This is a genomic window from Acidovorax sp. ACV02 (genome assembly GCF_014851475.1).
GTDB classification, from domain to species: Bacteria; Pseudomonadota; Gammaproteobacteria; order Burkholderiales; family Burkholderiaceae_C; genus Acidovorax; species Acidovorax delafieldii.
In genome coordinates this window covers 386,270-430,445 of the sequence record NZ_JACUZU010000007.1, presented here as the reverse complement: position 1 = coordinate 430,445, position 44,176 = coordinate 386,270, and the positions used below count along the sequence as shown (strand labels likewise).

General features: G+C 62.4%; 36 protein-coding genes (1 of these 36 only partly in view). 21 read left to right on the top strand and 15 right to left on the bottom strand.

The window, feature by feature from the left end; all coding sequences use genetic code 11:
- The 5 genes from IB236_RS18985 to IB236_RS18965 all read left to right on the top strand — a co-directional run.
- The coding region (locus IB236_RS18985; RefSeq protein ID WP_225581242.1) for an electron transfer flavoprotein subunit alpha/FixB family protein at positions 1-359 on the top strand (359 nt) is incomplete at its 5' end.
- A 76-nt stretch (positions 360-435) separates the two neighbouring features.
- Positions 436-2,226, top strand: a complete 1,791-nt coding sequence (locus tag IB236_RS18980; RefSeq protein ID WP_192421790.1) for an acyl-CoA dehydrogenase — start codon at positions 436-438, stop codon at positions 2,224-2,226.
- A 134-nt stretch (positions 2,227-2,360) separates the two neighbouring features.
- A complete protein-coding gene (locus IB236_RS18975) occupies positions 2,361-3,314 on the top strand; it encodes a nitronate monooxygenase family protein (protein ID WP_099730798.1) in 954 nt (317 codons plus the stop codon).
- Positions 3,315-3,599: 285 nt separating this feature from the next.
- Positions 3,600-4,730 (top strand): ABC transporter substrate-binding protein, encoded by a 1,131-nt coding sequence (locus IB236_RS18970; protein ID WP_192421789.1) that lies wholly within the window; start codon positions 3,600-3,602, stop codon positions 4,728-4,730.
- Between the two features lie 240 nt (positions 4,731-4,970).
- On the top strand, positions 4,971-6,089 hold the full coding sequence (locus IB236_RS18965) for an acyltransferase (RefSeq protein ID WP_192421788.1): 1,119 nt from the start codon (positions 4,971-4,973) through the stop codon (positions 6,087-6,089).
- A gap of 78 nt (positions 6,090-6,167) precedes the next feature.
- Here IB236_RS18965 and IB236_RS18960 read toward each other — a convergent pair whose 3' ends face one another.
- On the bottom strand, positions 6,168-6,548 hold the full coding sequence (locus IB236_RS18960; RefSeq protein WP_192421816.1) for a hypothetical protein: 381 nt from the start codon (positions 6,546-6,548) through the stop codon (positions 6,168-6,170).
- Between the two features lie 655 nt (positions 6,549-7,203).
- Here IB236_RS18960 and pilV point away from each other — a divergent pair.
- The 9 genes from pilV to IB236_RS18915 all read left to right on the top strand — a co-directional run bounded on the left by pilV (position 7,204) and on the right by IB236_RS18915 (position 20,900).
- The gene (gene pilV, locus IB236_RS18955; RefSeq protein ID WP_082565055.1) at positions 7,204-7,854 is read left to right on the top strand and encodes a type IV pilus modification protein PilV; all 651 of its coding nucleotides are present in this window, start codon (positions 7,204-7,206) and stop codon (positions 7,852-7,854) included.
- The gene (locus tag IB236_RS18950) at positions 7,851-8,900 is read left to right on the top strand and encodes a PilW family protein (RefSeq protein WP_082565056.1); all 1,050 of its coding nucleotides are present in this window, start codon (positions 7,851-7,853) and stop codon (positions 8,898-8,900) included. Before pilV ends, IB236_RS18950 begins: the two co-directional genes overlap by 4 nt.
- A 1-nt stretch (position 8,901) precedes the next feature.
- Positions 8,902-9,546 (top strand): PilX N-terminal domain-containing pilus assembly protein, encoded by a 645-nt coding sequence (locus tag IB236_RS18945; RefSeq protein WP_192421787.1) that lies wholly within the window; start codon positions 8,902-8,904, stop codon positions 9,544-9,546.
- Between the two features lie 14 nt (positions 9,547-9,560).
- Positions 9,561-13,976: a pilus assembly protein gene (locus IB236_RS18940; protein WP_192421786.1), complete on the top strand. Its 4,416-nt coding sequence runs from the start codon at positions 9,561-9,563 to the stop codon at positions 13,974-13,976.
- Positions 13,973-14,485, top strand: a complete 513-nt coding sequence (locus IB236_RS18935) for a type IV pilin protein (protein ID WP_192421785.1) — start codon at positions 13,973-13,975, stop codon at positions 14,483-14,485. Before IB236_RS18940 ends, IB236_RS18935 begins: the two co-directional genes overlap by 4 nt.
- 2 nt (positions 14,486-14,487) lie before the next feature.
- Positions 14,488-15,051, top strand: a complete 564-nt coding sequence (locus IB236_RS18930; protein WP_225581241.1) for a GspH/FimT family pseudopilin — start codon at positions 14,488-14,490, stop codon at positions 15,049-15,051.
- A gap of 1,227 nt (positions 15,052-16,278) precedes the next feature.
- Positions 16,279-18,885 (top strand): ATP-dependent chaperone ClpB, encoded by a 2,607-nt coding sequence (clpB, locus tag IB236_RS18925; RefSeq protein WP_192421783.1) that lies wholly within the window; start codon positions 16,279-16,281, stop codon positions 18,883-18,885.
- 75 nt (positions 18,886-18,960) lie between these two features.
- Positions 18,961-19,314, top strand: a complete 354-nt coding sequence (locus IB236_RS18920) for a hypothetical protein (RefSeq protein WP_192421782.1) — start codon at positions 18,961-18,963, stop codon at positions 19,312-19,314.
- A gap of 146 nt (positions 19,315-19,460) precedes the next feature.
- On the top strand, positions 19,461-20,900 hold the full coding sequence (locus IB236_RS18915; protein WP_056747001.1) for a coniferyl aldehyde dehydrogenase: 1,440 nt from the start codon (positions 19,461-19,463) through the stop codon (positions 20,898-20,900).
- Here IB236_RS18915 and IB236_RS18910 read toward each other — a convergent pair.
- The gene (locus tag IB236_RS18910) at positions 20,872-22,770 is read right to left on the bottom strand and encodes a hybrid sensor histidine kinase/response regulator (protein ID WP_192421781.1); all 1,899 of its coding nucleotides are present in this window, start codon (positions 22,768-22,770) and stop codon (positions 20,872-20,874) included. The genes IB236_RS18915 and IB236_RS18910 overlap by 29 nt on opposite strands.
- Positions 22,757-23,392, bottom strand: a complete 636-nt coding sequence (locus tag IB236_RS18905; protein ID WP_056064934.1) for a response regulator transcription factor — start codon at positions 23,390-23,392, stop codon at positions 22,757-22,759. Before IB236_RS18905 ends, IB236_RS18910 begins: the two co-directional genes overlap by 14 nt.
- Positions 23,393-23,555: 163 nt before the next feature.
- Between IB236_RS18905 and IB236_RS18900 the strand changes: the two genes are divergently transcribed.
- The 3 genes from IB236_RS18900 to IB236_RS18890 all read left to right on the top strand — a co-directional run bounded on the left by IB236_RS18900 (position 23,556) and on the right by IB236_RS18890 (position 26,191).
- Positions 23,556-24,161, top strand: coding sequence for a hypothetical protein (locus IB236_RS18900; RefSeq protein WP_056064932.1), 606 nt, complete (start codon positions 23,556-23,558; stop codon positions 24,159-24,161).
- A gap of 167 nt (positions 24,162-24,328) precedes the next feature.
- Positions 24,329-24,850 carry a GNAT family N-acetyltransferase gene (locus IB236_RS18895; protein ID WP_056065189.1) on the top strand — a complete coding sequence of 174 codons (522 nt, stop codon included), beginning with the start codon at positions 24,329-24,331 and terminating at the stop codon, positions 24,848-24,850.
- Positions 24,851-25,024: 174 nt separating this feature from the next.
- Complete coding sequence (locus IB236_RS18890) at positions 25,025-26,191, top strand: class I SAM-dependent methyltransferase (RefSeq protein ID WP_192421780.1); 1,167 nt, start codon at positions 25,025-25,027, stop codon at positions 26,189-26,191.
- A gap of 16 nt (positions 26,192-26,207) precedes the next feature.
- On the opposite strand, the gene IB236_RS18885 is transcribed toward IB236_RS18890, so the two are convergent.
- Positions 26,208-26,741, bottom strand: coding sequence for a hypothetical protein (locus IB236_RS18885; protein ID WP_056064929.1), 534 nt, complete (start codon positions 26,739-26,741; stop codon positions 26,208-26,210).
- 271 nt (positions 26,742-27,012) lie between these two features.
- Here IB236_RS18885 and IB236_RS18880 point away from each other — a divergent pair, with 271 nt between their 5' ends.
- Positions 27,013-27,990 (top strand): tRNA-dihydrouridine synthase, encoded by a 978-nt coding sequence (locus tag IB236_RS18880; protein ID WP_146871502.1) that lies wholly within the window; start codon positions 27,013-27,015, stop codon positions 27,988-27,990.
- 20 nt (positions 27,991-28,010) lie between these two features.
- Here IB236_RS18880 and IB236_RS18875 read toward each other — a convergent pair whose 3' ends face one another.
- Both IB236_RS18875 and IB236_RS18870 read right to left on the bottom strand, forming a co-directional pair.
- Positions 28,011-29,948: a phospholipase D family protein gene (locus IB236_RS18875; protein ID WP_192421779.1), complete on the bottom strand. Its 1,938-nt coding sequence runs from the start codon at positions 29,946-29,948 to the stop codon at positions 28,011-28,013.
- A 148-nt stretch (positions 29,949-30,096) separates the two neighbouring features.
- Positions 30,097-31,299, bottom strand: coding sequence for an ammonium transporter (locus IB236_RS18870; protein ID WP_192421778.1), 1,203 nt, complete (start codon positions 31,297-31,299; stop codon positions 30,097-30,099).
- Between the two features lie 211 nt (positions 31,300-31,510).
- On the opposite strand from IB236_RS18870, the gene IB236_RS18865 reads away from it, so the two are divergent.
- On the top strand, positions 31,511-32,770 hold the full coding sequence (locus IB236_RS18865; RefSeq protein ID WP_225581240.1) for a PA0069 family radical SAM protein: 1,260 nt from the start codon (positions 31,511-31,513) through the stop codon (positions 32,768-32,770).
- A gap of 61 nt (positions 32,771-32,831) precedes the next feature.
- Here IB236_RS18865 and IB236_RS18860 read toward each other — a convergent pair whose 3' ends face one another.
- Complete coding sequence (locus IB236_RS18860) at positions 32,832-33,902, bottom strand: sodium-dependent bicarbonate transport family permease (protein WP_056747199.1); 1,071 nt, start codon at positions 33,900-33,902, stop codon at positions 32,832-32,834.
- A gap of 89 nt (positions 33,903-33,991) precedes the next feature.
- Between IB236_RS18860 and IB236_RS18855 the strand changes: the two genes are divergently transcribed.
- On the top strand, positions 33,992-34,891 hold the full coding sequence (locus tag IB236_RS18855) for a LysR family transcriptional regulator (RefSeq protein ID WP_056747007.1): 900 nt from the start codon (positions 33,992-33,994) through the stop codon (positions 34,889-34,891).
- 122 nt (positions 34,892-35,013) lie between these two features.
- On the opposite strand, the gene IB236_RS18850 is transcribed toward IB236_RS18855, so the two are convergent.
- The 3 genes from IB236_RS18850 to IB236_RS18840 form a co-directional block, all read right to left on the bottom strand.
- Positions 35,014-36,054: a DMT family transporter gene (locus IB236_RS18850; protein WP_192421777.1), complete on the bottom strand. Its 1,041-nt coding sequence runs from the start codon at positions 36,052-36,054 to the stop codon at positions 35,014-35,016.
- A gap of 185 nt (positions 36,055-36,239) precedes the next feature.
- A complete protein-coding gene (locus IB236_RS18845) occupies positions 36,240-36,527 on the bottom strand; it encodes a GNAT family N-acetyltransferase (RefSeq protein ID WP_108496985.1) in 288 nt (95 codons plus the stop codon).
- Between the two features lie 110 nt (positions 36,528-36,637).
- Positions 36,638-37,507 (bottom strand): LysR family transcriptional regulator, encoded by an 870-nt coding sequence (locus tag IB236_RS18840; RefSeq protein WP_192421776.1) that lies wholly within the window; start codon positions 37,505-37,507, stop codon positions 36,638-36,640.
- A gap of 136 nt (positions 37,508-37,643) precedes the next feature.
- Here IB236_RS18840 and IB236_RS18835 point away from each other — a divergent pair, with 136 nt between their 5' ends.
- Entirely contained in the window at positions 37,644-38,693 is a 1,050-nt protein-coding gene (locus IB236_RS18835; protein WP_225581239.1) for an NAD(P)H-quinone oxidoreductase, read from the top strand.
- 49 nt (positions 38,694-38,742) lie between these two features.
- On the opposite strand, the gene IB236_RS18830 is transcribed toward IB236_RS18835, so the two are convergent.
- From IB236_RS18830 to IB236_RS18810, 5 genes are all read right to left on the bottom strand, one after another.
- On the bottom strand, positions 38,743-40,461 hold the full coding sequence (locus tag IB236_RS18830; protein WP_192421775.1) for a phosphoethanolamine transferase: 1,719 nt from the start codon (positions 40,459-40,461) through the stop codon (positions 38,743-38,745).
- Positions 40,462-40,497: 36 nt separating this feature from the next.
- Positions 40,498-41,370, bottom strand: a complete 873-nt coding sequence (gene fghA, locus IB236_RS18825; protein WP_192421774.1) for an S-formylglutathione hydrolase — start codon at positions 41,368-41,370, stop codon at positions 40,498-40,500.
- A 173-nt stretch (positions 41,371-41,543) separates the two neighbouring features.
- Positions 41,544-42,659: an S-(hydroxymethyl)glutathione dehydrogenase/class III alcohol dehydrogenase gene (locus IB236_RS18820; RefSeq protein WP_192421773.1), complete on the bottom strand. Its 1,116-nt coding sequence runs from the start codon at positions 42,657-42,659 to the stop codon at positions 41,544-41,546.
- A 46-nt stretch (positions 42,660-42,705) separates the two neighbouring features.
- Positions 42,706-42,972, bottom strand: coding sequence for a metal/formaldehyde-sensitive transcriptional repressor (locus IB236_RS18815; protein WP_056064906.1), 267 nt, complete (start codon positions 42,970-42,972; stop codon positions 42,706-42,708).
- Between the two features lie 218 nt (positions 42,973-43,190).
- Positions 43,191-44,176: the 3' portion of a citrate synthase gene (locus tag IB236_RS18810; RefSeq protein ID WP_056064903.1), read on the bottom strand. 325 nt of this gene lie beyond the right edge of the window; 986 of the gene's 1,311 nt are visible here — the last part of the coding sequence; its start codon lies off the right edge, out of view — the gene reads right to left on this strand; its stop codon occupies positions 43,191-43,193.

The window sequence follows — 44,176 nt, the reverse complement described above, 5'->3', positions numbered from 1 at the left end:
CCGCTGCCAAGATCATCGTCTCCGGTGGTCGTGCGCTGGGCAGCAAGGAAAAGTTCGACGAAGTCATGACGCCCCTGGCCGACAAGCTGGGCGCCGCCCTGGGTGCCAGCCGCGCGGCGGTGGACGCGGGCTACGCGCCGAACGACTGGCAAGTGGGCCAGACCGGCAAGATCGTGGCACCGCAGCTGTATGTGGCCGCCGGTATCTCGGGTGCCATCCAGCACTTGGCGGGCATGAAGGACTCCAAGGTGATCGTGGCGATCAACAAGGACCCTGAGGCGCCGATCTTCAGCGTGGCCGACTATGGGCTGGAAGCGGATCTGTTCACGGCTGTGCCTGAACTGGTCAAGGCCCTGTAAGAACGCCCCTGTGCACACAAAGGCATCGCTCGCGATGCCTTTTTTTTGACGAAATTTCGCTTTCCCGGAGACACCCATGAGCTACACCGCCCCCGTCAAGGACATGCTGTTCGCCATCGAGCACCTGGCCAACATTGAACAGATCGCGCAAATCCCTGGTTTTGAAGATGCCGGGCTGGACACGGCCGCCGCCGTGCTGGAAGAGTGTGCCAAGTTCAACGAAGGGGTGCTGTCGCCGCTCAACTGGGAAGGCGACAAGAACCCGTCGAGCTGGGAAGACGGCGTGGTCACCACCACCCCCGGCTTCAAGGAAGCCTTCCGCCAATATGGCGAAGGCGGCTGGCAAGGCCTGCAGCACCCCGCCGACTTTGGCGGCCAGGGCCTGCCCAAGACCATCGGCGCGGCCTGCATCGAGATGACCAACAGCGCCAACATGAGCTTTGCGCTGTGCCCGCTGCTGACCGACGGCGCCATCGAGGCGCTGCTGACAGCAGGCAGCGATGAACTCAAGGCCACCTACCTCGAAAAGCTGGTGACCGGCGAGTGGACTGGCACCATGAACCTGACCGAACCCCAGGCGGGCTCGGACCTGGCCCTGGTGCGCACGCGTGCAGAACCCCAGCCCGACGGCACCTACAAGATTTTCGGCACCAAGATCTTCATCACCTACGGTGAGCACGACATGGCCGAAAACATCATCCACCTGGTGCTGGCCCGCGTGCAGGGCGCGCCGGAGGGCGTCAAGGGCATCAGCCTGTTCGTGGTGCCCAAGTTCATGGTCAACAAGGATGGAAGCCTGGGCGCGCGGAATGACGCGCATTGCGTGAGCATCGAGCACAAGCTGGGCATCAAGGCATCGCCCACGGCCGTGCTGCAGTTTGGCGACCACGGCGGCGCGGTGGGCTACCTGGTGGGCCAGGAGAACCGGGGCCTCGAATACATGTTCATCATGATGAATGCGGCCCGCTACGCCGTGGGCATGCAGGGCATCGCGATCTCCGAGCGCGCCTACCAAAAGGCTGTGCAGTACGCGAAAGACCGCGTGCAGAGCCGCCCCGTGGACGGCAGCATCAACGCCAGCGCCGCCATCATTCACCACCCCGACGTCAAGCGCATGCTCATGACCATGCGCGCCACCGTCGAGGGTTGCCGCGCCATGGCCACGGTGGCGGCTGCGGCGTTTGATGCCGCACACCACCACCCCGATGCCGACACGCGCAAGCAGAACCAGGCGTTCTATGAATTCATGGTGCCGCTGGTCAAGGGCTACAGCACCGAGACGAGCCTGGAAGTGACCAGCCTGGGCGTGCAGGTGCATGGCGGCATGGGCTTCATCGAAGAAACCGGCGCGGCCCAGTACTACCGCGACGCCAAGATCCTGACCATCTACGAAGGCACCACGGCCATTCAGGCCAATGATTTGGTGGGCCGCAAGACGGCGCGCGACGGTGGCCAGGTGGCCAAGGGCATCGCCGCGCAGATCGAGAAGACAGAGGCCGACCTGCTGGCCAGCGGTACGCCCGCTGCACTGGCTGTGGCCAAGCGCCTGACGGCCGCGCGCAAGGCGCTGCTCGACGTGATCGACTTCGTGGCCGGTGGCACCAAGGCCCAGCCCAACGCCGTGTTTGCGGGCAGCGTGCCCTACCTGATGCTGGCGGGCAATGTGGTGGCGGGCTGGCAACTGGCGCGCAGCTTGCTGGTGGCGCAAGACCTGTTGCACAAGGGACAGGACGAAGCCTTCATGCGCGCAAAAATAACCACGGCCCAGTTCTATGCCGACCACATCCTGGTGAAGGCCCCAGGCCTGCGCGACAGCATTGTGGAAGGCGCGGCCAGCGTGACTGAGCTGGCGCTGGAAGCCTACTGAAGGACTGGCGTGCTGTGAGGAGACAGGCCACCTGCGGGGCAGGGGCCTTGATATAAAAATGATAGCTACGGACGCATGATTCACTAGCGCATCCGGCCTGTTCCATCCCTATTCTTGTTCTGGAAGTTGTTGCCATGTCCAAACTGCCTCCCGTGTTGCAAAACCTGTCGCTGCCCGTCATCGGTTCGCCGCTGTTCATCATCAGCAACCCCAAGCTCGTGATCGAGCAGTGCAAGGCCGGTGTGGTGGGCTCCATGCCCGCGCTCAATGCCCGCCCTGCCGAACTGCTGGACGAGTGGCTGGCCGAGATCACCGAAACCTTGGCGGCCTACAACAAGGCGAACCCTGACAAGCCTGCTGCGCCGTTTGCCATCAACCAGATCGTGCACAAGAGCAACGACCGGCTGGAGCACGACATGCAGGTGTGCGCCAAGTACAAGGTGCCGATCATCATCACCAGCCTGGGTGCGCGCGAGGACGTGAACCAGGCCGTGCATGCCTGGGGCGGCGTGGTGCTGCACGACATCATCAACAACAAGTTCGCGCACAAGGCGATTGAGAAAGGCGCTGACGGCCTGATCGCCGTGGCGGCCGGTGCCGGTGGCCACGCTGGCACCAAGAGCCCGTTTGCGCTGATCCAGGAAATCCGCCAGTGGTTCGACGGCCCGCTGGCGCTCAGCGGCTCTATCGCCAGTGGCGGCGCGGTGCTGGCTGCACAGGCCATGGGGGCGGACTTTGGCTACATCGGTTCGGCCTTCATCGCCACCCATGAGGCCCGCGCCAGCGAGGCCTACAAACAAGCCATCGTGGACGGCAACTCGGACGACATCGTCTATAGCAACCTGTTCACGGGCGTGCATGGCAACTACCTGGCGCCCTCGATCCGCGCGGCAGGCATGGACCCGGACAACCTGCCAGAGTCCGACCCCAGCAAGATGAACTTTGGCGGCGACGCCAAGAAGGCCTGGAAGGACATTTGGGGCTGCGGCCAGGGCATTGGCTCCATCAACGCCGTGACCAGCACCGCCGAACTGGTCGCCAAATTGCGCGGTGAATACGAGGCAGCCCGCGCCCGTCTCAAGCTCTGAATCTGCGCTCTGTGTGAGGGGCGCTGGCTTTGTGCCTCTGGGGGGGGCGTTCGGCCATCCTTCTTCCCTCACCCTGCCGTTTGTTTCGCCCGCCATGTGTATTCACACATGGCGGGCGAATGTCTTTGTGGGAGGTGTTCGTGCGGTGTCTTTGCGGTGACGCACCCGAGGGGAAACCCGCGTGAGGAGGGGGAGGCCTCTACAGATAATGGTGATGAAAAATAATCAATGAATGCCGGTGCCACGTTCGCCGGCCTTGTCACCATGTTGCGAGGGAGATGCCTGATGTTCCGTGCTTTTGTGTGCCTGCTGGCCGTGTGCGCCACCACCCTGGTTCATGCCCGCAATGAAGGCGTGACCGCCGATGAAATCCGGCTGGGTGCCTCGGTCGTGCTGTCGGGGCCGCTCGGGCCGCAGACGGCGCAGTATGGCGAGGGCTCGCGACTGCTGTTCGACGCGGTGAACGCGCAGGGCGGGATACATGGCCGCATGATTCGGTACACCACGCTCGATGATGCTTTCGACCCGCAAAAGGCCGTGGAAAACACGCGCCAGCTGCTGGAGAACGACAAGGTGTTCATGATTTTCCATAGCACCGGTACGGCGCAGACGGCGGCCATCCTGCCGCTGATCAAGGAGCAGCGCACTGTGCTGTTTGGCCCCGTCACGGGTGCCTCGATGTTCCGGGAGGCGTTCAATCCGTATGTGTTCCATGTGCGTGCGGGTTATGCCAACGAGGCCAGCAAGATCGTGTCGCAGCTGCGCCAGCAAGGCATCACCCGTGTGGCGGTGTTCTTTCAGGACGACGGCCTGGGCAAGACACTGGCAGGTGAGCTCAAGAAAGCTTCGGACGAGGAGAAGCTGCCCTTTGTGGCCGAGATCAAGGTGGACCCCAAGCAGCCCGACTTTGCCGCAGCCGCACAGGCGACCGAAAAGGCCCAGCCCCAGGCTGTGATTGTGGCAACCGGCGGCACCACTTTCACGAGCTACATCAAGGCGGTGCAGGCCACGGCGGCGCGTCCTGCCTACTACGGGTTCTCCGTGGCCAGCATGGACGTGATCCAGCGCGAACTCAGGGACAAGGCTCGGGGCATCATCCTGGCGCAGATCATGCCTTCGCTGCGCAACACCACTATCCCGGTGGTGGCCGAATATCTGAGCCTGCTGCGTGCCAAGTCGCCCGGCGCTCAGCCCTCGGCTTCGCAGTTCGAAGGTTTTGTCCACGCACGCTTGCTGGTGGAAGGGCTACGCCGCACGGGGCGCAACCTGACTACCGAGTCGTTCTCCAAAACGATGGAAGACGCGGGTGAAATTGCTTTCGGTCGTTTCAGCGTGAAGTATTCGCCGCGCAACCACAATGGGTCGACCTATGTGGAGCTGGCTATCGTGGACGCGGAAGGCAGTCTGCGTTACTGAGGGTCTCCACGCCTCGCGCGGTGGGGGGACTTTCGTTCATCGAGCCCGCTGCAGGTGATGGCAGACCAGCGGGAGACAGTGCAGCTGTGCAAAAAATCCTCTAACGGAGGACAATAGCGGGTTTTGTTGTTCCTTCCTCGGTTCAGTTCGTCTTGCTGCTTTGCGCAGCAGGCGAATCAGCGCGGAGGGAATCCGGATATCCAGCGGTGCACTGTCTGCAGGGATTCAACACCTCACCCTATGTCTTCGTCCACATCCCGCACACCCTTGATCGACATGATCAAGGGCATGGCTTGCGCCACCATCGTGTGGCACCACTTGGCCTTCTATGGCCCGATGTCCGACATCGCCCATCCCTTGGCTCCATCACTCATAGCGTGGCTATATGACTATGGGCGCATGGCGGTGCAGGTGTTTCTGGTGTTGGGTGGGTACCTGGCTGCTGCGAGCCTTGCGCCCCAGGGCTTTGCGCGTTTCGATCATGCGGGCACCGCCATTGCCAAACGCTTCGTGCGGCTGGTGGTGCCTTATGCCGTGGCGTTGATGCTGGCGGTGGTGGTCGCCGCCCTCGTGCGACCTTGGATGGAGCACCACTCTGTGCCCGACCAACCCACCTTGTCACAACTGTTGGCGAACGCTTTGCTGCTGCAGGACATCGTGGGTGAAGGTGCTTTGTCGGCTGGCGTGTGGTACGTGGCCATCGACTTTCAACTCTTTGCGCTGACTGTGCTGATGCTGGCCGGTGTACGCGCGCTGCCTGTGCGCTGGGTACAGCACCATGCAGCGGCCTTGTCGCAGGGGCTGGTGCTGTTGGTGGCTGCTGCCTCGCTATGGGTTTTCAACCGCATCGCGGGGTTGGACATGTGGGCGCTGTACTTTTTTGGTGCCTACGGCCTAGGCATGCTGGCTTACTGGGCGGTGCGGGCGCCGCAGGCGCAGGCATGGGTCTGCCTTATGGCGCTGCTGGTGGGGGCAGCGCTGGCGGTGGATTTCCGGGCACGCATTGCCGTAGCTGCGGTCACGGCCTTGTGCCTGGTGGTGGCGATGCGCTCTGCGCGCATGCGCAGCTTTTCCGGTGTGTCGCAGCTCGTAAAGCTCGGCCAGATGTCGTACTCGGTGTTTCTGGTGCACTTTGCCGTGTGCTTGCTCGTGAACGCGGTGGTTAGCCACCTCTGGCCTACATCACCAGCGCTGAACGCCGTGGGCATGTTCCTGGCGTTTGGGCTGTCGCTGGCAGCTGGGCGTCTGTTGTATCTGCGAGTGGAGCGTCATGTGCCATCGTGGTCCACGGCCCTGCGCTGGCAACTGGGGCTGGTGGGGGCGGGCATGCTGGTGGTCATTACCAGCAACTGGGCATAGCCCCTAGGCTGGGACCGCAGGGGCAGGCCGACTGGGCTGTTTTTTTGAGCGCGCTATGTCCTTCAGCCCAGTGCAGTGCTATAGCAAAAGCTTGCGTTCCCGCCGTTTGCGTTGCTTGTCCAGAAACCACGCCATGAAGGGCAGCAGCAGCATCGAGCCGGGGATCACCCATATAAAAAGATAAGGGCTGACCGAAGAGGCAGACCGCATCACATCCCGCAGGTGGGCACGTTCCTCGGCGCTCCAGGTGCCCTGGCGGCGCTGCTGCACCAGCCAGACCACCGAGCCTTTCATGGTGGCCATCTCGCGGCGCAAGCGGCTCTTTTCTCTGCTGTTGCCCGCGAGAAAAGAACAAAACCACTCCGGCGCTCGCTCCATGCGGCGCTGGAATGCCAGGGTGGAATCCGGGTCAAATGCGTCGGCAGGGGGCGGATTTTCTGGGCTTTGCGGAAAGGTCATGGTGAACAACATTGTCCCTGCAGATGCGGACAATACCAAACAGGCTTTGAGCAGAAACAAGACTGATTTATCCCGGTCGACACGCGGCAATGGGACTTGTCTGCGTTTTCCTGAGGATATACACAAGTATGACTGGCGCGCGCCGTAATTTCCCGATAGGCCCCGGGCCAGCGCTGTGACGCACAGACCAATAAAGCGCTTGCGAGATAAGGGTTGGAGAGGCTGTCGGCGGGGCTATCCGGCTTGCAGAGGCAGAGGAAGATTCGTCAAGGATTCTTGCCAATCTACCCTGCGACGAAAGCCCTGCGGTGGCCGTCATGGTCAATGCCCTTGGTGGCTGATCCCTTGCTTGGCATCACTCCACCTGCGTGATCATGTTCTGGGTTCCGATCCGTCTTGTCCGGAAACCCCCCGACCGGAACCGCAATCAGAACGCACGCTCCGTGGTCCAGATCCGAGGACTGCAGAATGATCCAGATACGTTCACCATCGCGTTACGTCGGTAGTTGATTAAAAAGCGCGGGAGTGTAGACGTTTGCGGAGACTCACTCATTGAGCAGCGCCGTTCTTTTTTTGGCGCCCGGCGGTCAATCCAAACGCACAAACGGCTCGCTGCCACCTACCCTTAAGAGGGCATGCTCCGTAAGATAAGCCTATGAAATATCGATCTTCATTCGGCTACATACGCGAACCAGTATCCGCTCAATGTGTGGATTTATCGCGCGAAGAGCGGGGCTTCACTTTGGTGGAGGTCTTGGTCGCCATCGTAATTCTGGCTTTCGGCATGTTGGGAACCGTAGGCATGCAGGCATTTGCACTCCAGGCAAACCGCGACGCACGCCTCCAGGCTCAGGCGGTAGTTTTTGCGCGTGAGTTGGCGGAAATGATGCGCGGGAATAAGGAAATTGCGGTCAAGACTACTGCTGCCGCCAACCCGTATTTGGTGACATCAATGACGATGGCGTCGCCAAGCTACTGCATGAGAGTCGCCAATGCATCTACTGGGTGTACATCCACGTTGGATGTAGCCAGCGCAGAAATGACGGATTGGTTGGCCCGCGTTGCGGCTGAGCTACCGGATGCGCGTGTCACGGTTTGTTTCGATGGAGCGCCCTATGACGCCAATGGACTGCCTCAGTGGAACTGCAATGCGACGGGCGCTGACGAAATTGTGTTCATCAAAATTGGCTGGACACGGACTGTGACTGACAAGAGTCAAACCGGTAGCGCTGCTCTCGAAAGAGCTAACGACAGTGGCAGCCGCCCTTATGTCGTAGTTCCTGTGACTAGTGGGAACGCAACATGATGAAATGGTCAACTTTTCTCGCCTCTGGTGGCGCGCAACGTCAAGATAGTCGCCAAAAGGGCGTAACGCTTGTTGAGTTGATGGTGGCAATGGCGTTGGGGCTCTTGATTGCGCTTGCTGCTGCTGCTGCCCTGCTGGTTTCTCGCCAAGGGTTCGCCGCAGTGGATGCAGCTTCGCAGTTGCGTGACAACGGGCGATATCTGCAAAGCCTTACCCAGCGCCTTGGCGTGCAGGCGGGTTACAGAGATGTCAAATTTGCAACGGATACGACTGCCAAGGCCAACCAAGCTTACGGGGCGACTGCTCCTCCCCCAAATATTTTTGGATTGAATAATGCGTCCCGAACGTCCACTGCGACCTGGGATGCAGGCACCGTGCGTACCTCGGGGCAAGTTGGTTATGGCAGCGATATCCTAGTGCTGCGGCATCAGACTAGCTCATCGACTCCAGATGCGACAAGCTCTGATGGAACCATGATTGACTGTGCCGGCGTAGCGTCAACCGCTGTCCCCACGGGGCTGGATGACAAGCTGGTCAGTATTCTCCACGTGGGTGTGGGATCAGACGGCGAGCCGGCACTTCTGTGTTCGCGGTCGGATACTGGGGCGGCGCCCTATGACGTACAGCCGATTATTTCTGGTGTTGAGAACTTCCAAGTGCTTTACGGAGTGGATGGTATTGGGCCCGGAAACACTACGGTTCCTATTCCATCTGCTTCAGCGGACTCGATTCCCGAGCGATATTTGCGGGCAGACCAACTGACGGTTGCAGGCAACGACGCTGCCACCTATGCCAACTGGCAGCGCGTTCGCAGCATTCGAATTGGTGTTGTGCTACGCGGGCCACCTGGTTCAGCTATCGATAATGCAAGTCAGACGTTTTACCCCCTGGGGGTTTCCAAAGCCTCGGGAAGCGGTACACCAGGGTCGGGTTTTGCCAACAATTCAACAGATCCCGGCACTGCTTACACGCCCACAGTCGATAGCCGCTTAAGGCAAGTGGTCACATTTACTGTGCATTTGCGAAATTTTCAGGGTGAGTACTGAAATGACGAAAATACCCTTACATCAGAAACGTCCGACATCAATGAGTGAGCAAGGGCTTTCGTTGATTATCGTGATGTTGATACTCATTGTGGTTTCAATTTTAGGAGTCGGCGGTATACAAATCTCCATGATGGGTGAACGGGGAACCCGTAATGACAGAGATATGCAAATTGCCTGGCAAGGGGCCGAGGCTGGATTGATAGATGCAGAGTTTGATATTGAAGGGCTTCCTGCTGCGTCACCCAATAAGAGAAGTGTAGTATTCAAACGCGGTGATGTGGATCTGGCCAAATTCATTGATAACTGTGGTGACTCGGGGCAGAGCATTGGCTTATGCGCGCTGAAAGATGCCGGAAAACCGGCTTGGTTGACAGTAGATTTTACTGCAACGGGTACGGGCGCGAAGGCGGTGGAATTGGGTACGTACACTGGGCGGGACTTTCCGTCAGGCGTGAAGGGGACACAGCCGGCCAAACCACCTCGTTATATTATCGAACCTATTCTTGATCGATATGGGGTCAAGTCGTACAGGACTACCGATCCTACCGCTGGTTCTGGCCCATCTTATGTGTACAGGGTCACATCCATGGGCTTTGGCCCCAACGGAGAAACTCAAGGAGTGCTCCAGATGATTTATAGAAATTAAGCGGTGAGATAAACATGTCAAAATTCTCTAAAAATCTAGCCGCTCTTGGCGAGCGAGCACTTCACAAATCTCGAAATTTGCTCAAGGGTAGACGTGCTGCGTACGCCGCGTGGGGATTGGCGCCACTCGCTATCGCTGTTTCATTTGTTGCGATTGGTAGCGGTACTCCACCCTCCATTCCAGCCATTGCCCTTGCCACCGAGCCTCTCTATGCTGCTGTGGTAGTTGATAAGCCCGCCATGGCTCTTGCCCTGTCTGTGGAGTTCCCAACGGTGGGTGCTCAATATACCCCAGGTGGGAGTACGGATAATACTTATGATACCGCTAAGGAGTATCTTGGATATTATGATGCGGAGAGTTGTTATTCCTACAACAATTCACCCAGCGAAACCCCCGCCGCCAGCCAAACAGCGACTGATTACAAGAGATTTGATCGCGTTGGAGCTGCGACTGGGCGCAAATGTACCAATGCATTTAGTGGCAACTTTTTGAACTGGGCGTCTAACTCAGCCATCGATATGCTTCGTTTGGCGCTGTCTGGTGGAGACAGATATATTGACACGCCTTCGTTGACCATACTTCAGCGCGCGGTTATCCCTAACGGGGATCCTACCTGCATGTGGAACTCTACAAACTTCCCTGGTAAGCGACTGTCCAAAGACGGCGGTGGGGCGGGTAGTTATTGGGGGGCGGTGCCGGCGTCAATGATCGCTAATGCAAATGGCGGTGATATTTATGTGGCCAACACGTTAAATAGGATTTATTTTGGCACGTCGCAGACAGGAAACTGTACAGACAACACCGGCTACAGGCTTGGCAGCACTATAGGCCCAATCACCAAGCAAACTGGAAATCGCCCAGTCAGTTCCGTCCTGTGCTCTGCAGAGAACGCATTTTGTACCTTTTCAGGTACCAAGATGGTTTGGTATGGGAAAAAGAATGGGACTACCAATAATTGGTATGTTGCGCCTGCCTACAATGGGGTGAGTTGTAATTCGACAACTTTTGGAGATCCATATCCTGGGCAGGCTAAAGAGTGTTACATACTCGATTATTCAGGAACATGGACTCCTCCGACTACCGCAGGTACTTTCAATACCGATGGATTCTTCTACGCCCGAGTGCAGGCTTGTAACTCCACATCGGGTACTTTGCAGGACACTAGAAATTATAATTTCTGCAAGCAATATCCTAGCGGTAATTATAAGCCCACCGGCGTAATTCAAAAATATAGCGACCAGATTCGATTGGCAGCCTTTGGTTATTTGTTAGACCAAACGGCTAGTTATAATTCTGGGGGGCGATATGGTGGTGTTTTGCGTGCGCCCATGAAGTATGTGGGGGCGAAGACATACAACATTAACGGTCAAGACAACACTCCGACAGGGGGTAACCCGAAGGCGGAATGGAATGCCAACACTGGCGTATTTATTGATAACCCCGATTCCAATGCAACGCCGGCTATCAGCGGGGTTATAAATTATCTAAATAAATTCGGACGGACTGGGCCTACACCTGGAGTGTACAAAAAATATGATCCGGTTGGGGAGTTGCATTATGAGGCGCTTCGCTATTTGCAGGGGCTTCAGCCTAGCGCTGATGCAATCAGTGGAACGATCACGGCCACTATGGCTGACGGTTTTCCATATTTCACTACTTGGACCGATCCATACGGGGATGGTCGCAGCAATGCCAGCGATTATTCGTGTGTGAAGAGCAACATTGTGGTTGTCGGTGATATCAACACTCACGACGGCAATCGTCTTCCCACTGCAAGTGCTGCCAATAATATTCCAGATATTAATTACTGGCGAGGTATAGTACAGAAGTTTGAGAAGAACACTGCTGGTACGTATGTGGATGGGCAGGGAGCTAGTCAGAGCATTGCGAATCCTAATACCGCCAACAACAGTGTTCCTTCTGGTACAAGCACAAGCCAAATAATGGGCTCAGCGTATTGGGCGAGAACTCACGACATCCGAGGTTCTGGCTGGACTGCTGACACGGCCAAGCAGCGTCCTGGGCTCCGGGTGAAGACTTTTCTTTTTGACGTCAATGAATATGGCGCGCAAAACGACGACACTACGCGGCGGACGGCAAATCAGTTTTTCATGGCTGCCAAATACGGCGGCTTTGAAACGGATCCAACCAATCCCGGGCAAAAACCTTATAACGTCAAAGGCAATCCTTTTAAAGATCAAAATAATGTAAATAATAATAATGTGTGGCAAAAAGCTGCTGAGCCCGGAGAGGCAAGCACTTATTATGTTTACAACACATCAAAAACTTCGCCGGCGCGCGAGGTGCTCACCGCATTTGATGAGATTTTTAGTAGAGCATCTACCAGTGCTCGAAGTGTTGCAGGTGGTGGTTTGAGCACCGGCAGCAAAGTGACCAGTAATTCAGTTTCTTATTCTGCTAAATTCGACACCAGTAACTGGAGTGGAGATGTGGTTGCTGAGCCCATCACTCAAGATGCAAGTAATAATTTAGTTATTGGCACGCAGCTTTGGAGTGCTGCTCAGCGGTTGGACAACATGATTTCACCTGCTGCTAACCGCAAGATTTTTGTGGGACGCGTGGGCGCAACATCGAGTACCACCGCCACTGCCTTTACATGGGGTGCGATCGATGCAACATTGAAAGCACAGCTTGATAAAGCGAGCCCGGCCGCAGCTGCAGATGGTTTGGGTGCAGACCGTCTTGCTTATCTTCGCGGGGACCGGACGAAAGAAGGGGCACCATTCCGGGTGAGAAGTTCTTTGCTGGGCGACATTGTCAACTCTAATATTTCGTACTCAGGGGCTCCCTCCAAGTCATTCACTGGTACGGGATATACCGCATTCCGTGCTGCCTATGATTCACGCACCGCTGCGGTTTTTGCTGGGGCCAATGATGGTATGTTGCACGCATTCAACGCTACTACGGGCGACGAGCTGTTTGCATATATTCCAAGTTGGCTGGGTCGTAATTTGTCGGCACTGACAGACCCTACTTTTGCTAATAATCATCAAAATTATGTAGATGCTCCTTCCGTAGTCTCTGAGGCACAAGTAGCCAACACTGGCGCAAGCACGGATTGGAAAACAGTCTTGGTGTCCGGCACAGGTGGCGGTGGGTCTGGTGTGTTTGCGCTTGATGTGTCTAACCCTACTAATTTCAGTGCATCCAATGTTATGTGGGAGTTCACTCGTGCTGATGATGAGGATATGGGTCAGGTTGTTGGTGAGCCAAAAATATTAAAAATCAAAACGAGTGGAACAAGTTCAACGGTTACTTATCGATGGTTTGCTGTTGTCGGTAGCGGGGTGAATAATTATGTCCCTGATGCTGACAACAGGTTCAGCTCCACCGGCAAGCCTGCGCTATTTCTGCTAGCCCTCGATAAACCTTCTGGAGATGCTTGGTCGCTAGGTACCAATTATTACAAGGTCTCGGTGCCCACCGATTCATCTCTCGCTTCAACTAATGCCACTGGTGTCACCAACTTTAGCGCCTTGTATGGCACCCAAGGCGAGATGACAGATATCTATATGGGTGATCTCCATGGGGCATTGTGGAGACTTAAGTTTGCCGGACAATTACCTGCTGATTGGAATATGGGTAAATTGTCGTATTTTGATAAAGGCAGTGCTGGTAGTCCAATTCCTTATCCTCTGTATGTCGCTCGAACGGGTGATGCAACCCCTAAGGTCCAACCTATTTTTGCGGCGCCCACCCCTTTTGCGGGTCCCATTGTGAGTGGTTTGGAATCTTTCTATATTGTCTTTGGAACGGGGAAATATCTTGAATCCAGTGATAATATTTCTACGACTACTCAGTCGATTTATGCTGTGTATGATAATGGAGGTACAACGGCTGATAATTCGCCTGCCAGCGCTAGTGTAATTACGGGGCGGGGGCGCTTGCAGGCCGGAACGGTGAATACAACAGCGAAAACTATTACGGTAAGTGCTTTTAAATGGGGGCGACCGACCACTAACGCAGACCTGACGAGCCGTGCAGGCTGGTATTTTGATTTGCCTGTTTCTGGGGAGAGAGTAGATCAAGCGGCACTGGATTTGGGTACGTTATATGCTGCAATCAATTCCAAGATTCCAGGTTCTACCTCAGCTGGCGCTGGCTCATGCTCTAACACGCTTGGTAGCGGCAATCAGTATTTTTTAAGTATTAATAATGGGTCTGGATCTTACGTGCCATCCAGTCTTGGATTACTTGGCCCTCCGGTATTACTGTCAAATGATTCGGAGACAGTTGTCACTCCGTCGGACAGCACTGGAAGACGTGTTCGCACGACGACACTTCGTCGCTTTACTCAGGCTCAGAGTGGTATCGATACCAGTGCCCCTCCTGTCACGACAAAGGAAACTATCGGGCGTTTGAACTGGCGACAAATTTTTAACTACCAAGATATGAAGAATGCGCCATGAATAAAATTAAAAAATATGCTGCGGGGTTCACGCTGATTGAACTCATGATTGTTGTGGCAATTATTGGTATTTTGGCTGCTGTTGCGTATCCTGCCTACACTGACTCAGTCCTGAAGGGGCGCAGAGCACAGGGCAGGGCTGCGGTAGCACAATTGCTGCAGCAACAGGAGCGCTATATTACGCAACAGAATTGTTACCTCGGATTCACCACGAACTCAGCAGGTGTTGCGACTGCTACGTCTCCTGGTGCAGCATGCGGTGGAGTCACGGCGGCGTCCGTGCCTTTCAAGACTTTTTCAGGTGATACTTTGAGTAATTCGCATTACCTATTGAGCGCGGATGCTTGCCCAGCCGGGGCTGGCACCCTCTCAGTTGGAGATTGCGTCAGAGTTATTGCAACGCCCGTCAAAGCTGATCCTAAAGTTGGTTCCTTACAGATGACTACCACTGGTACAAAGTCATGTACAGGCACATCCGCATCGACTGACCCTAAACTTTGTTGGCCATGATGATGAAACTTCGTAGTTCTGGTTTCACGCTTATTGAACTGATTGTCACCATAGCTATTGCGGCTGTTTTGGCCAGTCTTGCAGTGCCTAGTTTTATTCAATATCAGCGTAATTCAGAGCTTTCGTCGCTGACCAACTCGCTTTTGGCTGCTGTCAACGCAGCAAAAGGTGAAGCCATGAAAACTGGAAGAAATGCTTTTGTTGTGCCGAGAGGCTCCGGTTGGAATAGTGGATGGCTAGTGTATGTGGATGTGAATCGTGATAATTCATTCACTGAGGGCACTGACGTTGCCGTTCAAACGCAGGGTGCTCTGAAGAGTTATTTCAATATAACGGGCAATAGCATTGCAGCGGGCTCCACGCCTTATATTAAGTTCGATAATTCTGGATATTCAATAGATAACAGTGCCTCTCCGGTTGCGTTAAGTTTGACCATTGCACGGACAGATGCGTCGTCCTCAAGTGCTTTGGAGGAAACCAGGCGCGTGGTGGTGGCCCGGACCGGGCGCGTGAGAACATGTAAGCCGAGCACCGATTCAAGCTGCACTAGTTCCGCAACCCAGTAGAGAGCATTGCTTTCCCGCGAAGGGTTGTATGGCCGGTTAGCTAAAATGCGCCGCCGATCGATTTGTTAGTGTGGGACCGGCGCTATGCCCACTGAGGGCCGCGTTGAATTACTGTAGCCCTTGGAATCGTCTTCACGTTCCTTAAGTAGTCCGATTGCACAGGTCTAGGCCCAAGCGGCACCCGAGTGGCGTAAATAGTTTCCTGAGCGATAAAGTCAAGCCCCCACTTAACACGGATCTCGTCACCCAGTGGGGCCGGAAGTTCTGGAGGATATCTCGCTAGACAGCCACAAGCCCTCGAATCTAGGCCTCGAAATGGGAGGTCTTTAGAAGTGGCCACTCTGCTGGCATCTGTTTTGGCTTGAACGGGCCAAACTGAGCGCCAAACTCTTAGAAGGCGCATTGCGCGAGATGCCGGCCTTTCGCTACTTTGTCGGGCTGATGTACCGGGATGAGGGGATCCCCTGCGAGTGGTGCATCCTGTGCGTTGTTGCTGCCTGAAGTGTCCAAGTGGGCCCATCAGAGCCGCATTACCCCCCACTGCTTTGCTACTGGCCAAAAGGATGCTGCCCAGGGCAGGCAGAGTTGCGGATGCCACGCATAGACCAAAAAGCAGTGAGCGTGATTCCGCGATGGGGCAAAACAATCAGGGTAACCGATGGCGCTTCAATACAAAAGCGCATGCCATGACGGACTTGGATGCGGGCTTGGTGCGTACAGTGCGTTGTACTGGCCGAGTGGGGGCGGCAAATTGCCTCCAGAGTCTGGGCTGGGGACACACGCCTTCGGGGATGCAAGCTGCCAAGAGGGGCGGCTCTATGCAAACTACAGCACGCACGTCGGAGTCTTGTCTCAGGGTGCCGCAAGCACAGTGCGCTTGGCAAGGTCCCTGCGTTGGGCGCCTTGTTTGGTCCAGCCGCACGAGACTATCAAAGTAAAAGTAGGCATTCGCGCCAAGGCGAATGTAGAGCCCCCCGAGGAAGCAATTGCATCGCGCATTCCCGCGCGACTGGACTCTGAATGCCTCCTGTTTACGCGGTGGCGCATTGTGGGGCCGAGTGGTGCCAAGCTAGATCCGCCATCGATTTGAGGAGGACGTTTTAGGCCGTAGTCGTTAACCGCAATTCGCAGCTAACTCCTGATGAAAGTCAACGAACCGTCGCAAGCGCTGTCTTGAAAAGGGTCACTTGCCGCCTCAAGTTCAGTGCAATTCGGAGGACATAGACAATGCGTCTCGACAAATTCACCACCAAATTTCAGGAAGCCCTGAGCGATGCTCAAAGCATCGCGCTGGGCCATGACCACGCCTACATCGAGCCTGTGCATGTTTTGCAGGCCATGCTGCAACAGGACGATGGCCCGAAGGCGCTGCTGCAGCGTGCGGGCGCCAACGTACCCGGCCTGTTGGCGGGGGCCGAGGCGGCGGTTAAGCGCCTGCCTCAGGTGCAGGGCAACGACCAGGTACAAGGCGGCCCTGAGCTGGGGCGTGTGCTCCAGGCCACCGAGAAAGAGGCCATCAAGCGGGGTGACCAGTTCATCGCCAGCGAGCTGTTTTTGCTCGCCGTGATCGACAGCAAGGGAGACGCAGCAAAAATCGCCAAGGACAACGGCCTCACGCGCAAGAGCCTGGAGGCTGCCATCGACGCCGTGCGCGGCGGGCAGAAGATGGACAGCGCAGAGGCCGAAGGCCAGCGCGGTGCGCTGGCCAAGTACTGCCTGGATCTCACCGAGCGCGCTCGCCTTGGCAAGCTGGACCCCGTGATTGGCCGCGACGACGAAATCCGCCGTGCCATCCAGGTGCTGCAGCGCCGCACCAAGAACAACCCCGTGCTGATCGGCGAACCCGGCGTGGGCAAGACCGCCATCGTAGAAGGCCTGGCCCAGCGCATTGTGGCGGGCGAAGTACCCGAGAGCCTCAAGGGCAAGCGCGTGCTCAGCCTCGACATGGCCGCGCTGCTTGCGGGTGCCAAGTTCCGGGGCGAGTTTGAAGAGCGCCTGAAAAGCGTGCTCAACGAACTGGCCAAGGACGAAGGTCAGACCATCGTCTTTATCGACGAGCTGCATACCATGGTGGGCGCGGGCAAGGGCGAGGGCGCGATGGACGCGGGCAACATGCTCAAGCCCGCGCTGGCGCGTGGCGAGCTGCACTGCGTGGGGGCCACCACACTCGACGAATACCGCAAGTACATCGAAAGGGATGCAGCACTGGAGCGGCGCTTCCAGAAGATCCTGGTCGGCGAGCCCACCGTGGAGGCGACCATTGCTATCCTCCGCGGCCTGCAGGAAAAATATGAGGTCCACCACGGCGTGGACATTACCGACCCGGCGATCGTCGCTGCGGCCGAGCTGAGCAATCGCTACATCACGGATCGCTTCCTGCCTGACAAGGCGATCGACTTGATCGATGAGGCCGCGTCCAAGATCAAGATCGAGATGGACTCCAAGCCTGAGGTGATGGATAAGCTCGACCGCCGCCTGATTCAGCTGCAGATCGAGCGCGAAGCGGTGCGCCGCGAGAAGGACGAGTCCTCACAAAAGCGCTTTGCGCTCATCGAGGAGGAGATCACCAAGCTGCAAAAGGAAATCGCCGACTACGACGAGATCTGGCAGTCTGAAAAGGCCCAGGCGCAAGGTAGCGCTCATGTGCGCGAGGCCATCGACAAGCTCAAGTTTCAGATCGAGGAATTCACTCGCAAAGGTGACTTCAACAAGGTGGCCGAGCTGCAATACGGCAAGCTGCCTGAGCTGGAAAAGCAGTTGAAGGAAGCCCAAGCGCAAGAGGCCGGCAAGGACGGCGCGCCCGCCACGCGCCGCCTGCTGCGCACGCAGGTGGGCGCCGAGGAAATCGCTGAAGTGGTGAGTCGCGCTACGGGCATTCCCGTGGCCAAGATGATGCAGGGCGAAAAAGACAAGCTCCTGCAGATGGAGTCGAAGCTGCACGAGCGTGTTGTGGGCCAGCAAGAGGCGATTGCCGCAGTGGCCAATGCGATTCGCCGTTCGCGCTCAGGGCTGAGTGACCCCAATCGGCCCACTGGATCGTTCCTGTTCCTCGGCCCCACGGGCGTGGGCAAGACCGAGCTGTGCAAGGCGCTCGCGGGCTTCCTGTTTGACAGCGAAGACCACCTGATCCGCGTCGACATGAGCGAGTTCATGGAGAAACACTCGGTGGCCCGTCTGATCGGTGCGCCGCCCGGCTACGTGGGCTACGAGGAGGGCGGCTACCTGACCGAGGCCGTGCGCCGCAAGCCCTACAGCGTGCTGCTGCTCGACGAGGTGGAGAAGGCCCACCCGGACGTCTTCAACGTGTTGCTGCAGGTGTTGGACGACGGCCGCCTGACCGACGGCCAGGGCCGCACCGTGGACTTCAAGAACACTGTGATCGTGATGACGAGCAACATCGGCTCGCACCTGATCCAGGCCATGGTGGGGCAGGATTCGGAAGACATCAAGGAAGCCGTCTGGGGTGAACTCAAGAACCACTTCCGGCCTGAGTTCCTGAATCGCATCGATGAGACCGTGGTGTTCCATGCGCTGGATGCCCAGCACATTGCCTCGATTGCCAAGATCCAGTTGCAGCTGTTGCAATCCCGGTTGGCGAAGATGGATTTGGAGTTGCAGGTGTCCGACGCTGCCTTGGCAGAATTGGCCAAGGTAGGGTTCGACCCCGTGTTCGGCGCACGGCCGCTCAAGCGGGCGATTCAGCAGCGCATAGAGAACCCGTTGTCCAAGCTGTTGCTGGAAGGGCGATTCCCGCCCAAGAGTGTGATTCCGGTCACCGTCAACCCTGTCCTGGAGCCTGGTGTGTTCCAGTTCGGAGTTGCCCCGCAAGAGTAATGTGGGCTCGGGAGGCGGTTGCGGTGTGATTCAGCACCGCAATCTGCATCCCAAGTTGTGAAGGAGAGGTGTCGTTTGAATGATTTTGTTGCGGGTGTCGTGAGCTTTCTGTTGCGTCTGGTCGTCATTGCCATGGGGTTGGTCCTGTTTGCCAGCCTTTTGGTCGCGGCCATGTTGCTTGCGCTGGTGTGGGTGCTGCGTGCAGGCTGGGCGCGCCTGACAGGACGACCGGTGACACCGTGGGTGATGCGTGTGGACCCACGCACAGGCTTCACTGCGGTCTTTCGGTCTACGCAGCGGTGGTCTGCTGGCCGCCGAGGCAATAGTGCGCCTGAAGCCGCCAGTGAAGACGCCGCCGCATCGCGCCGTGGCGGCATCCTGCCGGGGGCGGCACAGGTCACTGACGTAGACGCACGCGAAGTCCGTTGATGTGGCAGTGGCGGCCGCTGCACTTTGGCTGCAACCAACCCCATCTCATGAGAGCCCCGTGGCACGAGCCTAAGCCAACGGGCATCAACCCTAGGGCGTCTGCCTTTTTGTGACGCGCCCATCGGGGTGTCTCCTATCATCCATCCATGACACCAGCCGATATCCGCGCACATTTCGATCTTCAGTTCCAGGCCAGCCGTGCGCACGTGGACGTGCCGCTGCTCGTGCGGCGAGAGCGTTTGCTGCGCTTGCGCAAGTTGCTCGATGAGAATGGGCCTGTGCTCGCGGCGGCCGTGCAGGCCGACTTTGGCATGCGGTCACCCCGCCTCACGGAGGTGGCAGACTTCTTGGTGCTGCGTACCCTGTTGTCGCACACGCTGCGCCACTTGGCAAAGTGGGTCAAGCCCCGAAAGGTGCATACGCCGATTCACCTCCAGCCGGCCCACGCCTTCATCCTGCGCCAGCCCATGGGGGTGGTGGGGGTGATTGCACCGTGGAATTACCCGGTGCAACTGGCCCTGGCACCTGCCATCACCGCGCTGGCTGCGGGCAACCGCGTGATGCTCAAGCCCAGCGAGTTGACGCCCCATACCTCGGCCCAATTGGCGCTACTGGTGGCGCAGTTCTTTGCCCCCGACGAATTCTGTGTGGTGCAGGGAGACGCCAACCTGTCCGCATTGTTTGCCTCGTTGCCTTTCGATCATCTGGTGTTCACAGGCTCCACGGCGGTGGGCCGCAAGGTGGCGCAGGCGGCAGCGCAGAACCTGACACCGACCACGCTGGAGCTGGGCGGCAAGTCGCCCTGCATCATCGACGGCCATTGCGATATGGCGGACGCGGCCGTCAAGATTGCGCACGGCAAACTGCTCAATGCGGGGCAAACCTGTATTGCCCCCGACTACGTGCTGCTGCCGCGCGGCCGTGAGGGCGAATTTGCGCAGGCTTACCGGGCCGCAGTGGCGCGCCTGTTCCCCACCATCGAGGGCAACGCCGACTACGCTTCCATCATCACGCCCCGCCACCATGCCCGCCTGCGCACGATGCTGCAGCAGGCGCAAACACAAGGGGCAGAGGTGCACACGATCGACCCTACCGACGGCAAACCTATGGTGCCCACCGTGGGAACGCTGGGCGACGGTGCAAGCCGCCAGATGCTGCCCACGCTGGTGTTTGGTGCCACGTCGCAAATGCAGCTCATGCAGGAGGAAATTTTTGGCCCCATCCTGCCCGTGATCTCGTATGAGCGGCTGGACGATGCCATTGCCCATATCAACAGCGGGCCCCGCCCGCTGGCGCTTTATTGGTTTGGCCAGAGCGAGGCCGTGCGCGACGATGTGTTGCGCCGCACCGTCAGCGGCGGGGTGACGGTGAACGACACGCTGATGCACATTGCGCACGACAACCTGCCGTTTGGCGGCGTGGGCGACAGTGGCTGGGGTGCCTACCACGGCGAGCAGGGGTTCCTGCGCTTCTGTCACCAGAAGTCGGTGCTGGTGCAGTCGCGCTGGGCCATGGGCTCGCTGTTCTATCCGCCCTATGGGGCCAAGTTCGACCAGGTCATGGGGCTGCTGCGCCGCTGGTTGTAGTGCTTTGTGTGAGTTGCCCGGGTGCTGTCTGACCGTCTTCCGGTTCGTCGTCCACCATGGCAGCAGGCAGCGGCGGCTGGGTGATGAGCTGCACCATCGCATCGCGCAGCTGGCCGGTGGACACCGGCTTGTGCAGCAGCAACGCGGAGGTGGACTGCGCGTCGCGCAGGCGCTGGGGCGAGGTGTCACCGGTCATGATGATCGCGGGCACGTTGGTTCCCAGGTAGGCTCGCAGCGCCTGCAGTACCTGTTTGCCGGTTTCTTCATGGCGCAGACGGAAGTCGGTGATGATGATGTCGGGCGTCACGTCCTCCAGGACTTCCAGGGCGGCTGCACTGGATTCTGCCGTCATGCACTGGCAGCCCCAGCTTTGCAGCAATGACTGCATGCCCAGGCGCACGGCCTCGTCATCGTCGATGGCCAGCACCTTCAGGCCTACCAGGCTGCGGCCGTCCTGGGGTGTGGTGGCATCGTCCTCCAGCGCTCCCTGCCAGCGGTCAAGCCACAGCCTGAAGACAGACCCCTTGCCAGGCTGCGAGCGCAACTCCACGGAGGTCCGCATTTCACGCGCCAGGCGCTGCACGATGGCCAGGCCCAGGCCCAGGCCTTTGCGGCGGTCGCGCTCCGGGTTGCCCAGCTGGTGGAACTCCTTGAAGATGTGTTCCCACTGGTGCTCGGGGATACCCGCCCCGGTGTCCCACACCTCCAGCGCCAGCCGTTTTCCACGCGTGCGGCAGGCAATCAGTACACCGCCCTGGGCGGTGTAGCGCAGGGCGTTGGAGATGAAGTTGTGCATCACCAGGCCGACCAGGGAGCGGTCAGCAAACGCGGCGGCAGAGGTCTCGCGGGTGCGGTACACCAGGCCGGCCGTGTCGGCCTGCACGCCAAACTCCTGCTCCAGCGCGGTGAGCAAGGGTTGCACCGCAAACGCGGCTGGCCGCACTTTGACCACGCCGGCCTCCAGCCGGGAGTAGTCGAGCAGGGTGGTGAGCATCTCGGCCGCAGCGCCTGATGCGGCATGCGCATGTTTCAGCACGGTGCGCTGGTGGTCATTGAGCGGGCTGCGGTGCAGCGATTCCAGAAACAGACCCATGGCATGCAAGGGCTGGCGCAGGTCATGGCTGGCAGCCGCGAGAAAGCGGGATTTGTCCCGGTCGGCCTGCTCGGCGGCCTCTTGCGCCGCCAGGGCCCGCTGCGACTCGGCCCGCAGCTGGCTGACCAGGCGTTCGTTTTCCAGCTTGAGCGCAATGCTGCGCCTTGTGGCACGGTCGGCCGTGCGTGCCTGCAGGCAGGTCAGCGCGTAATACACCCCGGTCAGGAACAGCGCAGGCCACATCACGGGCCCACCCGCCAACGCCACTGACAGCATCACGCCGCCGATGGCGCTGGTGAGGTAGGTGACGTAGGCCCGGTACAGCGGCGCGCCGAGCCCGAGCGCTCCCGACGAGACGGTGCTGATGATGCCGATGGCGTAGATGACGCTGTCGGAGTTGCCCCAGTACAGCACCACATAGCCCAGGCTGCCCCAGCTCAGGCCCATGGCCGCCATGCAGGCGATGAGCTTGCGTGCGGCCTGCGGCGCAGGATCCACAAACGGTGCAATGCTGCGCAGCGCGAGGTACACCCCGGCCACCACCAGCGTGTGCGAGACCAGCCATACCGTAATGGCCTGCGTGTCTGCCACGCGGGCCATGACCCAGAGCGTGCCCAGGGCCGTGGCCAGCGATGCCAGCAGCGTCATCGGAAAGTTCTGTCGCAGCAGGGCCACCTGTTCGCGCAGGACCTCGTCGCGCTCCCACACCGGCCAGCCCCAGCGCGTGGGTGGAATCACCGGCTCGAGGGGCAGCGGGCTGGTTTCAGAGGGGGTCATGAAGCTGCGGGGTGGACAGGCCCAGGCGCTGGGCCGCCAGCAGCGCAGCGCTGCGGCTGTTGACGCCCAGCTGCGCAAAGATGGCCGCCACATGCACACGCACCGTGTTCTCGCTCAGCCCCAGGTCGCGGGCGATCACCTTGTTGGGCCTGCCTGTGCACAGCAGCGACAGCACATCCAGCTGCCGTGCCGTGAGGGATGGCGTGTCGGGCCCCCGCACCGTGGCGCTGTTGCCGCTGTTGATCGGAAAACACGGCTGGCCTGACAGCGCGCAACTGATGGCCTCCAGGATGTCCTCGGCGCTGGCGGACTTGGGCAAAAAGCCATCGGCCCCGCGCGCGCGCGCTTCGTGGATGGCATCGGGTGCCACGCTGGCCGACACCAGAACGATGCGCGCCCGGGGGCATGCCTGTCGCAGCAGCCGCAGGCCGTCCAGCCCGCTCATGCCGGGCAACTGGATGTCCAGCAGGACCAGGTCGATCTCCGCCTGCTGCAGTGCGCAGGCATCGGCGATCGATCCGGCCTCGGCAATGCTGCCCACGCTGGGGTGGTCCTGCACGATCAGGCGTAGCCCCGTGCGGAACAGGGTGTGGTCATCCACAAGCAAAAGACAGGCAGTCATACAGGCAAGTATTGCGCACAACCGGGTGTTGCGGGCTAGTCCATTTGTGCGATGGACGCACGGATGTGCACTTTCTAGACTTTCCGTCAAGCATTGAAAAGCACTTTGGGTGCGCACCAATGCGCAAACCTTCGTAACCACACTCCGTTTTCAAAGGGTTCCCATGACGATCAATGCACACACCCATGGCGCCAGCACCTCCGAAGCAGGCCTGCACCACAGCGAACGACGACCCGCGGCCAGCCCCGGAGCAGCCCATGCGGGCACCGGCCTGGGGGGCAACAGCGTGGCGCTCATCGTGCAGGAACACTGCCCCGATATGCTGGCGGCAGCCGGCGTGGTGATCGAGCACCTGGACGCCCAGGCTGGCACCTGGCAGTTCTCGGCCGACGCTGGGCAGACCTGGCGTGGCATCCGCACCGACCTCATCAACCGGCCGGGCAACCTGGGCCTGGCGCTGGACCGCGACGCGCGCCTGCGGGTGCTGCCCTTTGGCGGCCACCGGGTGACGGGGGCGCGGGTGGCGTTCCATACGGTGCAGCGCAGCCATGGCCAGGGCAACGGCAGCTACCGCGCGTATGCCAGCGAAGACCGCGATGGCGGTTCGCGCACCGTCACCCTGGTGCTCAGCCTCGCGGCCATCAACGGCGCGCCACCGGCAGTGCATGTGCCCCGCCCCCGCAACAAGCGCGCGATGGTGCAGCGCGCAGCAGCAGCGGCCACTGCGGCTGCGGGCAGCGCCTTGTCGGGCGCCATGGTCATGGCCTGAGGGTTGGCTGCGGGCCCCTGCGGATGCGGGGCGTGGGGGGCAAAAAGCGAGGCAGGGAGGCGTGACCGACAGGGCTGCGCTACCCGCCTGTCAGGGTGGAAAAACCGTTTGCGGCGACAATGCCGGTCCTTTTGTTTTTTCATTCCCCGTTTTCGTTCGGTTTTTTCATGTCAAGTATCCAGGTTCGTCCCGCTACGCTTCGCGATGCCAAAGCCATCGCCCAGATCCACACTGTCTCTGCCCAAGAGGCTTACAAAGGACTGGTGCCAGACGAGCAGTTGAAATCCATGTCGGTCGAAAAGCGCCAGGCCTACTGGCGCGAGGCCATTGAATATTGCGAGCCCCAGGTCCAGGTGGCGGTCGATGGCGAGAAGATCGTCGGCTTTGTCGGCTACGACCGCTCGCGCGATGAAAAGTCCCGCCCCACCACTGGTGAAATCTGGGCCATCTACGCGGCCCCCACCCATTGGAACCAGGGCGTGGGTCTGGCCCTGTGGGACGCCGCCCGTGACGGCCTGCAAGAAGAAGGCTGCACCAACGTCACCGCCTGGGTGCCGCTGCGCAATGAGCGCGCCCTGCGCTTTCATGAGCTGGCCGGCTTCAAGCGCGAGCTGTCCACCGCCAAGACCGCCGTGATCGGCGGCGTGAAGATCGAAGAAGTGCGCCTGAAGCGCCCGATCAACGCATAAAGTGCGACGACACCCCCCTGCGCCGCTGCGCTCGTTCCCTCCGCTCTTGCTTCGCTGCGCTGCGCGGGCAGGGGGACGATGCCTTCGCTCCGGGGCGGCCCTTGCTCGGCATCCCCGGCCTGCCGCGCGCCTGTTTCCCACACTACGGACTGTGCGCGGCACTGTCAGACTCTGATGCCAACAAATCCTCCCACCATCCACTGGACCCACCAGGGCCAGCCCCAGCAAGCCCTGTGGCGCTCCGAGAGTGGCGCCTCCGCGCCGCGCCGGGTAGAGGGGGCTGACGACACGCTGGCCGCCGACACGGCTTACCGCATGGCCTGTGAGGGGACGGGGTTGCTGTGGCAGGGTGATTTCCAGAACGCGCGGCACCTGCTGCAAGCGCTGATGCGCCGGGCCGACAAGAAGCCCCGCAAGGCGGCTGCAAGGGCGTCCCAGAAACTGGCGGCGGCCACGGCGGCCGAAGCGTTTCACCTGCACCGCCAGGCACAAGCGCAGCGCGCGCGGGTGCTGGCGTCGGTGCTGATCCCGCTGGAGGGGGACTACAGCATTGCGCTGCGTCGCGCGCCCGACTGGCGCCAGGCCTGCACAGAGGCCTGGGGGCCTGCGACCGGCGAGCGCTCGGTGGCCACGCTGCGCGAGCTGCTGGGGCTGGTGGGCGCGCATGAATGGCGCAAGAAAGGGGTCGAAATCCCTGCGCTGGGTGCCCCGCCGCTCAACCGCATTCACCCGCACTATGGTGTGTTCTCGCCGGTGCGTGGCGAATACGTGGGGCTGGTGGCAGCAGCACCTTTGCCCAGCAAGGCCCTGGCGTTTGATATTGGCGTGGGCACGGGGGTGTTGTCGGCCGTGCTGGCGCGCCGTGGCGTGCAGCGCGTGGTGGCCACCGACCAGGATCCCCGGGCACTGGCCTGTGCGCGCGAGAACCTGCAGCGCCTGCAGCTGCTCGACCGTGTCGAGTTGCAGCAAGCGGACCTGTTTCCACCGGGCCGGTCGCCGCTGGTGGTGTGCAACCCCCCCTGGGTGCCGGCGCGCGCCAACTCGCCCATCGAACACGCCGTGTACGACGAAGGCAGCCGCATGCTCAAGGGCTTTCTGGCAGGTTTGGCGGCACACCTGGAGCCCGGCGGCGAGGGCTGGCTGATCCTGTCGGACTTGGCCGAACACCTGGGCCTGCGCCCGCGCGAACATCTGCTGGCCTGGATTGCCGAGGCGGGCCTGGTGGTGCGTGGCCGCCATGATGTGAAGCCGGTGCATGCCAAGGCTGCCGACGCGCAGGATGCGCTGCACGCTGCGCGTGCGGCCGAGGTCACGTCTCTGTGGCGGCTTGCTGCGGCCTGAACCCGCACAGACCGGCTCAATCCAGCAGCGCAGGCTGCGTAGTGGCAAAGTTTTCAGCCACCGGGCTTGCGGGCAGCAACTGGTCCAGCCGCTCACGCAGGCTGGCGGCACGCTCGGCGCCTGCAGCGAGTGCCACTTCTTCAAACATGGCTTCGCCCACGTCCAGCATGCTGGTGCGGTCCTTGGCGGCGCGCAGCGCCTCGCGGAAATGCTGTGCCAGCACAGGGTCGCGGCGCGCAAACAGGCGCTCGCAGGTGTCAAACAGGTACATGCGCGCACCGGCCAGCGACCGCAGGGACTCACCCGGTGCCGGGCGCTCGATCGACGGTGCTGTGGGCTCCGGCGTGGGCGGCAGGTCTGCCGGCCCGGTCAGGTAGCCCTGGCGCATCAGGTTCTCGACAATCTGCGCGCCAATGCCGTTGTACATGGCTTGCAGGTCTGACAGCGGTTTGCCGTCGGCCAGCAGGAGCAGGGAGCGTTCGCGCAGGCTCAGGGTGCGCACGCCAGGGGAGAGTTCCAGGCGGGCTTTGTCGGTTTTTTGCAGCAGCATGGGGTGTCTCCGTGGCGGTCGGTCTCTGGAGCGACGATTCCACCAGCCGGGCGTGACGCCGTGATGACCCCTTGGGATGTCCTGCATCACAATCGTGGGCTGGCTGGCGCTGCCTCAAGCGCCGCATGCCTGCGCAATTGCTCCTTATTTGATAGCTGCTTGGGCATATTGCACTAGCGCTTGGTGCTGTTTTTGTTTGATTTTCGCTGCTGAGTGCCTGTGGAGGCTCTTTTTTTCGGAGAGGGCTCACCGAGCCAGCAGTCCCCCTGAGATGACCTTGCTGCTCGCCCCGATGGAGGGGCTTCTGGATTTTGTGCTGCGCGACGTGCTGACCCGCGTGGGCGGCGTGGACCGCTGCGTGTCGGAGTTCATCCGCATCACCGGCACCCTGCTGCCCGACAAGGTGTTCCTGCGCTACGTGCCCGAGCTGCGCAACGGCAGCCGTACCTTGGCCGGGGTGCCCGTGCGGGCCCAGTTGCTGGGCTCCGACCCGGTCAGCATGGCCGAGAACGCCGCGCGCCTGGCGGCGCTGGGCCCCGAGGGGATCGACCTGAACTTCGGCTGCCCCGCTAAGGTGGTCAACCGCCACGGCGGTGGCGCGGCACTGCTGCAGGAGCCTGAGCGCATTACGGCCGTAGTGGCTGCGGTGCGCCGCGCCGTGCCGGCGCACCTGCCGGTGTCGGCCAAGATGCGCCTCGGGTTCAACGACATCCACCTGATGCGTGAATGTGCCCAGGCCATGCAGGCAGGGGGCGCTGCCGAGCTGGTGGTGCACGCGCGCACCAAGGCCGACGGCTACCGCCCACCGGCCTACTGGGAGCACATCCCCACCATCCGCGCGGCGGTCTCCATCCCGGTGGTGGCCAATGGCGAGATCTGGACGGTGGCCGACGCGCAGCGCTGCCGTGAGGTGTCGGGCTGCGACGCGCTGATGCTGGGCCGAGGCATCGTGGCGGACCCCGGTCTTGCACGCGCCATTCGCGCTGCCGATGCTGGGCGGCCGGACACGGACACCGTGGTGTGGGCCGATCTGGTGCCACACCTGGCCGCCTTCTGGCAGCTGGTGTGCGACGACCTGGAGCCGCGCCAGCGCGCGGGGCGCCTTAAGCAATGGCTTAACCTGTTGCGCCGCCGGTTTGCCGAGGCCGAGGTGGCGTACCAGCATGTGCGCACCATGACGGACCAGCGGGCGATCACCGCGTGGGTGGTGGACTTGCAGGCGCAAGCCCAGAGCGCCCACGGCGCTTAGGACAGGTTCTCACGACGCCGCTACAGCAGGTGGTCGGGCGCCAGGGGGCCCAGCAGCTGCAGCATCAGCCGCAGCGGGGCACTGGCGTCGGGCTCGGTCGTGGCGTCTGGCAGCCCGCTGCCCTCAGGGGCGCGCCAGCGCAGGCCCTGGTCGGTGGCCTGCACCTGCCACGCGGATTCTTTCAGCGCCGTGTCGATCTGAGTGAGGGCCCGGCGAGACAGCTCCGTGCTGCGGATCAGCAGCGCCACCTCGGTGTTCTGCCGCTGCGAGCGCATGTCCAGGTTCATCGACCCCACTGCCAGCAGTCGGCCGTCCACGATCATCAGCTTGGAGTGCAGCATGGCGCGCGAGCTGCCTTGCGAACCCACGGCACCCGCGCCGCCGCCCATGCTGCCCGATACGCCCAGCGCTCCCCGCAGCACCCCTGGCAGTTCGCTGTGCATCTCGTACAGCTCCACCCCCATGGCAAGCAGCTGCGGCCGGTGGCGGGCATAGCCGGCATGCGCAATGGGCGCGTCGTTGGAGGCCAGCGAATTGGTCAGCACTCGCACCCGCACGCCGCGCGCCCTCGCCGCCGCAAAGGCGGACTCCATGTCCGGCCCCGGCACAAAGTAGGGCGAGATGATGAGCAGGTCGCGCCGCGCTTGGCCCATGAGCTGCAACAGCCCATCCACCACGGTGTCGGTTTGGGCCTCGGTGGCTTCGGGGCTTGCGCGGGGGCTGTCGGGTGGCGCGCCGTTGGAAGATGCGGTGGCGCTATCGGCCGTCGGCAGCACGCGGGGTGGGGAGGCTGCCGCGCTGTCAGCCGCCGGTATCGTGCGGGACCCCGAGACCAAGGCGGCAGCAGCGGCCTTGGGGCTATGCGTCGCCCCTGCGGCTGCGCTGGCGCCTGGGCCCGGCGGCGGTGCTGCCAAGGCCAGAGCAGCCCCATTGCCCATCCCTGCGCTGTCGGCCGGGATCTTGGCAGGCTGGTCCACCAGCACGGCCGCCGCAGCCCAGACGAAGGGCGTGCGCTCCAGGTCCATGGGCTCGTAGTTCCAGATGCGTGCCCGCTGCGCAGCGGTGGTGCCTGGCCCCATGTCGGGCGGCAGGCGGTCTGGGGCGGTGGTGCCACCCTGGCCTGCGACACGGCGTCTTCGCCCTTCGTCAGCCACACGGATGCTGTCGCGCAGGTGGTCAAGCTCGCCCTGTGTGATGAGCGACTGCACCGGGTAGGCGCGTTCGTTGTTCCAGTAGCTGTCAAAGCTGCGCGACAGGTCCCGCACGATGGGGCCTGCAGCCAGCACGTCCAGGTCCACAAAGTTACCCGAGTCGGCATTGCCGAAATAGGCGTCACCCAGGTTGCGGCCCCCGGTCACTGCCATGGCGTTGTCAGCAATGAACAGCTTGTTGTGCATGCGCTGCTGCACGCGCGAGAAGTCGCCCAGCAGGCCCAGCATGCGGCCAATGGGAGACCCCCTTGCGCCCGTGAGGGGGTTGAACATGCGCATCTCGATGTTGGGCACAAACGCCAGCCGCATCACCTGCGCATCGCGCCCGGTGCTGTGGAAGTCGTCCAGCAGCACGCGCACCCGCACGCCGCGCTGGGCTGCTGCCATCACGCTGAGCAGCAGGCGTTCGCTGCTGGCGTCTGCGTGAATCGCGTAGTACTGCAGGTCCAGGGTTTTCTGTGCGGCGTCCACCAGTGCCAAGCGGCTGCTGTAGGCGGCTTGCGGGCCGCTGAGCAGCGCAAACCCCGAAGCGTGCCGAGCCCCTTCGGCGACCCTGCGTGCTGCTACCAACTGGCCCAGGGGGGTATCGCCAGGGGCCGACCAGGCTGCCGACACCGGGCGGTCCACATCCTTGGGCAGGCCCGCACAACCGGCAAGGGCCATGGCAACCACCACCAGCGCCATGCCCCGCCAGCCGGGGCGGGCCCGCAGGGGCAGGGTCAAGGACAAGGAGGGCAAAGACAACATGGCACGATTGTGACCGTGGAGCCGCTGGGGCGCAGGGCTCAGGTATAGCCGTGCGCCGGCCCAGGCGATGTCAGACGGGGCGCCAAGGCGACGGCTGGGCCTTGCACCAGGCGTGGTGCCGGGCCCGGGCCGCCGCCGGTTGGGCTGGCTACCAGCTCACTTCGCGGTCGGGCGTGGCGCTGATCTTGTGGATGCTCAGGTCGGCGCCGTCAAACTCTTCTTCCTGTGTCAGGCGGATGCCCACCGTCTGCTTGAGGATGCCGTACACCACCACGCCGCCAACCAGGGCCCAAAGCACGCCCAGGCCCGTGCCGATGAGCTGAGCCGACAGGCTGACCCCGCCCAGCCCGCCCAACGCCTTGCTGCCAAAGATACCCGCAGCCAGTCCGCCCCAGGTGCCGCACAGCCCGTGCAGCGGCCATACGCCCAGCACGTCGTCGATCTTCCATTTGTTTTGCGTCAGGGTGAACATCAGCACAAAAATGGCCCCGGCCACCGCGCCGACCACCAGCGCACCCAGCGGGTGCATGAGGTCCGAGCCCGCACACACGGCCACCAGACCCGCCAGCGGGCCGTTGTGCACAAAGCCGGGGTCGTTCTTGCCCAGCACCAGGGCGGCCAGCGTGCCGCCCACCATGGCCATCAGCGAGTTCACAGCGACGAGGCCCGAAAGCTTGTCCACGGTCTGCGCGCTCATCACATTGAAGCCGAACCAGCCCACCACCAGCACCCAGGCGCCCAGCGCCAGGAAGGGGATGTTGGACGGCGGGTGGGCCGATATCGCACCGTCCTTGCGGTAGCGGTTGGCGCGAGAGCCCAGCAGGATCACCGCCGGCAACGCAATCCAGCCGCCCATGGCGTGCACCACCACCGAGCCCGCAAAGTCGTGGAACTCTTCGCCCGTCAGCGCCTTGATCCAGCCCTGCACACCAAAATGCTGGTTCCAGGCAATACCCTCAAAAAACGGGTACACAAAGCCCACGATGACTGCTGTTGCCAGCAGTTGCGGCCAAAACTTGGCGCGCTCCGCGATGCCGCCCGACACAATGGCTGGAATGGCTGCCGCAAACGTGAGCAAGAAGAAGAACTTGACCAGCGCATAGCCGCTTTGCTGCACCAGCGATTCGGCACTGATGAAGAAATGCGTGCCGTAGGCCACTGTGTAGCCGACCACAAAATAGACCACCGTGGACACCGAAAAGTCCACCAGGATCTTGACCAGCGCATTCACCTGGTTCTTTTTGCGGACTGTGCCCAGCTCCAGAAAAGCAAACCCGGCGTGCATGGCCAATACCATGATCGCCCCGAGCAAGATGAACAAGGCATCTGTGCCCTGTTTGAGTGCTTCCATAACGTCCTCGCGATAGTGATTGATCGACTCTGGTGCGTTTTCATCCGACGCCACAGATTTGCACCAAGTTGAAGCAAGAAGTGCGCCAGGAGTTGGTGCAAGGCTTTGCACCGAATTGGGGCTTTGCCAGAGGGGTAGGCTTGTAGGTGGTGGATAAATACTGTATAAATAAACAGTTTTATTGTGCATGCTGCTCCACCACTCGATGGCCATGAGTTCACTTGTCCCTCCCGACGACGACCTGCCTGCACAGCCGCAGGACATCCGGATTCCGCTGCAGGCCATCCGCGGGCGCGGTGCCGCCACGGCCATGGCCCACCGCTTTGCCAAAGACCAGCGCGAACGTGCGGATGATGGGTGGAACCATCCGCGCGCCCTTGGCAGGGCCGAGGGCGTGGAGCAGGGTGGCACGGGTACGGCTCAGGATGGCAACCCGAACGGCGGGGGGGCTGAAGAGGGTGATGCATGGGGCGGGGGCGACGAGGGAGCCTGCGCCAGCCCCTCACCCGCCACCCGCGTGCATTTCGAAACGGCACGCAGTGCCCTGTGTGCCAACGACTCGCCCGATATCTTTTTTGAACTCTCGGTGAACCCCTACCGGGGCTGCGAGCACGGCTGCATCTACTGCTACGCCCGGCCCACACACAGCTACCTCAATTTTTCGCCCGGGCTCGACTTTGAAACGCAGATCGTGGCCAAGCACAACGTGGCGCAGGTGTTGCGTCAAGAGCTTGCGCAGCCGCGTTACGTGCCGCGTTTGCTCAACATCGGCTCCGCCACCGACTGCTACCAGCCCGTGGAGCGCGACCTGAAGCTCACGCGCAGCGTGATCGAAGTGATGCGCGAGGCGCGCCACCCGTTTTCGCTGATCACCAAATCCAGCGGCGTGGAGCGCGACCTGGACCTGCTCGCCCCGCTGGCAGCGCAGCGCTTGGCGGCGGTGTACATCACCATCACCACACTCGACGCTGCGCTGGCTCGCCGCATGGAACCCCGCGCCGCCGCGCCCCACCGGCGGCTGCGCACCATCCGTGCATTGGCCGAGGCGGGTGTGCCCGTGGGCGTGAGCGTGGCGCCCCAGATCCCGTTCATCACCGAAGACATGGAGCAGGTACTGGAGGCCGCACGCGACGCCGGTGCGCGCACCGCGTTCTACACGGTGCTGCGGCTACCGTGGGAGCTGGATGCGTTGTTTCGAGAGTGGCTCGCCGTGCACTACCCGCAGCGCGCAGCGCGCGTCATGGCCCGGGTGCAAGACCTGCACCCCCTGACCGGGGCCCAGCGCGCGGCTGGCAAGACCTATGACAGCGACTTTGCTACCCGCATGAAGGGCAGCGGGCTCTGGGCCGACCTGCTGCGCCAGCGATTTGCCAACACCTGCCGCCGCCTGGGGCTCAACCGCGAGCGCGAGGGTCTGGACCTGGGCCAGTTCAGGCCGGGGCTGCTGGCAGGGCAGGGGAGCCTCTTCTAGATCCCGTGCCCGCCTCCGTGCACTTTGCACTGCGCGCCGCAGGCCGCAATGCGTTGCCTCGTCAGCCCCCCCACACCCGCTGCACTATCTGGGTGTACAGCGGAATACCCACCAGGATGTTCAGCGGAAACGTCACCCCCAGCGAGAGGCTCACGTACAGCGACGGGTCGGCTTCGGGGATGGCATAGCGCACCACGGCAGGCACCGCGATGTAGGACGCGCTGGCGGCCAGCACCATGAGCAGCACGGCGTCCCCCGTGGGCACCTGCAGCAGCCAGGCCAGCGCCAGGGCCAGGCTGGCGTGCGTCAGCGGCCCCAGCACCGCGTAAGCCAGCAGCCATGGCGACTGCTTGCGCACCGCAGGCAGGTTGCGAGCCGTGGACAGGCCCATGTCCAGCAAGAACAGGCACAGCATGCCCTTGAACAGATCGCCCGAGAACGGCTGCATGGCCGCCTTGCCGGCATCGCCAGTCACCATGCCGATCACCATGGCGCCCAGCAGCAGCAACTGGGTGCCGTCGGTGAACGACTCGTGCAGGATCTTGCCCACCGACAGGTGAGGCCCCGGCTTGCCTGGTGCGCCGCCTGCGCTTGCGCCACCCAGTGCGGGGCCCCCTGCCGACGCCATGGCGACCACCGGTGGCACGCGCAGGAGGGGGCTTGGGGCGGTGACTGCCACCGACTGCCGCTGCCGCATCGCATTGGCCAGCATCACCGCCAGGATGATGGCGGGCGACTCCATCAGCGCCATGGCTGCCGCCATGTAGCCGCCGTAGGCAATGTGCTGTGACTCCAGGTACTGCGTGGCCGTCACAAAGGTCACGGCGCTGACCGATCCGTAGGTGGCTGCGACCGCCGCCGCGTTGAAGCCCGACAGCACCCGCCGCAGCAGCGCATAGCCCACCAGCGGCACCACCACGGCCAGCAGCACCGCCAGCCCCAGACTGCTGGCCACACTGGGTGTCAGGCCTGAAGCCGCCAAGGCAAACCCGCCCTTGAGGCCCAGCGCCATCAGCAGGTAGATGGACAAGAACTTCGAGATCGCCGCCGGCATCTCCAGGTTGGATCGGACCAGGCCCGCAAACACTCCCAGGGCAAAAAACAAAATCGCGGGGTCCAGCAAGCTTTGCATCATTCAACTCCTTGTTGGGGGCCGATGCTAGGGATGTGTGGCTGCAAAGTAAAATCGATTCGAATGCGGTTATCTATAGATAAAAATCTATGAACATTACCTTTCGCCAGCTGCGGCTGTTCCTGGCACTGGCCGAGACGGGCAGCGTCAGCGCCGCCGCCAAGGTCATGCATGTCACGCAGCCCACGGCCTCCATGCAGTTGCGTGAGGTGACCCAGGCCGTGGGCCTGCCGCTGTACGAGGTGGTCTCACGCCGTGTACACCTGACCGAGGCGGGACAGGCCCTGGCCCGCACTGCGCGTGCCATTGCGGGCGAGTGGGATGCGTTCGAGCAGCGTGTGTCGGGCGCCAAGGGCCTCACCAGCGGGCGCCTCAAGGTCGCCGTGGTCAGCACCGCCAAATACTTTGTGCCCCGCCTGCTGGGCAGCTTCTGCAAGCTGCACCCGCAGATCGATATCTCGCTGGAGGTACTCAACCGCGACCACGTCATCACCCGCCTGCGCAGCAATCTGGACGACCTCTACGTCATGTCCATGCCGCCTGCGGATTTGCCGCTGGAGGACCAGATCCTCATGCCCAACCCGCTGGTTGTCATCGCCCCCGCAGGCCACCCCTTGGCCGCCAGAAAGCGCATCAAGCTCGCGCAATTGCAGACGGAGCGTTTCATCCTGCGCGAAAAAGGCTCCGGCACCCGCATGGCCACTGACGCCCACCTGCGCCAACTGGGTTTTGCGCCCAGCGCATTGCTGGAGCTGGGCAGCAACGAGGCCATCAAGGAGTCGGTGGAGGGCCAGCTGGGCGTTTCCATCGTCTCTCACCACGCCCTGGGCCCGCACCACGAGGGGCTTGCCGTGCTCAACGTGCAGGGCTTTCCCATCCAGTCGCAGTGGCACCTGGTCTGGCCCAAGGGCAAGCAGCTGTCACCGATTGCCGAGGTGTTCCGGGCGCATTTGGTGGGGGAGGTGGAGGGCTGGATGGCGCTGCGGTGATTGCGCACCCTGCGGGCTCGCCGACTGCGGCGGCCTTGGTGATGACTGTAGGGGAGGGCGCTTAACGCCGAATGCCGTGCTGCCTGCAAAGGGACGGCGCCGCCACAAGCGGGTGTTCGGTCTCAATGGACATGCCGATGGTGGATGTCCGGGTAATGCGGATGCGTGTGCTTCAGTGGCAGGTGCGTGTGTCGGTGGCTGTGTTTGCCGCTGCCGAGATGCTCTACGCCATGCGCGTGCTGGTGGTGCTCGTCATGTTCGTGTTCGTGCTCGTGTTCCAGCGCTTCGTGTTGGTGCTCATGGCTGTGGTGTTCCGTGAGGTGCAACCACACGCCCAGGCCCATCAGCGCAGCGGCCATCCAGAACACCGACGAGGTTGGCTCCGAGAACACCAACAAAGACACAACCACCCCCATGAAGGGCGCGGTGGAGAAGTACGCTCCCGTGCGGGCTGTGCCGAGCCCTCGCAAGGCCAGCACAAACAGCACAAGGCTCAGTCCGTATCCCAAAAGGCCGACAGCCATCGTTGCAGACAGTGTGGCCCACGAAGGCCAGGCGGCGCCCATGCTGATGGCCAGCGTGGTGTTGACCGACCCCGCGATCAGGCCCTTGATGCTGGCAACAAAGAGCGCGTCGGAGGCAGAAACCTTGCGTGTGAGGTTGTTGTCGATGGCCCAGCACAAGCAGGCCAGGCCCACCAGCCAGGAGCCCGTGCCGCCGGGTTGCCACGGAGAGCCGGTCTGCCAGCCCAGGGCAATGCCTCCCGCCACGATGGCAAGCATGCCCCCCACGATGCGCCGGTCGGCGTTTTCTTTGAACACCCACCAGGCAATGACTGCGGTCAGCACCGCTTCCAGATTCAACAAGAGCGAAGCCGTGGCGCCGCTGGTGGAGTGCAGTCCCAGCATCAGCGCCACCGGCCCCAGCACGCCTCCAAACAGCACGGCGCCCAGGAGCCAGGGCCATTCATTCAAGGGAATGCCAGAGGGCTTGAGCCCGCCATCGCGGACCACACGCACCAGGGCCAGTCCCAGGCCGCTGCCCAGATACAGAAGGCCTGCCAGCAGCACCGGTGGCAGGTCGCCCGTCAGCAGCTTGGCAAATGGGGTGCTGGCGCCGAACAGCACCGCTGCGCCCAGGGCGTAAATGACGCTTTGATTCATGGCGGAATTTTCTACCTGAAGGCGCCTGGCGTCTTCAGCGGCTGTGGGCCTACAGGACTGGAGTCGCTCCACCACCGATGCGCGCGGGGTGCGCCGCGCATCGAGAGGCAAGGGCGTTCTTTGCCATGACCCGCAGTGACCAGCAATGGACCGCCCCCGGCGGGCACCACTGTCAGCGGGCCTGTTTACACCAGCACGTCCCGCAAAGACGCGTCCTTGTCGAACTGCGCCTTGGCAAACGGGCACAGCGGGACCACCTTGGTGCCTGTGGCCCTGGCCCATTGGACCAGTGCGTCGAGCAGCGCGCGCCCCACACCCTGGCCGCTGAGCGATGGGTCCACCTCGGTGTGGTCCACGATGATCATCGTGGCGTTGGTGCGGCTGTAGGTCATCTCGGCCAGGCGCTGGCCGTTGTGCTCGATGTAGAACGCACCTTTGGCGTCCTGTTCCTGGTGGTGAATGGTGTGTGGCATGTTAGGGCGCAAGGGGGTATGGGTCTGCGTCAGAGTATGGTGCATCAGGTGCATCAGGTGCTGCAGTGGCGGCCCGGCCCGGCGGGGCGGGCTCCATCGGCTTGGGGCGTCTACTGGACTTGGAATGCCTCGGACAAAAACTCTGCGGTGGCGCGCACCCGGGCCGTGCGTTGCAGGTCGGGGTGCATGACTTGCCAGACCTCGTAGTCGGTCGCCCTGCGGCGCTCGGGCCAGATGCGCACCAGGCCTTCGCGCGCCCCCATCCACACCGGCATTTCACCCAGGCCAATGCCCGCCGCCACGCCCTTGCGCACCAACAGGCTGGAGCGCACGGCCAGCGCAATCCGGGCCTGGCGCGCAGGCACGCCCGCCATGGTGAGAAACGCGTTGTGCTCCAGGTAGGGCGCGTAGGCCACCAAGTGGTGGCCGCGCAGTTCGTCCTCGGGCACGGGCAGGCCAAAACGCTCGACATAGCCCGCGCTGGCGAACAGGCCCACGGGCCACGACGCCACGCGGCGCACCACCAGGTCGGGCGCCTCGGGCCGCACGTTGCGGAACGCGATGTCCACCTGGCGGTGGCTGAGGCTGAGCAACTGGGTGGACACCTCCAGGTCCACGCGAATGTGGGGCCAGTGCTGTTGCAGGCGCTCAATGGCGGGCATGAGCAGGTCGATGGCGATGGAGTCGGTGCTGGTCACGCGCACCAGGCCGCCCGGGCTGGTGTCCTGGCCCTCGATGCGGGTGCGCAGGTCCAGAGCCGCGCTTTCCATGCGGCGGGCGGCGACCAGCGCTGTCTCGCCTGCGGGGGTGAGCAGGTAGCCGTCCTTGGCGCGCAGGAAGAGCTTGGCGCCCAGTTCGGCCTCCAGCGCATTCAGCCGCCGCCCGACGGTGGCCTGGTCTACGCCCAGGCTGCGCGCAGCGGCGCGTAAGGAGGGCGCTCGCGTCAGGGCGAGAAAGATGCGGGTGTCGTCCCAGTTCATGGTCGTGCCGAGGTTGCGGATGAAAGCCTAGTGTGATGCAAATTTGCATCGCTGTAGAGCGAAATTGCTGCGTTTAAAACACCGCTTACAGCCCTATCCTTGCAGGCATTGAAAGCCATGCCTGAGGAGCAACCGCATGTCCACACCCACAACCGCACTGCCTGCGACCGAACAGCCCGCAACCACCCCACGCACCATGCAAGCTGTCGTGTTCGATGACTTCGGCGGCCCCGAGGTGATGGTGGCGCGCGAGATCCCCGTCCCCGAGGTGCGCCCGCACGACCTGCTCGTGCGCAACGCCTCCATCGGCGTCAACCGGGCCGACCTGTTGCATCGCAAGGGGGCCTACGGCCGTGCCTACTTTGGCGATGCCGACACCATGGGGCTGGAGATTGCGGGCACCGTGGTCGCCATGGGGCCTGAGGTGCAGGGCTTTGCCGTGGGCGACCGCGTGATGGGCATCGTGGGCGGCGGCGCCTACGCCGAGCTGTCGCGCATCGACCACCGCATGGCCATGCCGGTGCCTGCGGGCATGGACCTGGTGGCCGCTGGCGCCGTGGCCGAGGTGTTTGTGACGGCGCACGAGGCGCTGTTCCACCTGGCGCGCCTGCACGCGGGCGAGTCGGTGCTGATCCATGCCGCAGCGGGCGGCGTGGGTTCAGCCGCCGTGCAACTGGCCCATGCGGCGGGAGCGCGCGTGTTCGCCACGGCCGGGGGCGACAAGCGCGGCGCCGTGCTGGGCTGCGGGGCTGATGTGTTCATCGACTACCGCAGCGAAGACTTTCAGGCAGTGGTGGCGCAGGCCACGCAGGGCCGGGGCGTGGATGTGGTGATCGACTTCATCGGGGCTCCGTACCTGCAGCGCAACGTGCGGTCGCTGGCCGACGGCGGGCGCCTGGTGTCGGTGGGGCTGCTGGGTGGTGCGCAGGGGGCGGAACTGCCCATGGACGTGGTGTTGTACCGCCACCTGCAGATCTTTGGCACCGTGATGAAGTCCCGCGCGCCCGAGGTCAAGCAGGCCATGGTCCAGCGGTTTGCGCAGCAGTGGCTGCCAGCCTTGGCCGCTGGAGTGATCCGGCCGGTGATCGACAGCACGTTTGCACTGGCCGATGCTGCACAGGCCCATCGGCGCATGGAGTCTGGCGCCAGCATCGGCAAGATTCTGTTGTTGCCCGAGGCGCGCTGAGCGGGCAGGGCGTAGCGCCCAGTGCCCAGCACCCAGCTTTAGGCCCGTCTCAGCCCGCTGCGGCCGGCTTGCGGCACGCGGCAAACATGTCCAGCTCGGTGTTGTACGCCTCGGTCTTCACATCCATCAGGCCCAGTACCGAGTGGAAGTAGTGGTCGTGCGTGATGCGTCGCTCGCCCAGGTCTTGCTTCAGGCAGCCCGTGGCGAGGTGGGTGCGCGCCTGCATGGTGGGTGACAGCCAGGTGATCCAGGGTACGTGTTTTTGCACGTCGGGGGCAATGGAGTAGGGCAGGCCGTGCAGGTAGATGTTGTTCTCACCCAGCGACTCGCCATGGTCTGCTACGTAAATCATAGCTGTCTGGGCGTGTTGTTCCTGCGCTCCCAGCCACTGGAGCACTGAATCGAGGAAATGGTCGGTCTCGACGATGCTGTTGTCGTAGGCGTTGACCACCTGCTCGCGCTGGCATTCCTGCAAGGCAGTGGAGGTGCATTCGGGGCCAAACTTCTTGTTCTCGGGCGCGGAGCGCTTGTAGTACGCGGGGCCGTGGCTGCCCATCTGGTGCATCACCACCACCGTGCCACGCTGGCGCTGCTCGGCGGGCAGGGCGGCGATCTGGGCGTCCAGGTCCTTGAGCATCACGCGGTCCAGGCACTCGCCGCCAGCGCACAGCGCTGGGTCTTTCTGGGTGCTGGTAATGGTCTCGCCCACGCGGTCGCACACGCCCTTGCAGCCCGACTGGTTGTCCACCCACAGCACCGCAAGGCCGGCGTGGTGCAGCACGTCGATCAGGCTTTCGTAGTTGGCCGAGCGGCCTTCGTAGCCTGTGCGGCCCAGGTGCGAATACATGCAGGGCACCGACGCGGCGGTGCTGGTGCCGCAGGACCAGGCATTGCGCGCACTCACCAGGTCTTTGCGGGCTGACAGGCGTGGAGTGGTGTCGCGCTCATAGCCGTTCAGGCCAAAGTTGCCGCTGCGGCCCGTCTCGCCCAGCACCAGCACCAGCAGCGGGGGCTTGGCCTGGCTGGCGTAGCTGGCGCCCAGCTGGGCGTCACGGCCCAGGGGCAGGATCTTGCTGGTGTCCATGCGCAGGGGTTTGGTGGCAATGTTGCCCAGCGCGTACACGCTGTTGAGCGGGTTGATCAGGTAGCGCAGCTTGGTGTGGTTGCGCATGGTCGATGCAAAGTCCTGGAACACCAGCAGCAGGCACACCACGATGACGGCGATGGAGCCTGCCAGCAGCAGGCCGTTGTGCGCCACATGGCGCAACGCGGTCAGGCGCTGCACGGGGCGGCGGTACAGCCACAACAGGGGCGGCACGGCCAGGATGAGCACGGTGCCCAGCATGCGCAGGTTGAGCAGGTCGCCTGCTTCCTTCACGTCGGTCTGCATCACGTTGACCAGCATGCTCGCGTCGATGGCGATGCCGTAGGCCAGCATGAAGTACGCGCCAAACGCGGCCATCAGCACCAGCACCAGCACGGCGGGCTTGAGCGTCCAGCGCCAGGCCAGCAGGCTCAGCAGCGCCGCGTTGCCCGCCGCGACGATGAGCGCAAACGCCAGCGCAAAGCCCCAGCCGCGCAGGCTGCCCTGGCCGGGCAGCTGGGCCACCTCTTGCCACAGCGGCACGTTGCAGGCCGTAGCCAGCCAGGTGCTGACCAGCACCACCACCCATGCAGGATGCATGGGGCGGGGTGCAGGGGAGGCGGTGGGGGGCTCCGAGCGTGAAGCCGAGGCAAAGGGCAGCAGGCGCCGCAGGGACAAAAGCATAGCCCGTTAGTGTGCTGCCAGTTGCTTAAGCGCGCATTAATGTCCGGCGCCAAGTCCCCGCGCATGGTGGGCCAAATGGGCGCCCACAAAGCTCTGCACAAAGTAGTAGCCGTGGTCGTAACCCGCATGCCGGCGCAGCGTGAGCGGCTGGCCGATGGCCTGGCACGCGGCCTCGAACAGGTGGGGGTGCAGCTGGTCGGCCAGGAATTTGTCGTCCAGCCCCTGGTCGATGAGGATGCCCGCCGGGTAGGGCGCGATGGGCTGGTGCTGCATCAGCACCGTGGCATCGTGCTCCAGCCAGGTGGTGCGGTCGGGGCCCAGGTAGCCGGTGAAGGCCTTTTCGCCCCAGGGGCACTGGCTGGGAGCGCAGATGGGCGCAAAGGCTGACACCGTCTTGAAGCGGCCGGGGTGGCGCAGGGCGAGTGTGAGCGCGCCGTGCCCGCCCATGCTGTGGCCGAAGATGCCCAGGCGCTGCCCGTCGATGGGCAGGTGCTGGCCCACCAGGGGCAACAGCTCTTGCAGCAGGTAGCTCTCCATGCGCCAGTGGGTGTTCCAGGGGCTCTGCGTAGCGTCGAGGTAGAAGCCCGCGCCCACGCCAAAGTCCCAGCTGGCCGTGGCGCCGGGCAGGGCCAACACGGCCTCGCCGCGCGGGCTGGTGTCGGGCGCGATCAGGGCCAGGCCCAGTTCTGCGGCCAGGCGCTGGGCACCGGCCTTGATGGCAAAGGTCTCCTCGGTGCAGGTCAGCCCGGCCAGGTACAACACGGCGGGCACAGGGCCCTGTTGTGCCTGGGGCGGCAGGTACACCGAGCACTTCATCGGCAGGCCGATGGTGGTGGAGGTGTGTTGGTAAAAGCGCTGCTCGCCGCCAAAACAGGCGTGTCTGCTGAGCAGATCCAGGGGAGTGGTCATGGTGTTTGCTCTTGAATTGATAGCTGCTCAGGCAATATTTCGTAGCGCTTGAGGCAGTTTTCGCTGGTAGGGAGCCTAAAAACCGGCTCCAGGCCGTTTGTCATGGCCCGCCAGGGCCAGCACCCAGAGTGCCCTGTGGTCGCAGAGGCTGTGGGCGCTGGCGCTGTGCAGGGTTAAGCAGCGTACTTGACGACCGAGCGGATGGACTTGCCTTCGTGCATCAGGTCAAACGCCTCGTTGATGTCCTTCAGGCCCATGGTGTGGGTGACGAATGGCGCGAGCTGGATCTTGCCGGCCATCGCGTCTTCGACCATGCCGGGCAGTTCGCTGCGGCCCTTGACGCCGCCAAACGCCGTCCCCATCCACTTGCGGCCGGTGACGAGCTGGAAGGGGCGCGTGCTGATCTCTTGCCCGGCACCGGCCACGCCGATGATGACCGACTGGCCCCAGCCCCGGTGCGCGCATTCCAGCGCAGCGCGCATCACGTTCACGTTGCCGATGCACTCAAAGCTGTGGTCCACGCCCCAGGTCGTCATCTCCACGATGACCTGCTGGATGGGCTTGTCGAAGTCCTTGGGGTTCACGCAGTCGGTCGCGCCAAAGGTGCGTGCCAGGTCGAACTTGGAGGGGTTGGTATCGATGGCGATGATGCGCCCGGCCTTGGCCAGCTTGGCGCCCTGAATCACGGCCAGGCCAATGCCGCCCAGGCCGAACACGGCCACGGTGTCGCCTTCCTGCACCTTGGCGGTGTTCTTCACGGCGCCCAGGCCCGTGGTCACGCCGCAGCCCAGCAGGCAGACCTGCTCGGGGTTGGCGTTGGGGTTGACCTTGGCGAGCGAGACCTCGGCCACCACGGTGTATTCGCTGAACGTGCTGCAGCCCATGTAGTGGTAGATGGGCTGGCCGTTGTAGCTGAAGCGCGTGGTGCCGTCGGGCATCACGCCCTTGCCCTGCGTGGCGCGCACGCTCACGCACAGGTTGGTCTTGCCGCTCTTGCAGAACAGGCACTCGCCGCATTCGGCGGTGTACAGCGGGATGACGTGGTCGCCGGGCTTCACGCTGGTCACGCCTTCGCCCACTTCCACCACGATGCCCGCGCCTTCGTGGCCCAGCACCACGGGGAACAGGCCCTCGGGGTCATCACCGCTCAGGGTGAAGGCGTCGGTGTGGCATACGCCGGTGTCGGTGATCTTGATGAGCACTTCGCCCTTCTTGGGGGGGGCCACGTCGATTTCGACGATCTGCAGGGGTTCTCCGGCTTTGAAGGCGACGGCGGCGCGGGATTTCATGGGGTGGTCCTTTCGGTCAATTGGGTAGGGAATGCGGGTGGGCGATCTATTTGAGGTAGGAGCGAAGCAGCGCCAGCGTTTCGTCAATGGCTTGCTGGGACGGGGCCGGTTTTTCCGCCAGCGTCTCGCGCACATGGCTGTCGAGCAGGTCGGCCATCAGTCCGTGCACGGCGCCACGCATGGCCGCCAGCTGCTGCAGGATGGGGGCGCAGTCACTGCCTGCCTCCACCGCGCGCTCCAGCGCCTCGGCCTGGCCCTTGATGCGGCGCAGCCGGGTGATGGCGCGTTGTTTGTCTTCCGCAGTGTGGGGCATGGGCAGGCGGCTGGCTGGTCGTTCACTATGGTGTACTGGGTGGCAGTATAAAAGACAAGCACATATGCTGATTGCGCTACGGGCATTAAAAGTGCTATTACTCAGGGGGAGTATTCGAAAATTGGCAGTGAACCCCTCTCGATGAGCCATGAAAAAAGCCCGCAGGCACTGCCTGCGGGCTTTGTGGGGTGCGGGAGCGGCGCAGTGCGCCGCACCGATCAGCGGCTGGCCAGGGGAGGCACGTCGCGGCGCACGGAGCCGGTGAACAGCTGGCGGGGGCGGCCGATCTTGTACTCGGGGTCGCCGATCATTTCGTTCAGCTGGGCAATCCAGCCCACGGTGCGGGCCAGGCTGAAGATGCCGGTGAACAGGTTCACTGGGATGCCGATGGCGCGCTGCACGATGCCGGAGTAGAAGTCCACGTTCGGGTAGAGCTTGCGCTGCACGAAGTAGTCGTCTTCCAGGGCGATCTTTTCCAGTTCCTTGGCCAGCTTGAACAGCGGGTCGTTTTCCAGGCCCAGCTCGGCCAGCACTTCATTGCAAGTCTCTTGCATGAGCTTGGCGCGGGGGTCGTAGTTCTTGTACACGCGGTGGCCAAAGCCCATCAGCTTGACGCCGGAGTTCTTGTCCTTGACCTGCTTGATGAAGTCGCCGATCTTTTCCACGCCGCCTTGGGCCTGGATGTCGTACAGCATGTTCAGTGCAGCTTCGTTGGCGCCGCCGTGGGCAGGGCCCCAGAGGCAGGCCACGCCCGCGGCGATGGCGGCGAACGGGTTGGTGCCCGACGAGCCGCACAGGCGCACGGTGGAGGTCGAGGCGTTCTGCTCGTGGTCAGCGTGCAGGATGAAGATGCGGTCCAGCGCGCGTTCCAGCACGGGGTTGACCTTGTACTCTTCGCAGGGGGTACCGAACATCATGCGCAGGAAGTTGCCTGCGTAGCTCAGGTGGTTCTGCGGGTACATGTAGGGCTGGCCCATGCCGTACTTGTAGGCCATTGCGACCAGCGTGGGCATCTTGGCGATCAGGCGGATCGCGGCGATCTCGCGGTGCTGCGGATTGTTGATGTCCGTGCTGTCGTGGTAGAAGGCCGACAGGGCACCCACCAGACCGGTCAGCACAGCCATGGGGTGCGCGTCGCGGCGGAAGCCACGCAGGAAGAACTGCATCTGCTCGTTGACCATGGTGTGGTTGGTCACGCGGCTGG

Excerpts from the sequence above, each read along its gene's own strand:
- IB236_RS18980 (WP_192421790.1), top strand. The coding sequence starts at position 436 with ATGAGCTACACCGCCCCCGTCAAGGACATGCTGTTCGCCATCGAGCAC.
- IB236_RS18975 (WP_099730798.1), top strand. The coding sequence starts at position 2,361 with ATGTCCAAACTGCCTCCCGTGTTGCAAAACCTGTCGCTGCCCGTCATC.
- IB236_RS18970 (WP_192421789.1), top strand. The coding sequence starts at position 3,600 with ATGTTCCGTGCTTTTGTGTGCCTGCTGGCCGTGTGCGCCACCACCCTG.
- IB236_RS18965 (WP_192421788.1), top strand. The coding sequence starts at position 4,971 with ATGTCTTCGTCCACATCCCGCACACCCTTGATCGACATGATCAAGGGC.
- IB236_RS18960 (WP_192421816.1), bottom strand. The coding sequence starts at position 6,548 with ATGACCTTTCCGCAAAGCCCAGAAAATCCGCCCCCTGCCGACGCATTT.
- pilV (WP_082565055.1), top strand. The coding sequence starts at position 7,204 with ATGAAATATCGATCTTCATTCGGCTACATACGCGAACCAGTATCCGCT.
- IB236_RS18950 (WP_082565056.1), top strand. The coding sequence starts at position 7,851 with ATGATGAAATGGTCAACTTTTCTCGCCTCTGGTGGCGCGCAACGTCAA.
- IB236_RS18945 (WP_192421787.1), top strand. The coding sequence starts at position 8,902 with ATGACGAAAATACCCTTACATCAGAAACGTCCGACATCAATGAGTGAG.
- IB236_RS18940 (WP_192421786.1), top strand. The coding sequence starts at position 9,561 with ATGTCAAAATTCTCTAAAAATCTAGCCGCTCTTGGCGAGCGAGCACTT.
- IB236_RS18935 (WP_192421785.1), top strand. The coding sequence starts at position 13,973 with ATGAATAAAATTAAAAAATATGCTGCGGGGTTCACGCTGATTGAACTC.
- IB236_RS18930 (WP_225581241.1), top strand. The coding sequence starts at position 14,488 with ATGAAACTTCGTAGTTCTGGTTTCACGCTTATTGAACTGATTGTCACC.
- clpB (WP_192421783.1), top strand. The coding sequence starts at position 16,279 with ATGCGTCTCGACAAATTCACCACCAAATTTCAGGAAGCCCTGAGCGAT.
- IB236_RS18915 (WP_056747001.1), top strand. The coding sequence starts at position 19,461 with ATGACACCAGCCGATATCCGCGCACATTTCGATCTTCAGTTCCAGGCC.
- IB236_RS18910 (WP_192421781.1), bottom strand. The coding sequence starts at position 22,770 with ATGACCCCCTCTGAAACCAGCCCGCTGCCCCTCGAGCCGGTGATTCCA.
- IB236_RS18905 (WP_056064934.1), bottom strand. The coding sequence starts at position 23,392 with ATGACTGCCTGTCTTTTGCTTGTGGATGACCACACCCTGTTCCGCACG.
- IB236_RS18900 (WP_056064932.1), top strand. The coding sequence starts at position 23,556 with ATGACGATCAATGCACACACCCATGGCGCCAGCACCTCCGAAGCAGGC.
- IB236_RS18895 (WP_056065189.1), top strand. The coding sequence starts at position 24,329 with ATGTCAAGTATCCAGGTTCGTCCCGCTACGCTTCGCGATGCCAAAGCC.
- IB236_RS18890 (WP_192421780.1), top strand. The coding sequence starts at position 25,025 with ATGCCAACAAATCCTCCCACCATCCACTGGACCCACCAGGGCCAGCCC.
- IB236_RS18885 (WP_056064929.1), bottom strand. The coding sequence starts at position 26,741 with ATGCTGCTGCAAAAAACCGACAAAGCCCGCCTGGAACTCTCCCCTGGC.
- IB236_RS18880 (WP_146871502.1), top strand. The coding sequence starts at position 27,013 with ATGACCTTGCTGCTCGCCCCGATGGAGGGGCTTCTGGATTTTGTGCTG.
- IB236_RS18875 (WP_192421779.1), bottom strand. The coding sequence starts at position 29,948 with ATGTTGTCTTTGCCCTCCTTGTCCTTGACCCTGCCCCTGCGGGCCCGC.
- IB236_RS18870 (WP_192421778.1), bottom strand. The coding sequence starts at position 31,299 with ATGGAAGCACTCAAACAGGGCACAGATGCCTTGTTCATCTTGCTCGGG.
- IB236_RS18865 (WP_225581240.1), top strand. The coding sequence starts at position 31,511 with ATGAGTTCACTTGTCCCTCCCGACGACGACCTGCCTGCACAGCCGCAG.
- IB236_RS18860 (WP_056747199.1), bottom strand. The coding sequence starts at position 33,902 with ATGCAAAGCTTGCTGGACCCCGCGATTTTGTTTTTTGCCCTGGGAGTG.
- IB236_RS18855 (WP_056747007.1), top strand. The coding sequence starts at position 33,992 with ATGAACATTACCTTTCGCCAGCTGCGGCTGTTCCTGGCACTGGCCGAG.
- IB236_RS18850 (WP_192421777.1), bottom strand. The coding sequence starts at position 36,054 with ATGAATCAAAGCGTCATTTACGCCCTGGGCGCAGCGGTGCTGTTCGGC.
- IB236_RS18845 (WP_108496985.1), bottom strand. The coding sequence starts at position 36,527 with ATGCCACACACCATTCACCACCAGGAACAGGACGCCAAAGGTGCGTTC.
- IB236_RS18840 (WP_192421776.1), bottom strand. The coding sequence starts at position 37,507 with ATGAACTGGGACGACACCCGCATCTTTCTCGCCCTGACGCGAGCGCCC.
- IB236_RS18835 (WP_225581239.1), top strand. The coding sequence starts at position 37,644 with ATGTCCACACCCACAACCGCACTGCCTGCGACCGAACAGCCCGCAACC.
- IB236_RS18830 (WP_192421775.1), bottom strand. The coding sequence starts at position 40,461 with ATGCTTTTGTCCCTGCGGCGCCTGCTGCCCTTTGCCTCGGCTTCACGC.
- fghA (WP_192421774.1), bottom strand. The coding sequence starts at position 41,370 with ATGACCACTCCCCTGGATCTGCTCAGCAGACACGCCTGTTTTGGCGGC.
- IB236_RS18820 (WP_192421773.1), bottom strand. The coding sequence starts at position 42,659 with ATGAAATCCCGCGCCGCCGTCGCCTTCAAAGCCGGAGAACCCCTGCAG.
- IB236_RS18815 (WP_056064906.1), bottom strand. The coding sequence starts at position 42,972 with ATGCCCCACACTGCGGAAGACAAACAACGCGCCATCACCCGGCTGCGC.